The 51,889-nt window shown below is 69.8% G+C and carries 45 protein-coding genes, 2 tRNA genes, 5 pseudogenes and 1 CRISPR repeat array; of the genes and pseudogenes, 18 read left to right on the top strand and 34 right to left on the bottom strand.

Going from position 1 to position 51,889, the window contains the following annotated elements; translation table 11 throughout:
• Positions 1 to 42 precede the first annotated feature (42 nt).
• Positions 43 to 792, bottom strand: a complete 750-nt coding sequence (modA, locus tag KA217_09960; protein ID MBP7712771.1) for a molybdate ABC transporter substrate-binding protein — start codon at positions 790 to 792, stop codon at positions 43 to 45.
• Positions 793 to 878: 86 nt separating this feature from the next.
• Positions 879 to 1,694, bottom strand: coding sequence for a TOBE domain-containing protein (locus KA217_09965; protein ID MBP7712772.1), 816 nt, complete (start codon positions 1,692 to 1,694; stop codon positions 879 to 881).
• Positions 1,695 to 1,912: 218 nt separating this feature from the next.
• Here KA217_09965 and KA217_09970 point away from each other — a divergent pair, with 218 nt between their 5' ends.
• The 7 genes and pseudogenes from KA217_09970 to KA217_10000 all read left to right on the top strand — a co-directional run bounded on the left by KA217_09970 (position 1,913) and on the right by KA217_10000 (position 6,298).
• Positions 1,913 to 2,194, top strand: a complete 282-nt coding sequence (locus KA217_09970; protein ID MBP7712773.1) for a transposase — start codon at positions 1,913 to 1,915, stop codon at positions 2,192 to 2,194.
• Positions 2,195 to 2,356, top strand: coding sequence for a hypothetical protein (locus KA217_09975; GenBank protein ID MBP7712774.1), 162 nt, complete (start codon positions 2,195 to 2,197; stop codon positions 2,354 to 2,356).
• Positions 2,357 to 2,394: 38 nt separating this feature from the next.
• Complete coding sequence (locus KA217_09980) at positions 2,395 to 2,604, top strand: hypothetical protein (protein ID MBP7712775.1); 210 nt, start codon at positions 2,395 to 2,397, stop codon at positions 2,602 to 2,604.
• 198 nt (positions 2,605 to 2,802) lie between these two features.
• A pseudogene (locus KA217_09985) lies at positions 2,803 to 3,228 on the top strand (type IV toxin-antitoxin system AbiEi family antitoxin domain-containing protein).
• Positions 3,229 to 3,266: 38 nt separating this feature from the next.
• Positions 3,267 to 3,973, top strand: a pseudogene (locus KA217_09990) (nucleotidyl transferase AbiEii/AbiGii toxin family protein).
• 601 nt (positions 3,974 to 4,574) lie between these two features.
• A pseudogene (locus tag KA217_09995) lies at positions 4,575 to 5,228 on the top strand (UDP-2,3-diacylglucosamine diphosphatase).
• A complete protein-coding gene (locus KA217_10000) occupies positions 5,225 to 6,298 on the top strand; it encodes a glycosyltransferase family 1 protein (GenBank protein MBP7712776.1) in 1,074 nt (357 codons plus the stop codon). Before KA217_09995 ends, KA217_10000 begins: the two are co-directional and overlap by 4 nt.
• Before the next feature lie 16 nt (positions 6,299 to 6,314).
• Here the strand turns inward: KA217_10000 and KA217_10005 are convergent.
• From KA217_10005 to KA217_10035, 7 genes and pseudogenes are all read right to left on the bottom strand, one after another.
• Positions 6,315 to 6,440 (bottom strand): annotated as a pseudogene (locus tag KA217_10005) (helix-turn-helix domain-containing protein).
• Positions 6,441 to 6,521: 81 nt separating this feature from the next.
• Positions 6,522 to 8,843 carry an RNA-binding transcriptional accessory protein gene (locus KA217_10010; GenBank protein MBP7712777.1) on the bottom strand — a complete coding sequence of 774 codons (2,322 nt, stop codon included), beginning with the start codon at positions 8,841 to 8,843 and terminating at the stop codon, positions 6,522 to 6,524.
• A gap of 1,110 nt (positions 8,844 to 9,953) precedes the next feature.
• Positions 9,954 to 10,127, bottom strand: coding sequence for a carbon storage regulator (locus KA217_10015; GenBank protein MBP7712778.1), 174 nt, complete (start codon positions 10,125 to 10,127; stop codon positions 9,954 to 9,956).
• Positions 10,121 to 10,198 (bottom strand): annotated as a pseudogene (locus KA217_10020) (PEP-CTERM sorting domain-containing protein). The gene KA217_10015 and the pseudogene KA217_10020 overlap by 7 nt, the downstream one beginning before the upstream one ends.
• An 826-nt stretch (positions 10,199 to 11,024) precedes the next feature.
• Positions 11,025 to 11,207 carry a carbon storage regulator CsrA gene (csrA, locus tag KA217_10025; GenBank protein MBP7712779.1) on the bottom strand — a complete coding sequence of 61 codons (183 nt, stop codon included), beginning with the start codon at positions 11,205 to 11,207 and terminating at the stop codon, positions 11,025 to 11,027.
• A gap of 185 nt (positions 11,208 to 11,392) precedes the next feature.
• Complete coding sequence (locus KA217_10030) at positions 11,393 to 12,046, bottom strand: PEP-CTERM sorting domain-containing protein (GenBank protein ID MBP7712780.1); 654 nt, start codon at positions 12,044 to 12,046, stop codon at positions 11,393 to 11,395.
• 757 nt (positions 12,047 to 12,803) lie between these two features.
• Positions 12,804 to 13,610, bottom strand: a complete 807-nt coding sequence (locus KA217_10035) for a fibro-slime domain-containing protein (protein MBP7712781.1) — start codon at positions 13,608 to 13,610, stop codon at positions 12,804 to 12,806.
• A gap of 306 nt (positions 13,611 to 13,916) precedes the next feature.
• On the opposite strand from KA217_10035, the gene KA217_10040 reads away from it, so the two are divergent.
• On the top strand, positions 13,917 to 14,219 hold the full coding sequence (locus tag KA217_10040) for a helix-turn-helix domain-containing protein (protein MBP7712782.1): 303 nt from the start codon (positions 13,917 to 13,919) through the stop codon (positions 14,217 to 14,219).
• Between the two features lie 84 nt (positions 14,220 to 14,303).
• Positions 14,304 to 14,675 carry a transposase gene (locus KA217_10045; protein ID MBP7712783.1) on the top strand — a complete coding sequence of 124 codons (372 nt, stop codon included), beginning with the start codon at positions 14,304 to 14,306 and terminating at the stop codon, positions 14,673 to 14,675.
• Here the strand turns inward: KA217_10045 and KA217_10050 are convergent.
• The 19 genes from KA217_10050 to KA217_10140 all read right to left on the bottom strand — a co-directional run bounded on the left by KA217_10050 (position 14,652) and on the right by KA217_10140 (position 36,091).
• Positions 14,652 to 15,179: a BRCT domain-containing protein gene (locus tag KA217_10050; GenBank protein ID MBP7712784.1), complete on the bottom strand. Its 528-nt coding sequence runs from the start codon at positions 15,177 to 15,179 to the stop codon at positions 14,652 to 14,654. The two genes, KA217_10045 and KA217_10050, sit on opposite strands and share 24 nt — an antisense overlap.
• Positions 15,180 to 15,635: 456 nt before the next feature.
• A complete protein-coding gene (cas3, locus tag KA217_10055) occupies positions 15,636 to 18,221 on the bottom strand; it encodes a CRISPR-associated helicase Cas3' (protein ID MBP7712785.1) in 2,586 nt (861 codons plus the stop codon).
• Between the two features lie 41 nt (positions 18,222 to 18,262).
• Positions 18,263 to 21,456: direct repeats of the CRISPR family, unit length 29 nt; unit sequence CGGTCCATCCCCGCGTGCGCGGGGAACAC.
• Between the two features lie 38 nt (positions 21,457 to 21,494).
• Positions 21,495 to 21,824, bottom strand: a complete 330-nt coding sequence (cas2e, locus tag KA217_10060) for a type I-E CRISPR-associated endoribonuclease Cas2 (protein MBP7712786.1) — start codon at positions 21,822 to 21,824, stop codon at positions 21,495 to 21,497.
• Positions 21,805 to 22,740: a type I-E CRISPR-associated endonuclease Cas1 gene (gene cas1e, locus KA217_10065; GenBank protein MBP7712787.1), complete on the bottom strand. Its 936-nt coding sequence runs from the start codon at positions 22,738 to 22,740 to the stop codon at positions 21,805 to 21,807. The genes cas2e and cas1e overlap by 20 nt, the downstream gene beginning before the upstream one ends.
• Positions 22,741 to 22,775: 35 nt before the next feature.
• Positions 22,776 to 24,170 (bottom strand): type I-E CRISPR-associated protein Cse1/CasA, encoded by a 1,395-nt coding sequence (gene casA, locus KA217_10070; protein ID MBP7712788.1) that lies wholly within the window; start codon positions 24,168 to 24,170, stop codon positions 22,776 to 22,778.
• A complete protein-coding gene (gene cas5e, locus KA217_10075) occupies positions 24,167 to 24,838 on the bottom strand; it encodes a type I-E CRISPR-associated protein Cas5/CasD (protein MBP7712789.1) in 672 nt (223 codons plus the stop codon). Before cas5e ends, casA begins: the two co-directional genes overlap by 4 nt.
• Positions 24,838 to 25,890, bottom strand: coding sequence for a type I-E CRISPR-associated protein Cas7/Cse4/CasC (gene cas7e, locus KA217_10080; GenBank protein ID MBP7712790.1), 1,053 nt, complete (start codon positions 25,888 to 25,890; stop codon positions 24,838 to 24,840). Before cas7e ends, cas5e begins: the two co-directional genes overlap by 1 nt.
• A 51-nt stretch (positions 25,891 to 25,941) precedes the next feature.
• Positions 25,942 to 26,550 (bottom strand): type I-E CRISPR-associated protein Cas6/Cse3/CasE, encoded by a 609-nt coding sequence (gene cas6e, locus KA217_10085; GenBank protein ID MBP7712791.1) that lies wholly within the window; start codon positions 26,548 to 26,550, stop codon positions 25,942 to 25,944.
• Positions 26,547 to 26,981 (bottom strand): type I-E CRISPR-associated protein Cse2/CasB, encoded by a 435-nt coding sequence (gene casB, locus KA217_10090; GenBank protein MBP7712792.1) that lies wholly within the window; start codon positions 26,979 to 26,981, stop codon positions 26,547 to 26,549. Before casB ends, cas6e begins: the two co-directional genes overlap by 4 nt.
• A gap of 299 nt (positions 26,982 to 27,280) precedes the next feature.
• Complete coding sequence (locus tag KA217_10095; protein ID MBP7712793.1) at positions 27,281 to 28,258, bottom strand: hypothetical protein; 978 nt, start codon at positions 28,256 to 28,258, stop codon at positions 27,281 to 27,283.
• A gap of 719 nt (positions 28,259 to 28,977) precedes the next feature.
• Positions 28,978 to 29,054: transfer RNA gene (locus KA217_10100), tRNA-Met, on the bottom strand.
• Between the two features lie 90 nt (positions 29,055 to 29,144).
• Positions 29,145 to 30,236 carry a redox-regulated ATPase YchF gene (ychF, locus tag KA217_10105; protein ID MBP7712794.1) on the bottom strand — a complete coding sequence of 364 codons (1,092 nt, stop codon included), beginning with the start codon at positions 30,234 to 30,236 and terminating at the stop codon, positions 29,145 to 29,147.
• 85 nt (positions 30,237 to 30,321) lie between these two features.
• Complete coding sequence (gene pth, locus KA217_10110; protein ID MBP7712795.1) at positions 30,322 to 30,942, bottom strand: aminoacyl-tRNA hydrolase; 621 nt, start codon at positions 30,940 to 30,942, stop codon at positions 30,322 to 30,324.
• Positions 30,943 to 30,981: 39 nt separating this feature from the next.
• On the bottom strand, positions 30,982 to 31,608 hold the full coding sequence (locus KA217_10115; protein ID MBP7712796.1) for a 50S ribosomal protein L25/general stress protein Ctc: 627 nt from the start codon (positions 31,606 to 31,608) through the stop codon (positions 30,982 to 30,984).
• Positions 31,609 to 31,734: 126 nt separating this feature from the next.
• The gene (locus KA217_10120) at positions 31,735 to 32,676 is read right to left on the bottom strand and encodes a ribose-phosphate diphosphokinase (GenBank protein MBP7712797.1); all 942 of its coding nucleotides are present in this window, start codon (positions 32,674 to 32,676) and stop codon (positions 31,735 to 31,737) included.
• Between the two features lie 51 nt (positions 32,677 to 32,727).
• Positions 32,728 to 32,799 (bottom strand) — tRNA-Gln (locus KA217_10125).
• Positions 32,800 to 33,693 carry a 4-(cytidine 5'-diphospho)-2-C-methyl-D-erythritol kinase gene (gene ispE, locus KA217_10130; GenBank protein MBP7712798.1) on the bottom strand — a complete coding sequence of 298 codons (894 nt, stop codon included), beginning with the start codon at positions 33,691 to 33,693 and terminating at the stop codon, positions 32,800 to 32,802.
• Entirely contained in the window at positions 33,690 to 34,310 is a 621-nt protein-coding gene (gene lolB, locus KA217_10135) for an outer membrane lipoprotein LolB (protein MBP7712799.1), read from the bottom strand. The genes ispE and lolB overlap by 4 nt, the downstream gene beginning before the upstream one ends.
• Positions 34,307 to 36,091: a tetratricopeptide repeat protein gene (locus tag KA217_10140; GenBank protein ID MBP7712800.1), complete on the bottom strand. Its 1,785-nt coding sequence runs from the start codon at positions 36,089 to 36,091 to the stop codon at positions 34,307 to 34,309. Before KA217_10140 ends, lolB begins: the two co-directional genes overlap by 4 nt.
• A 190-nt stretch (positions 36,092 to 36,281) precedes the next feature.
• Between KA217_10140 and KA217_10145 the strand changes: the two genes are divergently transcribed.
• The 4 genes from KA217_10145 to KA217_10160 are packed head-to-tail and all read left to right on the top strand — an operon-like array spanning position 36,282 to position 40,310.
• Positions 36,282 to 37,550 carry a glutamyl-tRNA reductase gene (locus KA217_10145; protein MBP7712801.1) on the top strand — a complete coding sequence of 423 codons (1,269 nt, stop codon included), beginning with the start codon at positions 36,282 to 36,284 and terminating at the stop codon, positions 37,548 to 37,550.
• Positions 37,551 to 37,554: 4 nt separating this feature from the next.
• On the top strand, positions 37,555 to 38,637 hold the full coding sequence (prfA, locus tag KA217_10150) for a peptide chain release factor 1 (protein ID MBP7712802.1): 1,083 nt from the start codon (positions 37,555 to 37,557) through the stop codon (positions 38,635 to 38,637).
• A gap of 4 nt (positions 38,638 to 38,641) precedes the next feature.
• Entirely contained in the window at positions 38,642 to 39,481 is an 840-nt protein-coding gene (prmC, locus tag KA217_10155) for a peptide chain release factor N(5)-glutamine methyltransferase (GenBank protein MBP7712803.1), read from the top strand.
• 13 nt (positions 39,482 to 39,494) lie between these two features.
• Positions 39,495 to 40,310, top strand: coding sequence for a HesA/MoeB/ThiF family protein (locus tag KA217_10160; protein ID MBP7712804.1), 816 nt, complete (start codon positions 39,495 to 39,497; stop codon positions 40,308 to 40,310).
• On the opposite strand, the gene gcvPB is transcribed toward KA217_10160, so the two are convergent.
• From gcvPB to gcvT, 5 genes are all read right to left on the bottom strand, one after another.
• A complete protein-coding gene (gcvPB, locus tag KA217_10165) occupies positions 40,307 to 41,782 on the bottom strand; it encodes an aminomethyl-transferring glycine dehydrogenase subunit GcvPB (GenBank protein MBP7712805.1) in 1,476 nt (491 codons plus the stop codon). The genes KA217_10160 and gcvPB overlap by 4 nt on opposite strands.
• A 73-nt stretch (positions 41,783 to 41,855) precedes the next feature.
• Positions 41,856 to 42,353, bottom strand: coding sequence for a thiol peroxidase (gene tpx, locus KA217_10170; GenBank protein ID MBP7712806.1), 498 nt, complete (start codon positions 42,351 to 42,353; stop codon positions 41,856 to 41,858).
• Positions 42,354 to 42,365: 12 nt separating this feature from the next.
• On the bottom strand, positions 42,366 to 43,775 hold the full coding sequence (gcvPA, locus tag KA217_10175) for an aminomethyl-transferring glycine dehydrogenase subunit GcvPA (GenBank protein MBP7712807.1): 1,410 nt from the start codon (positions 43,773 to 43,775) through the stop codon (positions 42,366 to 42,368).
• 21 nt (positions 43,776 to 43,796) lie between these two features.
• The gene (gene gcvH / locus KA217_10180; GenBank protein ID MBP7712808.1) at positions 43,797 to 44,192 is read right to left on the bottom strand and encodes a glycine cleavage system protein GcvH; all 396 of its coding nucleotides are present in this window, start codon (positions 44,190 to 44,192) and stop codon (positions 43,797 to 43,799) included.
• Between the two features lie 92 nt (positions 44,193 to 44,284).
• A complete protein-coding gene (gene gcvT / locus KA217_10185) occupies positions 44,285 to 45,367 on the bottom strand; it encodes a glycine cleavage system aminomethyltransferase GcvT (protein MBP7712809.1) in 1,083 nt (360 codons plus the stop codon).
• Between the two features lie 201 nt (positions 45,368 to 45,568).
• On the opposite strand from gcvT, the gene KA217_10190 reads away from it, so the two are divergent.
• From KA217_10190 to KA217_10205, 4 genes are all read left to right on the top strand, one after another.
• Entirely contained in the window at positions 45,569 to 46,135 is a 567-nt protein-coding gene (locus KA217_10190; GenBank protein MBP7712810.1) for a LemA family protein, read from the top strand.
• Between the two features lie 23 nt (positions 46,136 to 46,158).
• Positions 46,159 to 47,124 carry a hypothetical protein gene (locus tag KA217_10195; GenBank protein ID MBP7712811.1) on the top strand — a complete coding sequence of 322 codons (966 nt, stop codon included), beginning with the start codon at positions 46,159 to 46,161 and terminating at the stop codon, positions 47,122 to 47,124.
• Positions 47,125 to 47,222: 98 nt separating this feature from the next.
• Complete coding sequence (locus KA217_10200; protein MBP7712812.1) at positions 47,223 to 49,259, top strand: M3 family metallopeptidase; 2,037 nt, start codon at positions 47,223 to 47,225, stop codon at positions 49,257 to 49,259.
• The gene (locus KA217_10205; protein ID MBP7712813.1) at positions 49,256 to 49,627 is read left to right on the top strand and encodes a NifB/NifX family molybdenum-iron cluster-binding protein; all 372 of its coding nucleotides are present in this window, start codon (positions 49,256 to 49,258) and stop codon (positions 49,625 to 49,627) included. The genes KA217_10200 and KA217_10205 overlap by 4 nt, the downstream gene beginning before the upstream one ends.
• Before the next feature lie 143 nt (positions 49,628 to 49,770).
• Here the strand turns inward: KA217_10205 and KA217_10210 are convergent, their stop codons facing one another.
• On the bottom strand, positions 49,771 to 50,166 hold the full coding sequence (locus tag KA217_10210; GenBank protein MBP7712814.1) for a DUF4332 domain-containing protein: 396 nt from the start codon (positions 50,164 to 50,166) through the stop codon (positions 49,771 to 49,773).
• Between KA217_10210 and msrA the strand changes: the two genes are divergently transcribed.
• The gene (gene msrA, locus KA217_10215) at positions 50,126 to 51,484 is read left to right on the top strand and encodes a peptide-methionine (S)-S-oxide reductase MsrA (GenBank protein ID MBP7712815.1); all 1,359 of its coding nucleotides are present in this window, start codon (positions 50,126 to 50,128) and stop codon (positions 51,482 to 51,484) included. The two genes, KA217_10210 and msrA, sit on opposite strands and share 41 nt — an antisense overlap.
• Positions 51,485 to 51,889: the final 405 nt, after the last annotated feature.

Genomic DNA, 51,889 nt, shown 5'->3' on the forward strand with positions numbered 1-51,889 from the left:
GGCCCCGACCCCGACCCGGCCCCGGCCCCGACCCTGCCCCGGCTACAGGTCGTAGCCGAAGGACCGGATCACGGTCCGCGCCGCGTCGCCCTGCAGATACTTCAGCAGCGCCCGGGCAGCGGCACTGTCAGCCCCCGGCGTCAGCAGGACGGCGTCCTGGCGGATCGGCGCGTGCAGGTCGGCGGGAACCACCCACGCGGACCCACCGGTCAGCTTGCCGTTCTTCGAGACCTGGGAGAGCGCGACGAAGCCGAGGTCGGCGTTGCCGCTCGCGGCGAACTGGTAGGTCTGGGCGATGTTCTCGCCCTGCACGAACTTCGGCTCGACGGCGGAGAAGAGGCCCAGCCGCGTGAGCGTCTCGACCGCCGCGGCGCCGTACGGGGCAAGCTTCGGGTTGGCGAGGGCGAGCTTGTTGAAGCGGTCGGTCGCGAGCACCTTGCCGCCCTCCTCGACCAGACCTTCCTTCGTCGACCAGAGCACCAGCCGGCCGACGGCGTAGGTGAAGTGGCTACCCTTGACCGCCAGCCCCTCGGCCTCGAGTTTTGCCGGGGTCTCGTCATCGGCCGCGAGCAGCACCTGGAACGGGGCCCCGTTCTTGATCTGGGCGTAGAACTTGCCCGTGGCGCCGGTCGAGATCAGCGCCTTGTGGCCGGTGTCCTTCTCGAAGCCGGCGGCGATCTGCTGCATCGGCGAGGCGAAGTTGGCCGCCACCGCGACCTGGACCTCCTCGGCCTGCGCAGCCAGCGCCGCGGTGCCGAGGACCAGCAAGAGCCACTTGCGAACCGTCTTCATCGGGTGCCCTCCAGTGGGACGACCGGAGCGGGTGGACGGGCGGCCTTGCCCAGCGTCACCCGCTCGCAGGTAAAACACCGTTGCGATCAGTCTTCGACGGCCAGGATGACGTGCGAGGCCTTGATCAGCGCGCAGGCCTTCACCCCGACGGCGAGCCCGAGGCTGTGCACGCTCTCGTTGGTGATGATGGCGGTGACGGTCTTGCCGCCGGGGAGCTCCAGCACCACCTCGGCGTTCACCGCTCCCTCCACGCAGCGGCTGACCTTCCCGCAGAGCCGATTGCGGGCGCTGGTGCGCAGGCCGCCGTCGGCGCTCGTCAGGATGATCCAGGGGGCCTTGACCAGGGCCAGCGCCTCCTTGCCCGGCGCCAGACCCAGGTTGCGGGTGCTCTCCCGGGTGATCACCGCAGTCAGGGCGTCACCGCCGCCGAGATCCAGGACCACCTCGTCGTTGACCGCCCCCTCTCGGACCGCCTTCACCCGTCCGCGGAATACGTTGCGCACGCTCGTTTTCATCGCCAGCCGCCTCGTCAGTGCCCAGTAGTGCTCGAAGTCCTCGATGCCTGAGCCGAGCTGCTCCAGGAACCGCCTGTACTCGGCCTCCATGGCGCGGAATGCGGCGACGACCCGCCGGCCCTCGTCGGTCAGCCGGGTCCCGCCGCCGTGACGCCCCCCCGTGGTCCGCACCACCAGCGGGGTTGCGCTCAGGTTGTTGACCGCGTCCACCGCGTCCCAGGCGGCCTTGTAGCTCATGCCCATGGCCCGGGCGGCGGCCGAGATCGAGCCGCTCTCGGCGATGCGCTCCAGAAGCTCGATCCGGCCCCGGCCGAGGAACGGCTGCTCCCCGACCTCGAGCCAGACCCGACCAGCCACCCGTAGCTCGTCGCGCTCCGCCTGCCCCATCCCGGTGCCGCCTTCGTTATATAGAGATGTATATAACCAAAAAAACCTCCCGTGTCACCCCGGTTGCTCGGGGGAGCTGCGCGTCCTGGACCCTGGTGGCCTCTCGGCCCGGGGGGAAAACGGAGGACTGTCTTGTCTTCCAGGGATCGGCCATCACCCGTCCAACGAGTGGCCCGGAGAATGGTCTCCCGAGGTGGGTCACTCTTCGGGAGGTCGAGATGGAAGCGGTCGCGGGGAAGGGCAAGCGTCGCAGTGTCGGGCAGCGCCGTGAGTTGCTCGCGCCTCAGCGCCAGAGCGGGTTGAGCGTGGCGGCGTTCTGCCGCGAGCGGTCGCTGAGCAGCGAGAGCTTCTACCGCTGGCGGCGCGAGGCCGAGGGGAGCGGTCCCGCGCCGGCGGAGCGCGCAGGGTTCATCGAGTGGGGGGCGCTCGGCCGGGAGGCCGAGTGGGACCTGGAGCTCGAGCTCGGGGGCGGGGTCGTTCTGCGCCTGAGACGCGCGTGAATGTTCTTCCCCGAGGGACGGGTGCGGGTGTTCGTGTACGGACGCCCGGTGGACATGCGGCTCGGCTTCACCGGTCTCTACGCCTTGACCCGGCACGGGCTGCAGCAGGACCCGCTTGAGAGCGAGCATCCGACGTCGTTCTTCCGAGCGGCTCTACGTTGATGGACCCGCGCGAAATTTCGCATGTGACCGGACTCCCCTTGTACCTCTTCACGCAAAAGCAGATGCGAGAGGCATTGGGCATCCCGCATCGTCGGGTCCATAAGCTCATGCGATTCGACCGCGACGAGGTCATGGCATGGGCCAAACGCTGGGTCCAGGATGCCCAAGACCAGGGCATTGATGTCAAGGCCGATCCTTCAAGCCAGAGCCGATCGTTGCTGCACGCCTTGGCATCGCTGCCCGCCTGACCGTAGCGTCCGCGCCGGCGCATCCAGTCCGGGCCGGATGCCTGGTCGCAGACGCACCATAACCGTGCCGTCCGGCACCGAGAAATGGGTGTAAATGGGCGGGGGAATGGCTCAGGCCGCCGCCGCGCAGTGGGTCGCCCCGTTGCGTTTGATCGGCGAATTCCCACATTAGACGAAGAAACGGAACATGCTCCACCCATGCTCTCCAGTACCCACAATCAACGCGTCCTCCATCTGGCCAGCCAGAAGGGGCTACTGCGCGCCAGCGATCTGGACGCCATCAGTGCGCCTCGGGTCGTTCTGACGCGCCTGGCCGCTGCGGGTCTACTAGAGAAGGTGGGGCGTGGCCTGTACCGTCTGCCGGATGCACAGGTTTCGGAATTCGAGAGCCTTGCCACCATCGCCACCAAGGTGCCCCAAGCGGTGTTCTGCCTGCTTACGGCGCTGCAGTTTCATGAGCTGACCACGCAGCTGCCGCGTCAGATCTGGATCGCCATGCCTCGAGGCAGCCACCCGCCCCGTGTCGACTACCCGCCCGTCAAGATGGTGCAGTTCACGGGTGATGCCTACTCGGCAGGGATTGAGGAAGTCGAACGCGACGGTGTCAGGCTCCTGGTGTACGGCGTGGCCAATGTGATGCGCCCCTATCTGGAGAGTGTCGGATGAGTGCGGCCACCCCAAATGTCGCGGCATCCGTCCGTGCGCGTCTGCTCAATGCCGCCCGGGCGCTCTGTTGGGTTTCGGTGCCAGTGATCTGGAGTCAGTGGCCCAAGTATTCCGGGACATCGCAGCTGTACCGGTCGAAGACGGCATCGTGTTCGACCCAGCCTCCGTTACGGTCGAGGAGATCCGCAAGGAAGCTGGCTACGGCGGCGTTCGCGTGATGATTGCAGGCGATCTGGCCAGAGCACGCTGCAAGACCCAAATCGATGTCGGCTTCAGCGACGCCGTCACCCCTGCGCCTGTTGATTCGGTCTACCCAGTACTGCTGGAGGAAATGCCCGCGCCACGGCTGCGGGCCTACCCAACGTACACCGTCATCGCGGAAAAGCTCCACGCCATCGCATTGCTGGGTATGACCAACAGCCGCCTGAAGGACTACTTCGATCTGTCGGTGCTGTTGGAACGGGAAACTCTGGACACTGATCTGCTGGCCCAAGCGATCAAGGCCACGTTCGAAAGACGGGGCATGGCGGTTCCTGGCGCGCTGCCAGTCGGCCTGACGGACGAGTTTGCGCACGACGCTTCGCGCCAGGCGCTGTGGCTGGAATTTCTCAAGAAGAACGAACTTCCGCCAGAGCCCTTGCCCGCCATCGTTGGCCGCTTGCGCGTGGCATTGGCACCCGCGCTGAACGTCGTCGCTCGTTGAATATCCCTTCATAGGGCAGCCGCTTCGCGCCCTTCGCCACGGTCAGTGGCGGTCTCCATACCGACTTTGCATGGAGACCACGCTGACTACTCGACTCTGCGCGCACTGCGGCCAACCCTTCAAACCCCGCCCACAGGTTCCCGACCAAGCCTTCTGCTCCGCCCCTGAATGTCAGCGGGCTCGCAAGCGCGAATGGCAGAGGGTGAAACTCCAATCCGACCGGGCCTTGGTCCGGTGCAGCGAGTGCGCGCCATAGTCCCGCGGGTCGAGCCCAACCAGTGCCACCCAGCGCTTCACGATCCGGGCGTACTGCCGGCGCCGCGACGCCTGCGACGAGCAACCTCTCGCTCAGCCGCTCCGGCATGCCCCAGGATTCGTTCAAGCAGGAGGGCACCTCAGGGGTCCCCTCATTCGAGTTGATGGGTGTCGAGGGACAGTGACACGTGGAGGACTTCGCGCGCTGTAACCGACCTGACTCCAAGACGTCACGCAGGCGAAGCGCAACATCTGTATTGCATGGGAGCAACACAGGCGAGGAATTGCCGATGCTTCTCGACGAAAGCGACCTGCTGCAGCGTGACCGTTCGGGCAGGGTGCCCAGGTCGACGGGTGGCGGCTGCGCAAGGGCTGGTACTGGCCCGATGCGCACAACGAGGTCGTCCGCCTCATCCTCAAGATGGCGCATCGCGGCATGCGGGTGGTGCTTGTCGCGGGCAACCACGATGAAATGCTGCGCGACTATGCCGGGCTGACCTTCGGCGGCGTCGAGCTGGCGCTGGAGGCGGTGCACACCACCGCCGATGGCCGCCGCCTGTTGGTGACGCATGGCGACAGCTTCGACGGCGTAGTGCTCTACGCCCAGTGGCTCGCCTTCCTGGGCGACAAGGCCTATTCGCTGCTGCTACGCTCCAACATCGCGGTGAACGCGGTGCGGCGGCGCTTGAAGCTGCCCTACTGGTCGCTCTCCGCGCACCTGAAGCGCAAGGTGAAGAACGCCGTCCAGTACGTCTGCAGCTTTGAAGAGGCAGTGGCCCGCGAAGCGACCGAGCGCGGCTTTGACGGCATCGTCTGCGGCCACATCCACTGCGCCGAGATCAGGAATATCGGAGAGGTCGTCTATTATAACGACGGCGACTGGGTCGAAAGCTGCACGGCGCTGACCGAGGCGGCCGACGGCACGATCAGCATTGTCGACTGGGCACGAGAATGCGCCATCGAGGCGTCGCAAGCCATGCAAATGGAGCTGGCCCCGTGAGGATCGCCATTGCTACGGACGCCTGGTACCCGCAGGTCAACGGGGTCGTCCGCACCCTGGCCGCGACCGTCGCGGAGCTGGGCCGCCGGGGCCATGAGGTGGAGCTGATCACGCCCGACCGCTTCCTGACCGTGCCGCTGCCGGGCTATTCCTCGATCCGGCTGGCCATGGCGCCGCGCTTCACCGTGCGCCGCACGCTGGATGCCTTCGCGCCGGATATCGTCCATATCTCCACCGAAGGGCCCATCGGCTGGAGCGCGCGCAGCTGGAGCCTTTCCCGCGAGGTGCCCTTCACCACGGCGTTCCACACGCGCTTCCCCGACTACGCCTCTGTCCGCACCGGGATCAGCGCCGAGCGCCTGTGGCCGATCATTCAGCGCTTCCACGCCCCCAGCCGCGCCGTGCTGGTGGCGACGCGCAGCCTTGAGGATGAGCTGGAAGGCCGTGGCATCGGGCCCACGCGCCCGTGGAGCCGGGGGATCGACCACGGGATGTTCCGTCCGGAGGGAGAGCTTTACCCGGCGCTGAAGGACCTGCAGCGCCCGATTCTCCTCAACGTGGGCCGGGTCGCGCCGGAAAAGAACCTTGAGCAGTTCCTGGACGCACAGGTTCCCGGCACCAAGGTCGTGGTCGGTGAGGGGCCGTCGCTGCAAGACCTGCGCCGCCGCTATCCCGATGCAGTGTTCCTGGGTGCGCTGTTGGGCGAATACCTCGCCTCAGCCTATCGCGCCGCCGACTGCTTCGTTTTCCCGAGCCGGACCGATACCTTCGGGCTGGTGGTCATCGAGGCGCTGGCCTCCGGCGTGCCCGTGGCGGCGCTGCCGGTGGCTGGCCCGCGCGACATCCTGGGATTGCAGGGACGCGGGCCGCGCGGCGATTTTCCCGAGCGTGTGGGCGTTGTGGACGAAGATCTGTCGTGCGCCATCACCGGCGCCCTGCGGCTCGATCGCAAGGCCGCCGCTGCCTTCGGTGCGCTCCACTCCTGGGAGCGCGCCACCGACCAGTTCCTCGATGCGATCCACACCGCGGCCGGTTCCCGGACACGGAGCCGGGCGACGCAACCCGTCTGACCGCTCCCGGTCTCCGGCGCCAGCTCTCCAACGTCGCCACGGCAACGCCGGTCTCCCGAGAGACCGTCGTCACCGAAGAGCTCTCCGGAGGCAACAGCCGGGCTACTGCCCGGTCTTTGAATCCTTGTCCGTATCGGGCCATGTGCTCACCTCTCTGCCCCCGAGGTTACAGAGCTAGAGAGGCGACCCCTATCCTGAGGCAGGGGGCGTTGAAAGTCAGGACTCAAGACTTCCGCGCCTTGGCGAAGGCATCGGCCATAGTCCCGCCTGTCGCCGGGGGCTGATTCACAGGTTTCGTCACCGCTCGATCCCGATCCTTCGCGTTTGCTTTTACCGTCCGCTGGCGCTCGGCGCGTCCGCCCACGCCCGGATGCTCTGCGGCGCTGTCGCTCAGACGCATGGAGAGCGCGATCCGCTGGCGCGGCAGATTGACCTCCATCACCTTGACCTTGACCAGATCACCGGATTTGACGACCTCGTGCGGATCTTTCACGAACCGGTCCGCCAGCACTGAGATGTGCACCAGTCCGTCCTGATGGACGCCGATATCGACGAAGGCACCGAAGTTCGTGACATTGGTCACGGTGCCTTCGAGGATCATGTCCGGCTTGAGGTCGTTGAGTGTTTCCACTCCATCCTTGAACTGCGCGGTCTTGAACTCGGGTCTCGGATCGCGTCCAGGCTTCTCCAGTTCCGCCAGAATGTCTTTCACGGTCGGCAGACCGAAGCGTTCGTCGGTGAATCGCTGCGGGTCGAGCCGGCGCGGGGTGGCGGCATCGCCGATCAGGCTGCGTATGTCCTTTCCAGTGAACTCGGCGATGCGCCGCACCAATGGATAGGCTTCGGGATGGACCGCCGAGGCGTCCAGTGGTTCGTCGCCGTCCGGCACCCGCAGAAAGCCGGCGCTCAACTGGAACGTCTTCTCGCCAAAGCGCGGCACGGACATCAGCTTTTTGCGATTGGCGAAGGCACCACGTGTCTCGCGGAACTGGATGATATTCTCGGCCAGGGTGCGATTCAGCCCCGACACCTGGGTCAGCAGCGGCACTGACGCCGTATTGAGATCCACCCCGACCGCGTTCACGCAGTCCTCAACCACGGCATCCAGGGTCCGCGCCAGCCGGTTCTGGTTGACATCGTGCTGATACTGACCGACGCCGATGGCCTTGGGCTCGATCTTTACCAGCTCGGCCAGCGGATCCTGTAGACGGCGCGCAATCGAAACCGCCCCGCGCAGCGAGACATCCAGCTCCGGCAGTTCCTTCGACGCGAATTCAGAGGCTGAGTAGACCGAGGCGCCGGCCTCGCTCACCACCATCGAGCGCAGACCCAGTTCGGGATGACGGGCGATCAGGTCGCGCGCGAGCCGGTCGGTCTCGCGCGAGGCGGTGCCATTGCCGATGCTGATGAGCTTGACGGCGTGGGTCTTCGCCAGCGTCGCCAGCCGGGCAATGGACGCATCCCACCGGTTTTTCGGGACATGCGGATAAATGGTGTCCGTCGCCGCCACCTTGCCGGTCGCATCCACCACCGCGACCTTGACCCCGGTGCGCAGACCCGGATCCAGCCCCAGGGCCGGCAGCCGACCCGCCGGCGCCGCCAGCAGCAGCGCCTTGAGATTCAGCCCGAAGACGCGGATCGCCTCTTCTTCGGCGGCTTCCAGCAGACGACCCTTGAGTTCCAGATCGAGCCGGGTCTGGAGCTTGATGCGCCAGGTCTTGCGCACCGTCTCGCCCAGCCAGTCGTCGGCGGCGCGGCCCTGATGACGGATACCGAAACGGCTGGCGATCAGCCCGCGACAGGTGGCGTCGGGATCCTCGCCCTCCCCCGCCAACAGGTCGAGCGAGAGCACGCCCTGATTGCGTCCACGAAGGAGCGCCAGCGCACGGTGCGAGGGCACCCTGGCGACGGCCTCGCGATAATCGAAATAATCCGCGAACTTGGCACCTTCCTGCTCCTTGCCGTCGATGACCCTGGAGATCAGGATGCCGTGCTCCCAGAGATGGTCGCGCAGCCGCCCGGTCAGTTCGGGGTCCTCGGCGAAGCGCTCCATCAGGATCTGGCGCGCGCCTTCCAGCGCCTCCGCCGCATCCGCGACGCCTTTCGCCGCCGCGACATGGGCGCCGGCCAGTTCATGCGGGACCTGGCCGGGATCGGCCAGAATCGCATCGGCCAGCGGCTCCAGTCCGGCCTCGCGCGCAATCTGGGCCTTGGTGCGCCGTTTGGGCTTGTAGGGCAGATAAAGGTCTTCCAGCCGCTGCTTGGTCACGGCCCCATTGATCTCGGTCTGGAGTTCGGGCGTCAGTTTGCCCTGTTCATCGATGCTCTTGAGCACGGCTGCCCGCCGCTCGGCCAGCTCGCGCAGATAGCCGAGCCGCTCTTCCAGCAGACGTAATTGAATGTCGTCGAGACCGCCGGTGACTTCCTTGCGATAACGGGCGATGAAGGGCACGGTCGCGCCCTCGTCGAGCAGCCGGATGGCCGCCTCCACCTGCGCCGGACGCGCGGCGAGTTCGTTGCTCAGGGTTTCGGTGATGCTGGTCATACGGGATGGTTCTTCCAAATGGACAGGATTAACAGGATGGTTCTGTGTCGAGTGAACTGAAGGCCGACCGCTCGATCGCAGCCGTCAGGGCAAAAACGGGCTTTTAGGGGTCGGGTTGACTGCGGGCGGCAGCGGGATCCTGACCTCATGCGCAATGCCGGAGCCGGGGCGGGCGGGCGGGCGGGCGGGCGTATAGTCCGAACAAACGCCCTTTTTCACAGGCCCGCCGAGTATCCCCAGCCCGCCGGGCCATCGTCAATCTGCTGTACAGCGACCGGAGTTGCAGCCTGCTGCTGGGCGAGGTGGGCGAGGACCTTCTTGACGCTGCGCCCAGCTCATCGCAGCGCGGCGCTCGGCAGGCGTTTGGGGGTCCGACCCCTCTGTTGATGCCTGCTTGCCGCCCTTACCCCGCCTGGCCGGGGTAACCCGCGCCCGGTAGCCGCTGTTGGGGGCGAATACGCCATGAAACCACGCGTGGGAGCTTTCACCCGGCGAAATCGTACCGACCCCATATCTGTCCAGCGCCTGCTGCGGGCGATGGTCATCGCCGCGGCGACCGGCTACGGGGGACGGCAGGCCGACGTGATAGGGTGCACAGCGGGTCGCATGCCGCCTGGTCGGGGTGCCGAGACCGGGGGGCGAGTACGGCTTCTATCTGAGGAATCTGCCCGGGGCGGTGGGACCCCGACAGACCGCCGATCTCTACCGCGTGCGCTGGTACACGCCTCCCGGGTAAGCTCGATCCTGATCGGTCTGCTCGCGCATCATCATCGCCGACGCGAGGCCCCGCCTCCGCGCGCCGATACCGAGCGCACGCCGGCGCCGATCCATCCCCAGTCGCTGGCCCGTGCTATGGGCAGCGCGGCGCAAAGTCTTGCCGCTGCCCTCGACCTCAAAGGCGCAGAAGCCGAGCGGCGCTGGCGCGAGCTGGCCGGGCTGCTCACGCACTTGGGCAAGGACCCCAACTGGCACAACCGTCCATCGATTCTCGATCAGCTGCGCGGCTGGCGGATCACGCCGGGACGACCGCGCACAGCCCGAACCGCTTCGTTGGTTCGGCTGCAAGCCACCCAAGATGCTTCATAACCCATTGACTCATAAGCTAACTGATCACGCATGGCGACACGCCACCTCCTCCCGGTGCACCGGCACGTCCCGCGGGGCCGTGACGCCGAGGCGCGCCTGGAGGAGCAGCGGGACAAGGCCCGAGGCGGACAGGTTCCGACCGGGGCCTGGGGAGTGGCGCGGCGGGGGTCGGACCCGGTACGCGCCAGGTGTCAGGATTGCCGACGGCGGCTGAAGCCGATTCCGGCGAGGCCGAGGCCGAGGAGCGCCAGCGTGGCAGGTTCCGGGACGGTGGGGGTACCGTTACCGGCCGTCGATATAGCGACGTTGTCGAAACGCTGACCGCGAGCGTCGGTACCGAAGCTACTCGAGAAGTCGTAGAGGCCGAAGTAGCCAGAGCTGAAGGTGCTGTCGACGAGGGTGGATTTGAGCACGCCATCCACGAAGGCCTGGTACGTGTTGCCCTGCACCTCCACCTTGAGCCGGTGGTTGCCGCCGCGTAACCCGAGGTCAGGGGTGTTCTCATACACCTGCCAGCCATTGAGCCCGACGTCATTCTGGACGACATGCCAGTACAGGCCATCGCCACTTCCGACGCCCCCTCCCGTGATGAGCATCACGCCGCTCGCCTGGCCACCGGCGTAGGAGCTGCGCAGGCACACGCCACCGTCATGCCAAACGAGGACATTGACTTCGACCGTGAAGTCCGTCAGCAGCGCAGTGTTGGCCTGAGTGTACGTAGTAGGGTTATTGCTCGGCGATACCGCGTCATACGTGCCGTCGAGGATCCGCCAGCTGCCGCGCTCGTTGTTCCATTTCGACGGGTCCCCACTGAAGTCTTCAGAGAAAATCACGCCGGCGATAGCGCCCCCGCTGAGTCCTGCGCACAACAGTCCGACCACCAGGTGTAGCGTCAGCTTCGTTGCCTTCACGGGTGTTCTCCCTGCAAGTCTGTTTTCGGCCCAACGCGGTCACGGCGTCACCGCACGTACGAACTCTGCTCCGCAAAGGCCGTACCACCGACGACAGATCAATGAGGTGCTGAATCTCTCTGCTGCAAGTGTTAACCGCAGCGACGGGGAGCGCGACACAGCGCACAGTTCAGGAGCTGGGTCTTTACCGTAGGGCACCGGCCCGCTCCGCCCCTATTCTCCGGGCCACCTCCTCCCGGTGAACGGGCACCTCCCGCGGCGCCGTCACGCCGAGCCGGATCTGGTTGCCGCTGACGTCCAGGATGGTCACGCGGATGTTGTCGCGGATGATCAGGGTCTCGCCGATCCGCCGGGTGAGGACGAGCATGGGTTGCAGCCTCCGTGCTGGGATGGGGGATGGAGGGGGGGATGGAAGGGGGGGGTGGACAGTCACCGCGGGGAAGCCCTGCCCCGACGCGGCGCCAGAGCCCGCGGGGGGCGTAAATCTCGCCATTCGCGCAATAACAAACGGCGGCACGAGGCCGCCGTTCTATCTCTGCAGGAAGAGTGGACTCAAGCGTGACGCCGACGGCGCATGGCACCCAAGCTGGCAATGCCGACCCCTAAAAGCGCGAGAGAGGCCGGTTCAGGTACGCTGGCAACGTCGAACGCGCCGACGGTGATGCCGTGCCAATTCTCGTTGAGATCAGTGAAGGTAATGGACGTGTAGGTACCCGGCAACTTGATGATGCCATGCACCTCGCCACTACCGGAGAAGCCGGTACCCCCCGAATTGAGGACGGGCGTACCGCTCCCCCAATACCCGCCGCCGTAACTCAGGAACTCAATCGGAACTCCGAAATCAACGGTATTCCCGTTCCAACTGACGAGCGCGATCAGCGGATCGACCACGGCCTGGGAGAATGTGATGGTCTTCTGGCCGCCTGCATTCAGCGCAATGATATCGGATGTGGGGGGCGCATTATCGACAGCAGCGCCGACATAGGGGCCGGATGGGTTCCAGTAGTTGATGCCACCACTTGTTTGTGCAAACGAGTATGCTCCGGCATAGGCGACGTTTACAGTTTCTGCCCCGAAGGCAAGGGTACCCAGGACACCGGGTGCTGCAGCCGTGACGCTCGTCCAATCCGTCCAGGATACCGGCACGGCGGATGCGGGAGCGCTGAAGGCAGCGCTAAGCATTACCACGACAGCCAGGTTTTTCATGCTCTGAATCCTCATGGACCAAGGAAAACATCTGTTACCACGAAGCGCTCACGGTGGTAGGGCCCGCAGCGCAACCTCTTTGTCTCTGAGTCCCGTTAAGCATCGGCTATGCCAGTAGTGAGAGGACGCAGGTCCGCGGAAAGACTTTTCATTGCCTTGTGGACGGTGAGTGCGGCATGCATCACGATTCGCACGTCGTTGTCTCCCTTGGCTTTCGTAAAAGGATCCGACAGACCGGAGGCAGGCGTATCGGCCTTCATCACTTTTGCGGCGCCGCTCAACTCGGAGAGGGAGTAGACGAGGCAGGCTCGTTGCGCTGCTGGTCGGTCTCCCGACCGGCCATGAGTGCGCACCACGCTCCCCGGAGCATGAGAGGTACCTCCGCGCTGCGGCGCGGTGACCGTCGTGATGGTTCGCTCGTCATCAGCACTGAGGTCCGCTTCGGGACGGAACCACCCGGCAGCCGCCGGGCATTGAAGGTCGGGAGTCAGGCGGGCGGCTGCCGATCAGAGCCAGCGGCCGGGCGCCGACCCGGACCCGGCGCCACCAGGCAGGTGTCAGTCAGGGTTCCCGACAGAGCGCAGTCAGGACCCGGAGGTGAGGGGCGCCGGCTGCTACCGGAATCTGTCGGCCATAACCGGCCCTTCCTGATTCTCCAAAGCTGCCCTTCACGCATAGAGCCCGGACGTGAGAACCCCGCCACTCGGGCGGGGTCTCCGAGGCGCTGGCCGGGGTCGGACCGGCGGCGCGTCAGGTGTCAGCGAGTCCGACGCCGGCTGAAGCCGAGACCAGCAAGGCCGAGCCCCAGGAGGGCGAGCGTAGCGGGCTCCGGCACCGAAGCAGGGGGGACCGGCGCCAACTTCAACGTCGAGGTGATATTGAAATTGGACTCCGACGTGTGCCGCTCTGCGAAAAAGATGTCAAGCGAATACTCCGTGTTCACTGCGAGGCCCTTTGCCAACAGCAACTCCTCCGAAAAGGAACTCGATGCGGCGCTGTGCACCCCGCCGAGGTCCATAACGAGTTTTCCGTCAACGAAGACCCACAGGTCGTCATCACCGGTGAAGGCAAAGGAGTAGTCGTCGGCATCGACCTTTGGATTGTCGAAGGAGATGGTTCCCTCGAGATGCAGCGTAAAATGATAGTTGTGGACCCGGCCCTGGTTGCCGAAAAACTGCCCGTCAATCGGGAAGAACGAGGCACTGCTGTACTGGAACACCTCACTGCCGGGCGCAGTCTCTGGTACATCCAAGGAGAACGCCTGGCTGCCATTGACGCCAGCACTGTCGGTGTACCACTTCGGGAAGTTTGCGGCTGTCGTAGCACCGTAACCGTCAGCCGCGACATAGGTCGGAAGGCCGCTGGCGTTGAGCGTTGTACTGACCATTCCGGGCGTCAGGCCAGAGATCGTCCCCTCAAAGTCGCTCAGCCGCGTGCAGCTTCCCGTGATGTCCGGGGCGCAGAAGTCCCGAATCGTCCCTGTCAGCAAGACAGCGTTTGCCGCCGCGCTCATACCCAGCCCCAGCAGCAGGGCCGTCGCCACACCAAGCTTCTTTGCGTTCATCGTCGTAACCCTTCCCGATGCCACCCGAGCGGCAGCTTTCGCGAGATGCGTAGCAGAGTTCATGCCACGTGACGCAACCTGATGATGCAAAGAGCTTTCCATCTGGCGCCTAACAGGCGTCTGTAAGAGGCCTCAGATATCCTTGTGACGAGCGTCACACAGCGCCACGGAATGGCGCTGTCAGGCGACACGACACACTGACGCCCTGACGACACGAGGAATGGACCCCCTTCGCGGAAGGAGGTCCAAGTGAACGAAGAGGTCGGGCAAGCTCCCCGGTCCGAGTGGAACGAGGGGAGGCAGGCGATGCAGACGCCTGAGGAGGTCCGGGCGATGCTCAAGCTGGCGTCGCTGGGTTGGGGTGCCAAGCGCATCGCCCGGGAGATGGGGTGCAGCCGCAACACCGTCAGGCGCTATCTGCGCCAGGGTGGCTGGCGGCCGTACCCTTCGCCGCAGCGTCCTGGGCCGCTGGCGGCCCTCACCGACTGGCTGGCGGCTACCTTCCGCCAGCATCGTGGCAGCTGCGACGTCGTGCGCCAGGAGTTGCAGCGCGAGCAGGGTGTCGTCGTCAGCCTGCGCACCATCGAGCGCGCCGTGGCGCATCTGTAACCGGTTCGTAGCCGGCGTCCTTCCGCCGACGGCGCCGGCCCGGAGAATGGCCTCCCGAGGTGGGTCACTCTTGGGGAGGTCGAGATGGCGGCGGTCGAGGGGAAAGGCAAGCATCGCAGCATCGTGCAGCGCCGTGAGTTGCTCGCGCGTCAGCGCCAGAGCGGGTTGAGCGTGGCGGCGTTCTGCCGCGAGCGGTCGCTGAGTAGCGAGAGCTTCTACCGCTGGCGGCGGGAGTTGGCGGGTACCGATGCCGCGCCGGCGGGGCTCGCGGAGCGCGCGGGTTTCATCGAGTTGGGGTCGCTTGGCAGTAACCGGTTCGTAGCCGGCGTCGGCGGAAGGACGCCGGCTACGAACCGGTTACGGTCAAGCTACACGACGGCACGGTCCCATCATCCGGCAACCGAGCCCCCGTGGTGCTGGTCTAATAATCGCTCACGGTATGAATCGAACCCATAACTCCTCCGCAGCGATCTGGATGTCATGCCCCTTGGCCTTGTAGCCGAGGGCGGTCTCGATCTTCCTGCCGTGGCTGGTATGGACCCAGTCGCGGCTTGCCAACGTGCCAATGATGAGATAGCTCAGGTCGACGCTCACACGCTCGACCGGGATACCGCCGAGTTGCTCAATCGCGCTCTGGCACCGAGACCGTGGGCCATAGATGAATTTTCCGGTAAGACAGAAAGTGCGGCCCTCGAAGTTGACCGTCTCAAGCGGGTCGACCGGGAGGCGGGTCGCGAGACCTTCTGGCGACCCCGTTTCCTCCAAGGTTCCCCCCAGCATCTGCTTGAGGGTCTCCTGAAGGTCCTGGCGTTCCTCCTCAGTCACGAGTCCGTCAGCGAGCACGGATTCAACCCGTTGGGCAAGAATGTTGGCGGGCCAGTCCTTGGTCAGCTCTTCGTTCTGGCGAAGCCAGGTATGGAGAAACAGGATCTCCTGATCGCTCAGATGGGAGTCAGCCATGAGGCCGCTGCGGATCCCCTAGAGCATGGACAGCGCTTTCCGGAGGTTCTGATGCCAATGCAGACCAATCGCCCGAGGCTGGCCATCCTCGTCCAAAGTCTTCGAGATCATGTCCCTTCCTCCTTACAAGCTTGTCGACTGGCGGGGCGATACAGTATCGCGCCCTCGCGCTCCAGACGGCCAGACTCAGCTTGAACGGCCAAGGGTCCACCTCGGACGCCGCCTTAACGCCTACCGCGGAAGCCGCGCCGAGTCCCGCACCGCCGCTGTGCCCCCGCTTGCTCTTCGAGTTCCGCGTCACTGTATCGCTTTTGACCCTCGCCGCTCCGGGCGTGCTCGGACGGCTGCTGCCGGCGTGTGCCCACCGAGTTCGTGCGGAGTCACCGTGCGGCGGCAAACAGTGTTGATGCTGGCGAGGCCGGTCCAGGGCAGAGTGCGTGGAAGAAGGTCGTCCCTTCACCAGTGAAGTCCGCGCTCTGAATCGTAGGAGATGACCAGTGGTCTTTGGCGTTTTCCTCCTCCCGTCAGGACGGTGCCCTGCCACTGGTCCGCTTGGCGCTGGAGCGGCAGCAGGGTCTGCCAAGCTGGCACCGGAACCCGCGCGGCCGCCGCGCGGAGGAGCAGATCCGCCAGTGGCACTTCGGCCACCACATGCGCGCGCACCGAGACCGCGGAGTTCGCCCATGGGTGTCGCGGATGATCGGTCATGGGGGCGAGTGTCGTGCCATCCCACCTTGCGAGAACCAGCACTCGCGTCGGTTCGCCGAGGCGCGTGGGCGTCATTTCGTCCCGCCAGTAGTCTGTCTCGCCGACTCGGTAACTTCCGGAAAGCGGGAGTGCGTTCAATGCACCGAGAGCCGCAGAAGTCTTCGCCTCGCCCTCGACTCGCCGGGAGACCGCAGCGAGGGCCGGAGGCACTGCCTCGAGCACCTGAGCCCCATAGACGGACTCCATGAGTCGGCGCGCATCGGCCGGCATGCGGAGCTCACCTGAGGACAGCAGGCTCGACGTGAGCCAGAGTCGGCCCCAGTCGGGGTAGACCCGAGAGGTGCCGCTGTTCCCATCGAGCCAATGCGTGTCCGCGTCGCTGCGAGGCAATGGACCGTGGAGAACGAGGGTGGGGACCCCGCGGTCCCCGCGGCGGTGGCGATGGAGACGGCCCGCGCGCTGGACCACCAAGTCGATGGGCGCGAGGTCGGTGGCCATCAGGTCAAAGTCGAGATCAAGGCTCTGCTCGACCACCTGGGTCGCGACGAGGACCTGTCCCCGGCGCAACCCCTGGGTGCTCTCCTTGCCGAAGCGCAAGAGCACATCCTGCTCCACGGCGAGGCGGTCGCCGAGGGTGAAGCGCGCATGGAACAACTGAACCCGCGCACCGAGGACGGGTTTCAGCGCGTCATAGGCTTCGAGAGCATCCCGGACGGTGTTTCGGACCCAGCAGGCGCATCCACCTTCCCGTGCGGTCGCCAGGAGGTGGCCCATGACCGCGTCCCGCTCCGGCTCGCAGACCACCTTTACCGTGCGAACCAACTCCGGGCGGGTCGCCAGTGGCATCTCCTCGACACCCGAGGTGCCCACCCGGGTGGCCAAGGGGTAGCTGTTGGCGGTGAGCGATAGAGGGGCGGCCCCACGACCCCGCCGCCAGGCACCGACAAGCTCCTTCCGCTGCGCGGTCGGCATCGTGGCGGACATCAACACGACGGAGCCACCGGCGCGGGCATGCAGTTCCAGGAGGGTCGCGAGCACTCGGGTCATGTAGGCGTCGTAGGCGTGGACTTCGTCCACCACCAGCACCTTGCCCAGCAACCCCAGCAGCCGCAGCGCCCCGTGTCGAGCATGCAGGGCCGCAAGCAGCGCCTGGTCCACGGTTCCCACCCCAACCGGCGAAAGCAGGGCTCGACGGTTGGAGTCAGCCAGCCAGGCGCTCGCCCGCGCCGTCGCTGATTCGGGCTCCCCGCTGGCATCCTGCAACTCCACCAGCGCCCGGTTGCCGTGGGTCAGGATCAGCGAGGGGGTCTCCGCGAAGAGTTGCGTGTAGCAATGCCGGATGCGACCGTAGAGGGCGTTGGCGGTTGCCATGGTCGGGAGTGCCCAAAAGAGCCCGTGGGCAATGCCAGCGGCCATCCAGCGGTGTGCTGCGAGGAGCGCCGCCTCGGTCTTGCCAGCGCCCGTCAAGTCCTCGATGACGAGCAGTTGAGGCTCCAGCGCAACCCGAGTCCGCTCGACATAGGCCTGCAGGGGCGTCGGGGCCCAGCCCGGAAACAATCCGCTGAACGGGGTTTCCTGGGCGGGGGGTACCGGCAAGCCTCCGAATCGTGCAACCGCGGTCTCGGCTGCCGCCTGCGCCCGTGCCCAGTAAGCATGCAAGGGCATCGACTCCGTGCAGTACGGGAACCACTCACTGTTGGAACCCAGCCAGTCGGCCAGGACGGCGAGGCCCGCGAGCCACCACGAGGCCCGCTCCGCGGCCGTGATAGCCTCCAATGGGTCCCCCGACGGAAACGCGCGGGGGGACACGAAGAGGCCGTCTATGGCCCGGATGAATGCCTGGCTGGCCTGCAGGTCCTCAGCGGTGTAGTGCTGGTCCACCCTCACCCGGCGCATGCCCTGTCCCTGGCTGGGGGGCTGGCCGTGATGCCCCGTGACGCAACGGGCCCATACGTCGAGCCACTCGGCCCTTTCCGGTTTGGCCGTTATCCGGGCACGAAGCTCATTCTGCCAGAGGACCCAGCCGAGGCTGTCGTGGCGAACACTGTAAGCGTGAGGCGTGCGCTCGCGTCCTAGGTGCCGGGAGAGTGCCGGAAGTTGATTCTGAAAAGCGGCACTGAACTTTCCGATGTCATGAAGCGCGAGAAACCACCGTGCCCATGACTGAAGGCTCTCCCCGGACAGGCCAAGAAGTGTGGCTAGCGTTTGGCCCAGGGGCTGGTGGCGCCGCAACAGTTCCTGCCCACACGCGGCGACGTCGAGGGCATGGTAAACGAGGAGGTGCGCGGGCGAACCCGCCTCACCCCCTCGAGCTTTCCCCCAGTAGCGGAACATCTTGGCCTTCGGTTGCGGTGACTGCTGTCTATCAGGGAATGACTTCTATCCCCGCCTGCGCGGGGAACACTACAACGATTCTGGTGCGGAAGCACAGAGTCCCGGTCGATCCCTGCGTGCTGGTTCATCCTCCGGTCCATCCCCGCGTGCGCGGGGAACACCCGGGCGGATTTGATAGTGCCCCTCGCGGCCCTCGGTCCATCCCCGCGTGCGCGGGGAACACGCAATGCAAGGCGCCGCACCCGCGGCGGGCGTTACGGTCCATCCCCGCGTGCGCGGGGAACACTCGAGGGCCGGGCCCGCGCAATCGCGGCGCTGCCGGTCCATCCCCGCGTGCGCGGGGAACACCGGCTGCGCCCCCGAGGGCTCGGTTTCGTTCTACGGTCCATCCCCGCGTGCGCGGGGAACACGATGCCGTAGCGGTCGCGCAGCTCGTCCGCCAGCGGTCCATCCCCGCGTGCGCGGGGAACACGAATTGGTATGGATCGACAGACAACGCAACCGCGGTCCATCCCCGCGTGCGCGGGGAACACCCTGGCGAGCGCTTCAACAGCAGACGCGCCGCCCGGTCCATCCCCGCGTGCGCGGGGAACACCCTAACATCTGCGAGCGCTATGCAAAAATTTTCGGTCCATCCCCGCGTGCGCGGGGAACACTTGTCTTACTTTGCAACACGGGGCGGAACTACACGGTCCATCCCCGCGTGCGCGGGGAACACGACCTCAGCCTGACGCCGGACGAGAGCGCCTTCGGTCCATCCCCGCGTGCGCGGGGAACACGGCCCCGACGGCGGGTTCGCCGTGCCTCCGGACGGTCCATCCCCGCGTGCGCGGGGAACACGACGTCGAGCGCCTTGATCGTGTCCGGCAGGCCGGTCCATCCCCGCGTGCGCGGGGAACACGTGAGGCAGTACCTCGCCAAGAGGGGTGCGAGCGGTCCATCCCCGCGTGCGCGGGGAACACGTATCCGCCGCGCCTCTCGCTCTCCGACGGAGCCCGGTCCATCCCCGCGTGCGCGGGGAACACCCCACGTCAACAGCCCATAGAAAAAGGCCCCCATGGTCCATCCCCGCGTGCGCGGGGAACACCTCGGCAACCTCACCTCGGTTCAAACCCGCGACGGTCCATCCCCGCGTGCGCGGGGAACACCCCCCCTGGAAGCGTCTTGACTGGGCTTGTCTCGGTCCATCCCCGCGTGCGCGGGGAACACTTTTGCGCCTTTGCCTCCTTCGTTAGCCTCGACCGGTCCATCCCCGCGTGCGCGGGGAACACTTCTGCGGCGGAGTCTGGTTGGAGTCGGACTGCGGTCCATCCCCGCGTGCGCGGGGAACACGATTCGACGGTTTGGCGCTATCCGGCTGAGCTGGGTCCATCCCCGCGTGCGCGGGGAACACCGAACGCCCCCCTGTAAACCGTCTTTAGTGGGCGGTCCATCCCCGCGTGCGCGGGGAACACCCTGAAGACCACCAAGGACGCCGGAATGGACGCGGTCCATCCCCGCGTGCGCGGGGAACACGAGCTGCCGAGCCTCGAGGACTGGCGGAGTTATGGTCCATCCCCGCGTGCGCGGGGAACACCTGGGCGAGCTTCTCGACGCCGGCGGCGCCGTCCGGTCCATCCCCGCGTGCGCGGGGAACACTGCACTTGCTTGGGCACCGACTCCTCGGCTGCCGGTCCATCCCCGCGTGCGCGGGGAACACGCTGCCACCTAGCCATAGTTGCCCTCCGCGACCGGTCCATCCCCGCGTGCGCGGGGAACACCCGAGCCGATGCGCTTGGCGACATCCAGGAAGGCGGTCCATCCCCGCGTGCGCGGGGAACACCAGCAAGGGTAAGTACCTCACGCTGGATCCGACCGGTCCATCCCCGCGTGCGCGGGGAACACGTCGCAACTCGCCTTCCTCATGGCGCACCCGATCGGTCCATCCCCGCGTGCGCGGGGAACACTGCAACGTGCCTTCCGACATCAGCTGGGAGGACGGTCCATCCCCGCGTGCGCGGGGAACACGTTGCGGACCATCCCCACCTTGGCCATGCGGAAGGTCCATCCCCGCGTGCGCGGGGAACACGCGCGTCCATGTCGCGAGGCGGATGCCGGAGTTCGGTCCATCCCCGCGTGCGCGGGGAACACGTCATGTCGCGCACTGAGATGCTGAGCATGTTCGGTCCATCCCCGCGTGCGCGGGGAACACGTTGCTGCGGGCGGCGCAGGCGACCGAAAAGGGCGGTCCATCCCCGCGTGCGCGGGGAACACGTAGGACTGGAAGGAGTATCCGGCCGGCAGCACGGTCCATCCCCGCGTGCGCGGGGAACACCATGCCGGACCTGCAAGCGCGGCTGACCTCGGCCGGTCCATCCCCGCGTGCGCGGGGAACACAAGACTGGTACGCGCAGAGGTACGTCTGATGGCGGTCCATCCCCGCGTGCGCGGGGAACACGTGTCCAGATAGTCCAGGTCTGCGGCCGAGAGCGGTCCATCCCCGCGTGCGCGGGGAACACGCATCCGCCGCGCCACGCTGACCGGCACGGTGAGCGGTCCATCCCCGCGTGCGCGGGGAACACCCCGACATCTGCGATAGGTACGCGAAGTTGTTCGGTCCATCCCCGCGTGCGCGGGGAACACGCGCCGCTGTTGCCGGTCGCGTTGGCGCCGGACGGTCCATCCCCGCGTGCGCGGGGAACACTGACCCACTAACCGTCTTTCCGTCCGGTATAGCCGGTCCATCCCCGCGTGCGCGGGGAACACTAACTGAGGGCTAGTGCGATGGCAAAGCAGTCGCGGTCCATCCCCGCGTGCGCGGGGAACACAGCGCGCCCTTCCGAGGCACAGCAGGATTTCACGGTCCATCCCCGCGTGCGCGGGGAACACGCGCACCTTGTAGGTCCGCCCGTCGCTGTCGAAGGTCCATCCCCGCGTGCGCGGGGAACACTTTGTTCTGTGGGGCGGGAGGGCTCACGCACAGCGGTCCATCCCCGCGTGCGCGGGGAACACACGCAATCGAGCGCCTCGTTGCGCGGTCGCTGCGGTCCATCCCCGCGTGCGCGGGGAACACGCGCGGAAGGGCGGCAGGAAGGACGCCCGCGACGGTCCATCCCCGCGTGCGCGGGGAACACGGCTATCTGGACCTCCTCGGCAAGCTGGTAACCGGTCCATCCCCGCGTGCGCGGGGAACACGCCGACCGGGCGAAGGCGGTCGAGCCGGCGTCCGGTCCATCCCCGCGTGCGCGGGGAACACACTTCGTGCACACAATAGGTTACGCTGCTTCAGGGGTGTCAGGTATCGGCTGGAGGCTCCCCCGCGAACTGGCTCGCATGGCGGGTCCACTCCGCCGTCCGGACCGCTACCAGTGCCAGCCCATCCATATCGATGACCTGCCGGCGCTCATCACCGTGGATCCTCAGGGTGAACCCCTGCTCGTTCGCCGCCGGCCAGACCTGAGCAACACGGCCGCCTTCGCCCCGCCCCAGGGTCCGCTCCCAGAGCTGGTCGCGCACCATGGCGCTCACCCGCCCCACGAACACGCCCACCTGAACCTCCACCAGCCAACGGGTCAGTTCTCCCCGCAGGCCGGGCGATACCCGCTCAAGCGTCATCACAAGCATAGTTTTTGCCGGCCTCCACGCTGCCAGCCGGGTCCCAGAGCCGCAGGAATTCCTCCGGCAACTCGTCGGCATCGACCTGGGGGCCCAGCCCCAAGCCGTCGAACAGACGCGCCAAGTCTTCAACCGCCCGGGGCAACAACTTCACCTCACGAAGTCGCTCCCGCAGGCGCGCCCGAACGGCGGATTCCACCTTTGCCGGGCGCTCCGCGGCAGTCTGGAACGCTGCCGGGACCAGGACCTCCACCTTGTAGACATCGGCAAGGTCGTAGACGAAGGAAAGTTGCTTGCCCTCGTGGATGAAGCCGATGGCCGGGCTGTATCCCGCCGCCACAATGGCGCTGTGGCACACCCCGTACAGACAGGCAGCCCCGGCACTGATGGCGCGGTTGACGGGGTCGGCAGCGTGCCATTGGCCACGCTGGTAGCTTCGCCCGGACCAGGGGACCCCATAGGTTCGACTCGCAGCCGCGTAGGCGTCCCGCACTCGCGCCCCCTCGCGCCCGCGGATCTGCTGCAAGGTGAGTCCGGCGGGGAGCTCCTCGACAAAGCGAAATCGATACAGCCGCTGGACGACTTCCAAGCGGCGTCGGGGGTCGGCCCAGGCCGCCGCCTGCCGCAGGACGTTTGCGCTTGATCGGGTCTTGCCGGTTCCCCAGGCATAGAACCTTTGATGCTCTTCGCCAGCCCAAACGACGCTCGTACCGCACTGGGCGAGCGCGACCATCGCGGCATGAGTGATGCGGGTCCCGGGGCCGAGGACGAGAACGGCCAGCCCCGCTGCAGGCACACTGACCGCGCCATCCTCGCGATAGAGCGCGATGGCATTCGCCTCGCGCTCGATCACGGCGTGCTCAACGTAGAGGTAGCTCAGCCCGTCCCGAAAGCGGGGTAAGGCATGCAGGTCGATGGTAGCCATACCCCGTGGGGCGGCCAGAGAGCGGATGGCTTGAATCAGGGGGAGAGGAGGACCGCCCTACCCTGCGCCGCGCGGAGGGGATCGACACGGGCCCGTTCGACGGCCCGGTCGTACACGCGCCGGGCGGCACCCCACAGTTGGCCCTCCCAGCCCTCCGCCTCACGTTCCCGGAGCCTTCGGTAGAACTCCCCCTCGGTCTCCGCATACAGCCCATTGGCTTCCGCGCTGAGGCGCGCCGTCTTGAAGGCCTTGTGCAGACGCTTGCTGGCCTTGTCCGCGGCCTCCAGGAGATCCACGACCAAGTCCGCCAGGGCTTGGCGGTCGCCGCTCACCACGAACGGCACCGCCTGCTCGACCCAGGCCTGGGTACCCTCGCCGCCGCACATCCAGCCCGAGCAGTGCACCCGCAGCATCGCGTCTCCCACAGACCAGCGGCTCTCGCGGTACTCCTGCACGACCAGCGCGGGCGTCAGGTTCCGGTGCTCCATCAGGGCCAGCCCTACCCATGCGTCATAGCCCACATGGGGCCGGCCAATGGAAAGAGGCACACGGGTTCCATCGTTCTTCTGAACATAGGGCGACAGCGGGTGCACCCAGGCCTCGTAGTTGGCACCGTTCGGTGCGCGGGTGAACGACCGCACGACCGGCCCCCGCACACCGGTGACCCCGCACAACCCCATCTCGGGCTCCCCGAGCCGAATACGCCTCGGCATCGTCCAGTAGATCTGGCAGGGATGGGCGTCCTTCGGTGTGACACCCTGACCGTTCTCACTCGTCATCGTCGGTGCGAGCCAGGGGAATACGCGAGCATCCAGCCACGGCTCCTCGCCCCTCAGCGCCTCCCAGCGTCGGTGGGAGAGCACGTTCAGCCAGACCCGTTCCCAAACCGCGGCCTCACGGTCGGGCATCACGAGCGTCGTCCAACGGTTCTCTCCCCGCGCTCCCTGGCGGTGCCCGCGCCCCCACCGCACGCCGAAAATGGCATCCGCGTAGAGCGCCATGGCAGCCACCGGAAGGGAGACGCTGGGGGGCACCGCACGCACCCAGCGGGTCAGGTCCGCGGACTTCTTCTGGGCGTTCTCACCCGGGTTCTCGGGCAGGAGCAGCGAGAGGGCGACAGGGTCCCCCGCGAGCCCCTCGTACTCCTGCAAGAAGGCCGTCTTTCCGAACAGCTCGAACGCATGGTTGAAGGGAGCGAACCAGTCGGACAGGTCGGCTGGCGGCCCGGCACGCAGACGAGCCCAGGTGGATTCATCCGGGCAGCGTGCAGGGTCGCGCACGATGGCCGTCTGCAGGAGACCGATGAGGAGCTGGTAGCAGGCTGAGTCGAAGTCTGGCCGGGGCCAAGCCAGGCTCCGGGCCGTCAACGCCTGCGCGGGCGTCGCGGGGCCCCGGTCGGTCGGGATCCACGGTTCGCAGAGGAGATTCACAGGAAGGCTTCCTGGCGCACGCCAAACGTGCGGCGGGAGGGGCTGAGGAGCAGGTCCCGGCGCTCGCGCACCTGGGCTGCGGCCACCGGCCCCCCCGGGATACGGACGTCCCAACAGAGCCTGCCGGTGGGTTCGAGCACCTCCGCCAGGTGCTGTGCGTCCTTCACCTGCGGACGCAAGGGAGCGGCGAGCAGGCAGCCACGGCGTCCAGCGTAGAGGGGGTACACGGGCTCTTCCAGGGCCCGAGCGAGGTCCTCCGGGGAGGGGTCGGGATGGTCCGTCAGCGGCCACACGGCCACCGACCACGACCCATCGGCGATGTACTCGCGCCGGGTGATGTTGGTCCAGGGGACCCCATCGGGGTTCACGGCCTGCAGTTCCTCGGCGCGGGTGCCTGCGGCACGGCCCTTTAACGCCGGCTCATGCGGTGTTTGCACCGTGTGGTAATCCCACAAGCGCTCGCCCTCGCGCTCGACCCGCACGGCCAGGGTGTAGGTGGCCGCCAACCGCGAGAGGCGCTCATCCGTGCGCGCATACCCGAGGGCAGCGCCGAGGAGACCCACCACCGCCGACCAGGTCGGCACGTCCTCGCTCGGACGTCGTGCCGCCCCCCCGACTCCCCAGGAGGCGAGTGGGGCAGCCAGGGTAAACACCAGGACCTGCGGCATCAGGCGCCCCGGCCCGCCACCACGGCGGCGCGCGCGGCCTCGCAGACGGCATTCAAAGAACCCTGGTGGGCCGGCCCGTTGAAAATGACTGTCTCGCGAGGCTGCACCCGGCGAGCGAGGCGGACTTCCTCGGCGTAGGCTTCCAGCCGCTCGATGGATTCCTGCGTCAGTCCCATCTCGCGCCCACTGACGGGCACCTCGAAGGCGGCCATCAAGGAACAGGGGGCCTGCTCACCCACGTCGAGGCGCAGATACCGGGCCAGGCTGTGATGTGCAAACGTGCTCCGGTGCCCGCCCGGAGTGACCGTGGCGATGGCCTCGACGAGCCCCTCGACGCCGCGCGCAGCCGCCTCCCGATGGCCGCCCAGGTTCTTAACGAGGGCGTCGACATCGACCACCGCATATACGTAGTAGACACCGGCCCCGAACTCGACCTCGCCCATGCCAGCGGCCCCGGTGTCGGCGACGTTCAGATCGTCCACCGCAGTCCAGAAGTCATCCTCGATGCGAACCGCATTGGTGGTAAGCGCGTGCGCAACGGAGGCCGTCGCCTCCACGCCGACCGCCTTGTTGTCGGCCCGCATCCGCCCGAAGAGCGCCACGTCCAGCGCCTGCGTCGGCCTTTCGAGAGCCTCCAACTCCCCCTCTGTCGGAGCACGGTTCTTCGCTGCCAGTTGCGCGAGCAGTGCCTCCACGGCGGCCAACTCTTCCGGCCCGAGCACCACGACCTCGCTGGTGAGGAGCTTGTCCTTCTTGTCGGGGGACCCGAAGCCGGCGACGATTTTGGCGCTCGTCTCGGCCGCGAGCTTCTCCGCCATGCCGGCCGCCAGGAGCCTCTCCTGGACGATGTACCCCAGGCGTCGCGTACGGGTGGAGAACGAAGCGTCCACGGCCTGCATTGGCGCCGAGAGTCGCCAAGCCCGCTTCAAGGACTGCGAGGAAATCCGCTGGCGTTGGTGGCCGCCGAATACCGCGGTCTTCGGGCGGTTGGTCTCGTCGCGGTTGGGACAGGACGGCGGATAGGAAACCAACCCAGAGATCTCGATGCGCATCGACGCCTCCTTGGGGCGACCGTGTGGCGATTGTTGGGGGATAGCCGTGCCTCAGGCGCGACGCACGAGCAAGAGCCCACAGCCGAAGCGGCGGGCACGACCCACCCCCTGCACAAGGGCAAGGGCGAAGGACTCCTGATCCGTCACTCTGAGTTTGCCTTCGAAATCCATGACGCCCACGCTGATGCCGCGGGCGCGCAGTTGACCGTAATAGGAGACATGGCCATCCTCCAGTGCGAAACCGTGCCGCTCGCCCTGGCGCGAGAGCCACGCGAGCCCAAGCTCGTTGGCAACCTCCAGACGAGCGCGCGCGTCACCATGGGCTCGGGCATCCATGACAACGTCGTGGCGATGCCCCTCACGATAGACCGTGGCGTTCGCCCGCAGAACAAAGGCGAGCCGATCACCTTCGCGCAACTGCGGCGCAAAGGGCTTGCTCTCCACTCTCCACGCCGGATGATCAGGGAGCGGAGCCACCCCAGAGATGAGGAACGCGGGGCTCTGCGGTTCGAACCAACGGTACAGGAACGGTGCTCGTCCCCCTTGCGGGAAGAGCTGCCAGAGGAGCTGGTGCTCTCCGTAGGCTCCGCTTGCGAGCCAATGGCGGTATCGCGCTGCCCCTTCGGGGCGAAGCGCAACCCGCGAGATGAAAGCGCTCACCCCCTGCCCCCGGTGTAGTAGTCCATCGCCCACTGGCGACGGACATGGTCGCCCCAGTAGTAAACACCGGCTGCCAAGTCGGCGACGTTCGCCGACCCGCCGAGCAGTCGAAGAATCGAGCCAAGCTGCGCGGGCAGCTCATCGCGCACGGTCGTCTCCACGAGCCGGCGCATTCGGCCTTCCCGAACCACGCCACCACAGGCCGCAGCGACCGAGCGCCGGCCGTCATGGTCGCTCACTCGGGCAAGGAGGCTCGCGACCACGGCGAGGCGCCGCCAGTCCACGCCCGGCAGCGCGTTCAGCAACCGGGCGAACGCGGGCGAGAAAGCGACGTCCTCAGCCGGCGCCGCCCGCCGCAGCTCGGCCCGCTCGCCACGGCTCAGGTCTCGGTGCCAAGAAACGACTTTCGTCCAGTCAATCTCTTCTGCCACGTGTTTACCCCCACGGTCCACGTCCCCGGCAGCGTCCCCGGCGGTCTGCGCTACAAGGCGCCCGCCCTTCGGGCGCCACGCGAAGAAGCGCGTGCTCTACCGCCCATGGCGCACCGCCCCCCCCTTCCAAAGTCCCCAGTGGAACCGAGTCCGCGCAAGCGATTGTTGACCGGGATCAACTACCGCCTCCGCTGCTTCCCTAATGACGGCAACCTCGTGGGGACATCGTCTGAGAAGCCGCCACCGTCTTCCCTCGACCTAGCAGGCTGTTGAATTCCGGCGGTCCTGAAGGAAAATTTTCAAGACGCCCCCCCCGCCCTCTCCACCGCCGCCTTCGCGAGCGCGTTCCGCCGCCCGATCAGCTCGTCCAGCCGCGCCCGCTTCTCCGCAGGACTCAGCTCCGCCGCCCGCTGCACCCGGTCCATCTGGGCCCGGGTCTGGCTCATCCCCTCCGTCGCCCGCTTGAGCCCCGGCCGCGCCGCGAGCTTCTCGGAGTTCTCCTCCGCCAGCGCCCGCGCCTCCTCCCCCCGGCCCTCCTCCTGGAGCGTCCGCACCGTCCGGTAGAGCTCCTCGGCCTCGCGCGCCATCTCGTAGAGCTCGGTCCTATACCTCGTCGAGAAGGCCGGGGACTCGCGCACGAACGCCTTCACCACCGGCACCTCGTCCCAGCGGCGCTCCGCCCGGGGCGGTGCGCCCTCCGCCCAACGCACGGCGATGTCGGCCGCCTCCAGCGCGTAGGCCCCGAGCGCCCCGAGGTAGCCCCGCCACAGGTGCTCCAGCTGCTTCGGCGAGACCCCGGTCGCCTCCGAGGTGAAGGACCCGAGCGCGCGCATGCTGGCGCTGGTCGACTCGTCGTAGCGGGCGAAGGGCCGCTTGCCGGCATCCGCCAGCCCCTCGATGGGCCGGCCGGTGAAGGCATCCCGGTTGGCGTAGAGCTCGGCGAGCGGCTTCACGGCCTGGGGCACCGGGTCGAAGGCGAGCGTGTCGCGGATAGCCCAGAGGAGGCGCTCGAAGGAGGTCTTCGTGTCGTCGCGCCCGAGGAGGTTGCGGGCCACGCGCTCGGGCACGGTGCCGTAGAGGAGCCCGATCTCGAACGGCTTGGGCAGCCGCAGGTGCTGGGTCCCGCCCTGCCCGTCCGGGAGCCAGAAGTGCCAGTTCGCGTCCCGGTCCCACTCCTCGAGCGCCTCGTAGTCCTCCCGGTCGTGGTTCAACGCGAGGAGCGCGAGCGAGAAGAGCGCGATCAACGCCCCGCGGGCGAGGATCTGGGGCCGACTCAACGCCCCCCGCGCGCCCGAGCTTGTAGAGGCCCTGGAGCCGCGCGTTGAAGAACGGCAGCACGTCGCCCAAGAGGCGAAAGAGCGTCCAGTTGCCGCGCATCGAGTAGTCCATCAGGTCTTTGGCCTGGTAGGCAGCCTCGGTCGTGGAGCCGGTCGCGCGCAGGGTCGCCTCGAAGGTCGCCTCGCGGTTGGCGTTCTCGAGGGCATCCCCGAGGCTCCGGTACTTCTCCCAGAGCCGGGCGGGGGTGTCGAGGACGGTCGCGAGGTAGCGATCTGCGGCCGCCGCGTCGTAGCCCCGGGCCCGCAGCGCCCGGCGGATGGCGCGGGCGACCTCCCCCGGGTCCCCGGCGTTGACGTACCCGCCCATGAACGAGGCCCCGGCGAACATCATGTCCCTCAGCCCCCCGCTCTCGCGGAGCGTCTTCAGCGCCCCCCGCACGCTGTCCACCCCGGGGCGGAAGGCGTGCTCGGAGATGGTCCAGGCATGCAGCGCATCGCGCACGAAGTTCCGGAGCATGAAGGCCGGATCGGCGGTGACCGCCGCGGTCAGGAGCCGCTGGAAGGCCCGCAGCGGCTTCACCAGCCCCCCGAGGGCCTCCTGGCTCACCGCCGTGAGGCCGCGCAGGAGCGGCTCTTCACTTGCGTGCGCGGCACGAGTGCGCGGGCGAGCTCGGCGGCCGGGAGGGCCGCGTAAGCTGTTGAAGAGATTGCTGTTCTGGTGGTGGCTACGGGTGGGATCGAACCACCGACCTCAGCATTATGAGTGCCGCGCTCTAACCGGCTGAGCTACGTAGCCGCAGTGAAGGCTGCGAACGATATCGGAAAAGGCCTTCCGCGGGCAAGCGCCCGGCCAGGTCGAGGTCGGCGAAATCGAGTTCGACCCCATTTAGACGTTGAACCGGAAGTGGACCACGTCGCCGTCGGCGACGACGTACTCCTTGCCTTCCAGCCGCAGGCGGCCGGCCTCCTTGGCGCCTTGCTCGCCGCCGTAGCGGATGTAGTCGTCGTAGGCGATGACCTCGGCGCGGATGAAGCCGCGCTCGAAGTCGGTGTGGATCTTCCCGGCGGCCTGGGGCGCGGTGGCGCCGACGGGGATGGTCCAGGCGCGGACCTCCTTCGGGCCGGCGGTGAAGAAGGTCTGCAGGTGCAGCAGGCGGTAGCCGGCGCGGATGACCCGGTTCAGGCCCGGCTCCTCGAGCCCGAGGTCCGCCAGGAACTCCTTCTGCTCCGCGGGGGCGAGCTGGGCCAGCTCGGCCTCGATCTTGGCGCAGACCGCGACCACTTCGGAGCCCTCCTCCGCGGCGCGACGGGTGACGGCGTCGAGGAAGGGGTTGTCGTGGAAGCCGTCCTCGGCCACGTTGGCGAGGTAGAGGACCGGCTTCTGGGTGAGGAGGAAGAGCGGGCGCAGGAGCTCGGCCTCCTCGCGCGCGAGGTCCATGGAGCGCACGGGCCTGCCGGCGCCCAGGTGCTCCAGCACCCGCTCGAGGAGGGCCTTCTGGGCAAGCGCCTCCTTGTCGCCGGCCTTGGACGCCTTCGCCGCCTTCTGCAGGGCGCGCTCCACGGCCTCCAGGTCCGCGAGCTCGAGCTCGGTGTCGATCACCTCGATGTCCCCGAGCGGGTCGATCTTGCCGGAGACGTGGACCACGTCCGGGTCCACGAAGCAGCGCACCACGTGGGCGATGGCCTGGGTCTCGCGGATGTTGCCGAGGAACTTGTTGCCGAGGCCCTCGCCCCGGGAGGCCCCCGCCACCAAACCTGCGATGTCCACGAACTCCATCGTCGTGGCGATGACCTTTGCCGGCTTGACGATGGCCGCCAGCGCGTCCAGCCGCGCGTCGGGCATGGGCACCACACCCACGTTCGGGTCGATGGTGCAGAAGGGGTAGTTCTCGGCCGGGATCTGGTTGGCCGTGAGCGCGTTGAAGAGCGTCGATTTGCCGACGTTGGGAAGACCGACGATGCCGCAGCGAAAGCCCATGGTGACGACGCGTCCCCTTTCCTAGTCCAAGCCTGGTCCAAGCCTGGTCCAAGCCTGGTCCGAGCCTCTGGCCTCCGGCGAAGGCTTACCCCTCCCCGGTACCCTTGCCCTCCCCGGTACCCTTGCCCTCCCCCTCCGCGGCCGGCGGGCGGGGCCTGGCGTTCAACAGATTCATCACCCGTGCCGCGTCACCGGACGCGATGCGCGGAAGAAGCTCGAGCGCGCGGCCGATCGACTCGTGGATCAGGCGCGCCTCCTCGGCCAGGGGGCGGTTCAGCACGTAGCTCACCACGTCACCCCCGGGCCCCGGGTGGCCGACCCCCACCCGCAGGCGCAGGAAGTCGTCGCTGCCCAGGCAGGCCAGGATGTCGCGCAGCCCGTTGTGGCCGCCGTGGCCGCCGCCCCGCTTGAGGCGCACGGTGCCCGGCGGCAGGTCCAGGTCGTCGTGGACCACCAGGACCTGCTGGGGGTCCAGGCGGTAGAAGCCGGCGAGGGCCGCCACCGACTGGCCGCTGTGGTTCATGAAGGTCTCGGGCTTGAGCAGCCAGACCCGGCCGCCGATGTCCGCCTCGGCGACCTCGCCCAGGAACTTCGCCGCGCGGCGAAAGACGAGCCTCCGGTCCGCCGCCAGGCGGTCCAGGAACCAGAACCCCGCGTTGTGGCGCGTGTCCGCGTAGCGGGGCCCGGGATTCCCGAGCCCCGCCACGAGCGCGAGGGCCGCAGCCACGCCGGCCCGGCAGCCCCGTTACGGCGCAGGGGTGGGAGTGGCCGCCGCTTCCGCGGCAGGCGCTTCCTCGCCGCCGTGGGGACGGGCCACCATCACCACCGGCCGGTCGGTCTCCTCGCTGACGGGGTGGGAGAGCTCGACCCCGGCCGGTAGCACCAGCTCGGAGAGGCGCACGCCCTGGCCCAGCTCGACGCCCGCCAGGTCGACGGCGATGAACTCCGGCAGGTCCTTCGGCAGACAGCCCACCTCCACCTCGGTGGCCAGGCGGTGGACGACGCCGCCGGCCTTGAGCCCCACGCAGGCCTCTTCGTTGATGAAGTGCAGCGGCACGCGCATGTGCAGACGGCGGCTGGCGCTGACCCGCTGCAGGTCCACGTGCAGGAGCTGGCGCTTGTAGGGGTGGCGGTGAATGTCCTTCAGCACCACGCTCTGGGTCTCCGACCCGAGGTTCAGGGTCAGCACGTGCGAATAGAAGGCCTGGTTCTCCAGCCGGCGGTTCAGCTCGTTCTGGATGAGCGTGACCGGCATCGGCTCATCGTCTCCGCCGTAGACAATCGCCGGGACCTTGCCGTCACGGCGCAGGCGGCGGCTCGCACCTTTCCCCACGTCGGCCCGGCGCTCGGCGCTCAGCTCGAACTCGTTCATGCCCCTTCTCCCGTAGTACTCCACACGCCGTCTCGCGACGGCCAAACCGCCTCCCCGCGACCAGGGAGACGCCAATCGAAACCTGATCGGACCCTGGTCCGACCCTGGTCGACGCCCGATCCAAACCTAATCGACGAACAGCGAGCTCACCGACTCTTCGGTGCTGATCCGGCGCATGCTCTCGGCGAGCATCTCGGCGATGCTGAGCTGGCGCACGCGCTCGCAGCGCTCGGCCTCGGGCGCGAGGGGGATGGTGTCCGTCACCACCAGCTCGTCCAGCACCGAGGCCTCGAGGTTCTTCACCGCGGGGCCCGAGAGCACCGGGTGCGTGCAGTACGCGACCACCTTGCGGGCGCCCGCCTGCTTCAGCGCCCGGGCGCCCTCCGTGAGCGTGCCGGCGGTGTCCACCAGGTCGTCGACGATGATGCAGTCCCGGTCCTCCACGTCGCCGATCACGTGCATCACCCGGGCCTCGTTCGGGCGGGGGCGGCGCTTGTCGATGATGGCGAGCTCCGCGTCGTCCAGGCGCTTGGCGAGCGCCCGGGCCCGCACCACGCCGCCCACGTCCGGGGAGACGACCCGGATCCGGCTCGACATGTGCCGGCGCCAGATGTCGCCGAGGAGCACGGGCGAGGCGTACACGTTGTCCACCGGCACGTCGAAGAAGCCCTGGACCTGGTCGGCGTGGAGGTCGATGGTGAGGACGCGGTCCGCACCCACCACCCCGACCATCCGGGCCACGACCTTGGCCGTGATCGGCACCCGCGCCGAGCGCGGGCGGCGGTCCTGGCGCGCATAGCCGAAATAGGGGAAGACCGCCGTGATCCGCCGGGCCGAGGCCCGCCGGAGGGCGTCCACCATGACCAGCGCCTCCATCAGGTTGTGGGCGGTGGGGGCGCAGGTGGACTGGACCACGAAGACGTCCTTGCCCCGGACGTTCTCCATGATCTCCACCATCACCTCGCCGTCGCTGAAGGTGCCCACGACGGCCTTGCCGAGCGCCATGTTCAGGTGCCGAGCGAGCGCTTCCGCCAGGGGATGGTTGGAGTTCCCCGCGAAGACCATCATGGAGCTGCCGTCAGACACTGTCCCCCCCCGAGAAGGCACGGTTGCGTAGAGCTGGGGCGCCAGGATTCGAACCTGGGAATGCCGGAACCAAAATCCGGTGCCTTACCACTTGGCCACGCCCCATCAGTGGGCCGGCGCGGCGCCGGCCGTGAGCAGCAGGGACACGTTGCGCCCCCTCGCCACGAAGCCGCGCCAGGGTGGCGGCAGGTCCGCCGCGAGCGCCCGGGCCTGGGCCTCGCTCCCCAGCACGGCGAACACGCAGGCGCCGGTCCCCGTCATGCGGGCCGTCGCCCGGGCCTCCAGCCAGCGCAGCGCCTGGTCGACGGGCGGATGGCACCGGCGCACCAGGGGCTCGCAGTCGTTGCCCGCCGCCGCGAGCAGCCCGGCGACGGTCGCAGCGGGCAGCCCGCCCTCGGCTGCGTGGAAAAGACCGCGTATTTTCAGGAGGGGGCTATCGCGTGTCAATTGCGGATCGGCGAAGACGGCCGCCGTGGACACCGCGCAGCCGGGGTCGACGACGAGGTACCAGGGCTCGTCGAGGGCGACCGGCTCGAGCACCTCGCCCACCCCTTCGGCCCAGGCGGCGTGCCCGCGCACGAACACCGGCACGTCCGCCCCCAGGCGCAGGCCGACGGCCGCGAGCCGCTCCACGCCGAGGCCGAGCCCCCAGAGCCGGTCGAGGGCCACCAGCGTGGTCGCCGCGTCCGAGCTGCCGCCCCCGAGCCCGCCGCCCGCGGGGATGCGCTTGCCGACGGCGAGGTCCACGCCGAGCCCTGTGCCGGTCTCGGCCTGGAGGAGGCGGGCCGCACGGACCACCAGGTCCTGCTCGGGCGGCACCTCCGCGAGGCCGGAGACCCGGTGCACGGCCCCGTCCCCGCGCACGCGGAGCTCCACCTCGTCCGCGAGGTCCAGGAACTGGAACACCGTCTGCAGGGAGTGGTAGCCGTCGGGCCGCCGGCCGGTGACGCGCAGGAAGAGGTTGAGCTTGGCCGGCGCCGGCCAACGGGAGGCCGTCACGAGCCGCCGAGGTCCCAGCGGTTCACGACGATCTTCGCCCGCACGTCCTCGCGCTCGAACTCCACCCGCGCCGGCAGGGGCACCGGCTGCTGGGGGAGCCAGGCGAGGTAGCGCACCTCCCACCCGTCCTGGGAGAGGCCGGCGGGCCGCCCCTCGCCGTCGACCAGGCCCCGGGCCCAACCGACATCGGGGTCCGCGAGGCCGAGCAGCCAGTAGCGCAGGCCGCGCACCGGCACCCACCAGCCGAGGCGCTCCTGCATCAGGGTCTCGGGGCTCACCGCCGAGTAGGACGCGCCCGTCCCGGTGCGCAGGGTGACCTCGGAGGGACCGCCGGCGATCTCCACGCCCCCCTGGCCGAGGGGGCCGAGGAGGCGGATCCGGTAGTCTTCGCCCTCCTGGCGCCAGACGAGGCTCGCGTGCCAGGCCTGCTCGCCGGACTGCACCGAGAGCCGGCCGACCGCCTGCCACTCGGAGAGCGGCTCGAGGGCGGTGCGCCGGGAGTCGAGGACCGCCCGGGCGGCCAGCTGGTCGGGCGTCAGCAGGAACGGCGCGCAGGCCTCGACTGCCAGCGCGGCGAGCCCCAGGGCCAGCAGGCGGAAGCCACGGAGGGGGCTCACGGCGCGAGACGGCGCATCAGCTCGGTGATGCGCTTGTTGCCCGGCTCGCGCTTCAACACCGCGTCCCACACCTGCCGCGCGCCGGCCTCGTCACCGCTCGCCCACAGGACCTCGCCCAGGTGGGCCGCGACCTCCACGTCGTCGCTCTGGGCCGCGGCCCGGCGCAGGTACTCGAGCGCCTCGGGGAGGCGCCCCAGCCGGAAGAGCACCCAGCCCATGCTGTCCTGGATGTAGTAGTCGTCGGGGCGCTGGGCGAGTGCCCGGACGATGAGGTCGTGGGCCTCCTGGTAGCGGTCGGTGCGGTCGGCGAGGGTGAAGCCGAGGGCGTTCAGCGCCTGCACGTGGTTGGGGTCCCGGGACAGGATGGCGCGCAGGTCCGCCTCGAGGAGGTCCAGGCGGTCGAGCTTCTCGCCCACCATCGCGCGGGCGTAGAGCAGGTCGGCGTCGTCCGGGAACTCCTGGAGCGCTAGGTCGTGCACTGTGAGCGCGTCCTGCAGGCGCCCCGCGTCCACCAGCAACTCGGCCTCCACGAGGACGAGGCGCACGCGGTCCTTGCCGTTCGAGGTCTCCACGCTCTGCAGCCGCTGGCGGGCCTCGTCGAGGCGGCCCTGGCGCGCGAGCAGCACGCCGAGGCGCACCTGGGCGTCCACGAGGTTGTCGCCCTGCTCCACCTGGCCGTACCAGCTGATCGCCTCGTCCACCCGGCCCCGGGCCTCGGCGACGTGGCCGAGGTAGAACCGGGCGGTGTTCTGGCGGGCGCCGCGCACCGACAGGGACCGCAGGTGGCGCTCGGCCTCGTCGAGCTTCTCGGTCTGCAGGTACAACAGCGCGAGGGCGTGGCGGGCATCGCCGTTGTCGGGGTGGGCGTCGACCACGCGCTGGAACTCCGCGATCGCGTCCTCGTAGCGCTTGTCCGCGACCAGCAGGCGGCCGTGGGCGACCCGCAGGGCGGTCTCGCCCGGGCGCCGGGCGAGCGCCCCGGCGAGGAGGTCGATGCCCTCCCGGGCCTTGCCCTGGGTCTGCAGGACCTGGGCGTAGAGCAGGACGGTGCCCGGGTCGTCGGGGCGGCTCTGCAGGACCTGCTGCAGGATGGAGGCCGCGCGCTCGAGCTTGCCCCCGCGGGCGGCGAGGCTCGCGAGGGCGGACTGGGCGAGCGGGTCGGACTCCTGCCCCGCGACGAAGCGCTCCATCGCAGCGAGGGCCAGTTCCTGGTCGCGCTCGCGGGAGAGCATCTCCACCAGCAGCGAGTAGGTCTGGGCGGGCGTCGTCTTGAGGAGCCCGAAGAGCACCCGCATCTCGGTGACGGCGTCCTCCACCCGCCGGGCCCGCAGATAGATCCCGGCGAGCACGCGGCGGGCCTCGTGGCTCTCGGGGGCCACCTCGACCCAGAGCCGGGCGGCCTCGAGCGTCGCCGCGTCGTCCTCGGCCGCCGCAGCGATGCGCACCGCGCGTTCCACCACCTCGGGGTCTCGCGTCTCGCGGGCCACCGCCAGGTAGTGGGTGGCGGACACGTCGAGCTGCCCCCGCCGACCGGCCATCTCGGCGACGAGCAGGCGGTAGACGAGGCTCTTCTCGACCGGGGTACGGCTGCGCGGGGCCGGCGCGGGCGCCAGCGCGCTGTCCGGCGGGGTCACGGCTTGCGCGGGGGCGGCCTCCGGCGCGGGCACGGCCTCCGACCCGGGGGCCTGGGGCGAGCCGAGCGCGGCGCAGCCCGCGACCACGAAGAGCGCGAGGAGGGGTGGGGAGAAACGCGCGAGGGCTTGGTCCAGGGCTAGGGGCATCGGGACGCGTCCGGCTGAGGCTCGGCGTGGGAGACGGCGCGGCGGGCCTGGTGGAGGTGAGTCCGGCGAGACACTAGCGCAGCGGGACGGGCCGGTGCAAGGCAAGGGGCGCCCCGTCTGGCGCACGCGCCCGGCTTGTGTTGCTCGGCTGCATCTCTCACAATGCGGTGCTCCACAGCCGGCCTCCAGTATGTTGCTGTTTACACTCGGCATAAACCACAAGACGGCGCCGGTCGCGATCCGCGAGCGGGTGAGCTTCGCCCCCGATCGGGTGGGCGAGGCCCTGCGCGACCTCGTGAACAGCGCCGGCGTGGAGGAGGCGTTGATCCTCTCCACCTGCAATCGGACCGAGGTGTACTGTGAGGCCCCGAAGGCCGACGTGAACGACGCGGTGGACTGGTTCGGGCGCTATCACCGCCTGGGCCGCGACGAGGTGGGGCCCTACCTCTACACCCACAACGGGCGCTCCACCGTGCAGCACCTGCTGCGGGTGGCGAGCGGCCTCGACTCCATGGTGCTCGGCGAGCCCCAGATCCTCGGGCAGGTCAAGGACGCCTACCGCCGGGCGACGCAGGCGGGCACCATCGGGCGGGTGCTCGGGCGGCTCTTCCAGCACACCTTCGCGGTGGCCAAGCAGGTGCGCACGGACACCGCCATCGGCGCGAGCCCCGTGTCGGTCGCCTTCGCCGCGGTGCGCCTGGCGCAGCAGATCTTCACCGACCTCGGCGCCCAGTCCGCGCTGCTTATCGGCGCAGGCGAGACCATCGAGCTCGCCGGGCGCCACCTGCGCCAGCAGGGGATCGGGCGGGTCATCGTCGCCAATCGCACGGTGGAGAACGCCCTGCGCCTCGCGGGCGAGCTCGGCGGCTACGCCATCGGACTGCCGGACCTCGGCCGGCACCTGCCCGAGGCCGACATCGTGGTCGCCTCCACCGCGAGCCCGACCGCGGTCCTGGACCGGGCGACCGTGGAACAGGCGGTGCGGGCACGGCGCCGGCGCCCGATGCTGATGATCGACCTCGCGGTGCCGCGGGACATCGAGCCCGAGGTCGCGGAGCTGGAGGACGTCTACCTCTACACGGTGGACGACCTGGAGGCGGTGATCGAGGAGAACCGCCGCTCCCGCCAGGAGGCCGCCGCCGAGGCCGAGGACATCATCGACACGGAGGTCTCGCACTTCATGGGCTGGCTGCACGCCCAGTCGGCGGTGCCCTCCATCTGCGAGTACCGCACGGTGGCCGAGGGCATGCGCGACGAGGTCCTCGCCAAGGCCCAGCGGATGCTGGCCCGCGGGGCCGACCCCGCGCAGACGGTGCTCTTCCTCGCCCGCACCCTCACCAACAAGCTCGCCCACGGGCCCTGCGTTCAGCTGCGGCGAGCGGGCTTCGAGGGGCGGCAGGACCTGCTGGACGCCGGCCGGGAGATCCTCGGACTGGCGCCGACCGAGCCCCGGGACTGAGGCGGTGAAGAGCTCCCTGCGCGAGCGGCTCGAGACCCTCGACGAGCGCCTCGAGGAGGTGAGCGCGCTGCTCGCCGACCCCGAGGTGATCGGGGCCCAGGAGCGCTTCCGGGCGCTGTCCCGCGAGTACGCCGAGCTCGAGCCGCTGGTGGCCACCTACCGCCGCTACCGCGGCGTCGGGGCCGAGCTCCTGGCCGCGCGGGAGATGCAGGCCGACGCCGACCCGGAGCTGCGGGAGCTCGCCGCGGAGGAGGTCGAGCAGGCGACCCGCCGGCACGAGGAGCTCGACCAGGAGCTGCAGCGCCTGCTGCTGCCCCGGGACCCCGCCGACGAGCGCAACCTCTTCGTCGAGATCCGCGCCGGGACGGGTGGCGACGAGGCGGCGCTGTTCGCGGGCGACCTCTTCCGGATGTACTCGCGCTACGCCGAGGCCCGGGGCTGGGAGGTGGAGGTGCTCAGTGCGAGCCCCGGGGAGCACGGGGGCTACAAGGAGCTCATCGCGCGGCTCATCGGCCGCGGGGCCTATTCCAGGATGAAGTTCGAGTCGGGCGGCCACCGGGTGCAGCGGGTGCCCGAGACCGAGGCCCAGGGCCGCATCCACACCTCCGCCTGCACGGTCGCGGTGCTGCCCGAGGCCGACGAGATGGAGGCGGTGAGCATCAACCCGGCCGACCTGCGGGTGGACACCTACCGGGCCTCCGGGGCCGGCGGCCAGCACGTCAACAAGACCGACTCGGCGATCCGGCTGACGCACCTGCCCAGCGGGATCGTCGTCGAGTGCCAGGACGAGCGCTCCCAGCACAAGAACCGGGCGCGGGCCATGGCGCTCCTGCAGGCCAGGCTCTACGCCGCGGAGCGCGACCGGCGCGCGGCCGAGGAAGCGGCCACCCGCAAGAGCCTCATCGGCAGCGGGGACCGCTCCGAGCGCATCCGCACCTACAACTTCCCCCAGGGCCGGGTGACCGACCACCGGATCAACCTGACCCTGTACCGCCTGCAGGACGTGCTCGACGGGGGTCTCGACGCCCTGGTCGACCCCCTCGTCGCCGAGCACCAGGCCGAGCAGCTCGCCGCCATCGGCGGCTGAGGCCGTGGAGACCCTCGGCGCCGCCCTCGCCCGCGCGGCCCGCCTCCTGGCCGGCCGGCACGAGAGCGCCCGCCTCGACGCCGAGGTGCTGCTGGCCCACGCGCTGGGGCGCGACCGCGCCTATCTCTACGGGCACTCGGACGAGCCCCTCGACGCGGAGACCCGGGCCCGCTTCGCCGCACTCGCGGCCCGGCGGGCGGGGGGGGAGCCGGTCGCCTACCTGGTGGGCCGGCGGGAGTTCTGGTCCCTCGACCTCGAGGTCGCGCCCGGCACCCTGATCCCGCGCCCGGAGACCGAGACCCTGGTGGCGGGCGCGCTGGAGCGCATCCCCGCCGACGCCCCGCTCCGGGTCGCCGACCTCGGCACCGGCAGCGGGGCGGTCGCCCTCGCCCTCGCGCGGGAACGCCCGCAGGCCTTCGTGGTCGGGGTCGAGCGGTCCGCGCGCGCCCTCGCGGTCGCCGCGGCCAACGTCCGCCGCCTCGCCCCCCGGGGGGTCCGCCTGGTGCGGGGGGACTGGTGCGAGCCCTTCGCGGAGCACTCGCTCGACGTCGTCGTCACGAACCCCCCCTACGTGGCGGAGGACGACCCGCACCTCGGCCGGGGCGACGCGGCTTTCGAGCCCCGGGAGGCGCTCGTCGGGGGTCCGGACGGGCTCCAGGCGGTCCGGCGCATCGCCCGCTCCGCCCCGGCGCACCTGCGCCCGGGGGGCTGGCTGCTCCTGGAGCACGGGGAGGACCAGGGCCCGCGGGTGCGCGAGACCCTCTGCCGCTTCGGCTACCGGGACGTGCGCACGCTCGCGGACCTCGCCGGCCGGGACCGCGTGACCGAGGGCCACCGCCCGTGAACCGGGAGAGCCGGTGAACCGGGAAGAGCTCCAGCGCTACCGCCGGCACCTCCTGCTCCCCAGCATCGGTGAGCGGGGACAGGAGCGGCTGCTGGCCTCGCGGGTGCTGCAGGTGGGCGTGGGCGGCCTGGGCTCGCCCCTCGCGCTCTACCTGGCCGCGGCGGGGGTGGGCCAGCTGACGCTGGTGGACCCCGACCGGGTCGACCTCTCCAACCTGCAGCGCCAGGTCATCCATCGGACCCCCGACATCGGGCGCCCGAAGGTCGAGTCGGCGCGCGACCGGCTGGCCGCCCTGAACCCCGGGGTGCGGGTCGTGCCCGTCCCGCGGGCCCTGGAGGGGGAAGAGCTCCTCGCGGCCGCCCGGGCGGCGGACGTGGTGGTCGACGCGACCGACAACTTCGCCGCCCGCTTCGCCGTGAACGCCGCCTGCGTCGAGGCCCGCCGCCCCCTCGTCTCCGGCGCCGTGACGCGCTGGGAGGGCCAGGTGACGGTGTTCCGCGCGGACCAGGGCGGCGGCCCCTGCTACCGGTGCCTGTACCCCGAGGGCGGCGAGGGCAGCGAGGGCGCCGAGGGCGCCGAGGGCGGCGCGGGCGGCGCGGGCGGCGCGGGCGGCGAGGGCGGCGCGCCCGACGGCGCGCCCGGTGTCGTCGGCCCGGTCGTGGGGATCGTGGGCTCGGTGCAGGCGACGGAGGTCCTCAAGGTCCTGCTCGGGGCCGGGGAGACCCTCGCCGGCCGGCTCCTGGTCCTCGACGCCCTCTCCATGGAGTGGCGCACCCTGCGCCTGCGCCGCGACCCGGCCTGCCCGGTCTGCGGCCCCCGCGCGCCCTAGGACGGCGGGCGCCAGGCGAGGTCGAGGTCGCGGGCGGCGCGGACGTCGTCGAGGCGGCGCACCGGGGTCGTGTAGGGGGCGCCCTTCAGGAAGTCGGGACGGGTGCGCGCGGCCTCCAGGATCTCGACCATGGCCGCGACGAAGGCGTCGAGGGTCTCCCGGGCCTCGGTCTCGGTCGGCTCGATCAGCAGGCACTCCGGGACCAGCAACGGGAAGTAGGTGGTCGGGGCGTGCTGGCCGCAGTCGAGGAGCCGCTTGGCCACGTCCATGGTGTTCACGCCCGTCTCCCGCACCAGGCGCTTCAGCGTCACCGCGAACTCGTGGGTCGCCCGGCGCTCGGGGAAGGCCAGCTCGAAGCCGGCGTCGGCCAACCGGCGGGCCAGGTAGTTGGCGTTGAGGGTGGCGTACTCGGCGACCCGGGGCATGCCCTCGCGCCCGAGCAGGCGCGCGTACACGTAGGCCCGGAGCAGGATCCCCACGTTGCCGGCGAAGGCCGAGAAGCGGCCGATGCTCCGGGGGCAGTCCTTCTCGGCGAGCCAGCGGTAGCGCCCACCCTCGCCCTCGCCCTCGCCATCACCCTCGCGCGCGACCCGCGGCACCGGCAGGAACGGGGCGAGCCGCTCGCTCACCCCGACCGGGCCCGCGCCCGGCCCGCCGCCACCGTGGGGCGTCGAGAAGGTCTTGTGCAGGTTCAGGTGCACCACGTCGAAGCCCATGTCGCCCGGGCGCACCTTCCCGAGGATGGCGTTGAAGTTGGCCCCGTCGTAGTAGAGCAGCCCGCCGGCCTCGTGGACCGTGCGGCCGATCGCCTCGATGCCCCGCTCGAAGACGCCGAGGGTCGAGGGGTTGGTGAGCATGATCCCCGCCGTCTGGGGACCCACCGCCTCGCGCAGGGCCGCCGCGTCCACGTCGCCGTGGCGGTCCGTCGGCACCTCCCGGACCCGGTACCCGCACATGGCGGCGCTCGCCGGGTTGGTCCCGTGGGCGGCGTCCGGCACCAGGATCTCCACCCGCTCCCGGTCTCCGCGGGCCTCGTGGTAGGCGCGGATCATGGCGACTCCCACCAGCTCGCCCTGGGCGCCCGCCATCGGCGCGAGCGACACCTCGGCCATGCCGGTGACCGCCTTCAGGATCTCCTGCAGGTCGTACAGGCACGCGAGCACGCCCTGGCTGTGGGAGGGCGGCGCCGCGGGGTGGCGGTCGAGGAACCCCGCCAGGCTGGCGAGCCGGTGACAGGCCCGCGGGTTGTACTTCATCGTGCACGACCCGAGCGGGTAGAAGTGGGTGTCGATGGAGAAGTTCTTCTGGGACAGGCGCGTGTAGTGGCGCACCGCCTGAAGCTCCGAGACCTCGGGCAGCGCGGGCGGCGTCTCGCGCAGGAAGCGCTCCGGGATGTCGGGCGTGTCACCGGCGCCCGGGGCGATCTGCGTCCCCGTGTGCCGGCCGGGGCGCGACTGTTCGAAGATCAACACCGTGGCGCACCTCGACGGCGGACGGGCCGGCAGCTGCGGACTCGGGCTCGGGCGAGGCCTGGCGTGAGGGGGCTCACAGCGCAGCGATGGCCTTCTCGTAGTCCGGCTCCTGGAGGATCTCCGGCACGAGCTCGGTGTAGACGACGCGGTCGTGGGCGTCGAGGACCACCACGGAGCGCGCGGCGATGCCGGCGAGCGGGCCGTCGGTGATCAGCACGCCGTAGTCCTTGGCGAAGCTGCGCGAGCGCATCATCGACAGCGTTACCACGTTGTCGATGCCCTCGGTCGAGCAGAAGCGCCCGGCGGCGAACGGCAGGTCGGCGGAGACGATGAGCACCGCGACGTCGCCGCGGCCTCGGGCGTGCTCGCTGAACTTCCGGGTCGAGATCGCGCACACCGGCGTGTCGAGACTCGGCACGATGTTCAGCAGCTTGCGCTTGCCGGCGAAGTCCGCGAGGCCCGTGTCCCGCAGGTCCTTGTCGACCAGCCGGAAATCCGGGGCCTGGCTGCCCACCGCGGGCAGGTCGCCGTTCGTGTGGATGGGGTTCCCTTTCAGGGTGACGGTCGCCATGGGGGATGCTCCTCAGGTTGGGGTTGTCGCAGGCTCTCCGGTCCGGGGGGCGCCTCCGGCAGACCGCGCCAGGACCTCTTGCAGGAGGTGCAGGTAGGCCGCGCGGTCCTCGGCCGTGCGCTTCTCGGTGGCGCAGACCAGGATGCAGTCCTTCAGCTCCGGGTACTCGTCCTCCAGGGGATAGCCGGCCAGCACGTTCTCGGCCGCCATCGCCGCCAGCACCGCGTGGGCCGGGGCGGGCAGCCGCAGTACCGCCTCGTGGAAGAAGGGTCCCTGGAACACCCACTGCACGCCGGGGATGCCCGCGGCCCGGCGCGCCAGGTCGGCGGTGTTGCGGTGGCTCGCGCTCGCCGCGGCGCACAGCCCCTGGGGCCCGGCGACGGCCATGTGGATCGCGGCCGCGGTCGCCATCAGCCCCTGGTTGGTGCAGATGTTGGAGGTCGCCTTGGAGCGCCGGATGTGCTGCTCCCGGGCCTGCAGGGTGAGCGTGTAGCCCGGGCGCTCGTCGAGGTCCACGGTGCGCCCGACGATGCGCCCCGGCATCTGGCGCACGAGGGCACGCTTGCAGGAGAGGAAGCCGAAGTAGGGCCCGCCCGAGGAGAGCGGCGCCCCGAGAGGCTGCCCCTCGCCGCAGGCGATGTCCGCCCCGCCGCCGCCCCACTCGCCCGGGGGGCGCAGCAGGGCGAGCGCGAGCGGGTTCACCAGCCCCACCACCAGCAGGCCGTGGCGGTGCGCCCACTCGGTGAGCGCGTCCACCTCCTCCAGGACCCCGAAGAAATTGGGCTGGGGGACCACCAGCGCGAAGGCCCCTTCAGGGTCGAGGGCCTCGAGCGCGGCGGGGTCGACCCGCCCGTCGGCGGCCCCGTAGGGCAGCTCGGACACCTCGATGCCCTGGTGCCGGACGATGGTGTGAGCCACGCGCCGGTAGGCGGGGTGCACGGTGCTCGGCACCAGCACCCGCCGGGCCCCGCCCTTGCGCGAGACCCGTGCGGCCATCAGCACCGCCTCGGCGAGCGCGGTGGCCCCGTCGTAGAGCGAGGCGTTGGCGGTGTCGAGCCCCGTCAGCGCCGTCACCATCGACTGGAACTCGTAGAGGAGCTGCAGCGTCCCCTGGCTCGCCTCGGCCTGGTAGGGCGTGTAGGCGGAGTAGAACTCGCCGCGCGCCGCGATCTCCCAGACCGCGGCCGGCACGTAGTGGTCGTAGGCCCCGGCGCCGATGAAGCAGAGCGCGCCCGCGTCGTCGGCGGCCCGCGCCTGCATCAGCCGCGTCACCTCGAGCTCCGAGAGCGCGCCCGGCACACGCTCCAGCCCGGCGGACCGCAGCCCGGGCGGGATCTCGGCGAACAACTCGTCGACGCTCTCGACCCCGACCGCGCGGAGCATCTCGCGCAGGTCTTCGGGGGTGTGCGGGATGTAGCTCACCCGGTCACGCCCTCGAGCCGCCTATTCGTTCTCGGAGTCCAGCACGGCCTGGTAGCCCTCGCTGTCGAGCAGCGCCCCGATCTCGCCCGGGTCCTCCGGGGCGAGCCGCACCAGCCAGCCGTCGCCGTAGGGGTCGGCGTTCACCTGCTCGGGCGCGTCGGCCAGCGCCGTGTTGACGGCGACCACCCGGCCGCCGATCGGGCTGAAGATGTCGGAAGCCGCCTTCACCGATTCCACCACCCCGAGCGATTCGTTCGCCTGCAGGGACGCCCCGGGCTCGGGGAGCTCCACGTACACGAGGTCGCCCAACTGGGCCTGGGCGTGGTCGGTGATCCCCACCGTCACCGTGCCGTCCTCCTCCTGGCGCACCCACTCGTGGGAGTCGTTGTAGCGCAGCTCTTCCGGTATGTGGCTCATTCGCGGTCACCCCCAATGAAAGATGTCGAATTCGAGGCGCCCGCCGGGCGGCGCGTCCGCCCGGGGCGCCGGAGCCGGCGCATGCCCGCCTGCTACACCAGGGGCTTGCCGAAGCGCACGAAGGGCGGGACCACCCGCCTCGCCGGCACTCGCCGCCCCCGGATCTCCACCTCGACCGGCCCGCTCGCGGCCGAGCTCACCCGCGCGAGACCGATGGAGCGTCCGAGCGTGGGCCCGAACCCCCCGCTCGTGACGACGCCCTCCGGGGCCCCGCCGACGAGGACCACCTGGCCGGCGCGCATCACCCCGGGCCCCTCGAGCAGCAGGCCCGTCAGGCTCCGGGCAGGCCCCGCGGCACGCTGGGCCTCGAGGGCCTCGCGCCCCACGAACTGACGCTCGGCGGGCATCCAGGCGACGGTCCAGGCGAGTCCGCTCTCGAGGGGCGAGGTCTCCTCGTCCATGTCCGCGCCGTACAGGTTGAGGCCCGCCTCCAGGCGCAGGGTGTCCCGGGCGCCAAGGCCCGCGGGCCGCGCCCCGGCCCCGAGGAGACGGTCCCAGAGCCCCGGGGCCTCCCCCGCGGGCAGCATGACCTCGTAGCCGTCCTCACCCGTGTAACCGGTGCGGGCCACGAACCAGGTGCCGAGGGACCCGGCCTGGAAGCGGCCGAGGGACGCGGCCTCCCCGGCGAGCGGCGCGTCCAGCAGGCCGTGCACCGTGTCCCGGGCGAGCGGGCCCTGGACGGCAATCATCGCCAGGTCGCGGCGCTCGTCGAGCTGTACGGAGAAGCCCGCGCCCAGCCTCTCGAGCCAGGCGAGGTCGTGCGCCCGCGTGGCGGCGTTCACGACCAGGCGGTAGCCGGCCTCGAGTCGGTACACGATCAGGTCGTCCAGCACCCCCCCGGCGGGGTTCAGCATGCAGGTGTAGAGGGCCTGGCCCGCGCGCGCGAGGCGCCCCACGTCGTTGGCGAAAACGTGGCGCAGGAAGTCGACGGCGCCCCAGCCGGTCACGTCGACGACCCCCATGTGGGAGACGTCGAAGACGCCGCAGCCCGTGCGCACCGCCCGGTGCTCCTCGAGCTGCGAGCCGTAGTGCAGGGGCAGGTCCCAACCGGCGAAATCCACCAGGCGGGCACCGGCAGCGACGTGCGCGGCGTAAAGAGGTGTGCGTTGACCCACGGTCGGGCAGGGCTCCGGCGAGTTGGGAGAGACGCTCCGGCGAGTGGGGAAAGACTATACGCGGCGCGCCGGGGGGTGCAAACCCCGCCCCGGGGGGCGCGCTTCAGCCGGGCGCTCCCAGGTCGCTATGGCGTTTCGGGCGCCCTGGTGGCGCGGCGGGTACACTCGGCGGAGGAATTCCACGTGAGCTTCGACACCCACATGACGACCTACATCGTGATCGCCACCGTGGTGATCCTGGCCGCCTACGGCGTGCTCATCTACAACCAGCTGGTCGCGCTGAAGCACGGCGTCGCGCGCTCCTGGGCGAACATCGACGTGCTGCTCAAGCAGCGCCACGACGAGCTGCCGAAGCTGGTCGAGGCCTGCCGGCAGTACATGCGCTACGAGCAGGAGACCCTGGAGCGGGTGATGAAGGCCCGCTCCGCCGTCTCGGCCGCACAGTCCAAGGGCGACATCCCCGCCCTCGGTCAGGCCGAGGGCCAGCTGCGCTCGGGGCTGATGCAGCTCTTCGCCGTGGTCGAGGCCTACCCGGAGCTCAAGGCCAACGAGACCTTCCAGCACCTCCAGGCGCGGGTGACCGGGCTCGAGAACGACATCGCCGACCGGCGCGAGCTCTACAACGAGAGCGTCAACCTGAACAACGTGCGCATCGAGCAGTTCCCCGACCTGGTCGTGGCGCGCACGTTCGGCTTCGGCAGCATGCCGCTGCTCGAGTTCGCGACCGAAGAGAAGGCCGACCCGAGCCTGCGCACGCTCTTCGGCTGAGCGCGGCCGGGCACGGCGCACCCGTGAGCGGGGCGGGGCTGGGCACAGCCGTAGGCGGGGCGGGTCCGCTCGGGGCGTCGACGGCGGACTCCCCGCTCGCCCCGCTGCTCTTCGCGCTCCTCGTCGCGGGGATCTCCCTGTGGGCGCTCTTCGCCGCGTTCCGCGCGCTGAAGCGCGCCCGGGTCGTCGAGGACGTCCCCACCTCCCGCCTGCGCTCCGCGGCCCAGGGCTACGTGGAGCTCTCCGGCACGGCCGAGCTCCTGCCGGGGACGCCCGTGCTCTCGCCCCTGTCGGGGCGCGCCTGCGCCTGGTACCGCTACCGGGTGGACGTGCGCGAGCGCGACAGCCGCAGCGGGAGCAGGGAGTGGCGCATGGTGGAGAACGGGGTGAGCGACGCCCTCTTCCGCCTGGTGGACGAGACGGGCGAGTGCGTCGTCGACCCGGACGGTGCGGACGTCACTCCCGCACTCAACCAGACCTGGTACGGCATCGAGCGCGTGCCCGGCGGCCCGCCCCCGCGCGAGTCCGCGCTGTCGCTCTTCAGCGGCCGTTACCGCTACCGCGAGGAGCTGATCCGCCCCGGTGACCCGCTCCACGCCGTCGGCAACCTGCGCACCGTCGGCGGGCCGGCCGACCAGACCCCGGTGCACGAGGACGTGCGCGCCCTGCTGGCGGAGTGGAAGCGCGACCGGGCCCGCATGCGCACCTTCGACGCCGACGGTGACGGGGCGGTCGGCCCCGCGGAGTGGGAGACCGTGCGCAAGGCGGCGGTGACCGAGGTGCTGCGCCGCAGAGCCGACCGGTCCGCCCACCTGGGGACCCACGTGCTCTCCGCGCCACCGACCCCGGGCCGCCCGTTCCTGCTCTCCGCCGTGCACCAGGACACGCTCGCCCGGCGCTACCGCTGGCGCGCCGCGGCCTTGCTCGTCCTGTCCCTCGGCGCCGCCGCGCTGGCCGTCTGGGTGAGCCAGCAGACCTGGGTGGGCTGAGCCGGCCAGGCTGACGCGGGCGGACTGACCCCCTATCCTCTCGGCTCACCCCGAGGCCGAGGGAGCTGCCGGTGACCGACGAAAACCCCCTGCTGACGATGGAGGGCCTGCCGCCCTTCTCCCGCATCCGGCCCGAGCATGTGGTGCCGGCCGTGGACACCCTGCTCGCGGAGGCCCGCGCCACCATCGCCGGGCTGACCGGCCCGGGCGCGGAGCCGACCTGGGACGCCCTGGTGGCGCCGCTCGAGGCCCTGCAGCACCGCGTCTCGCGGCTCTGGGCGCCGGTGGAGCACCTGAACGCGGTGGCCGACGAGAAGGCGCTGCGCCAGGCGCACGACGCGTGCCTGCCGAAACTCTCGGACTTCTGGACCGAGGTGGGCCAGAACACCGACCTCGAGCGGGGCTTCCGCGCCGTGCGGGAGGGCGCGGAGTACGGCCGGCTCGACGCCACCCGCCGGCGCGTCGTCGACGAGGCCCTGAAGGACTTCCACCTGGCCGGGGTGGACCTCCCCCCGGCGCCGCGCGAGCGTTTCCGCGCCCTCTCCGCCGAGCTCGCCACCCTGACCAACCGCTTCGCCCAGAACGTGCTGGACGCCACCCACGGGTGGGATCTGCACGTGACCGACGAGACCCGCCTCGAGGGCCTGCCCGAGACGGCCCTCACCCTCGCCCGCTCGGTCGCCGAGGGCCGTGGTCTCGAGGGCTGGGTGCTCACGCTCGACATGCCCTCCTACCTCCCGGTGCTCAGCCACGCCCGGGACCGCTCCCTGCGCGAGGAGATGTACGCCGCCTACACGACCCGCGCCTCCGAGACGGGGCCGCGCGCCGGGCGCTGGGACAACGGCCCGCTGATGGAGGACATCCTGCGCCTGCGCCACGAGCTGGCGGGCCTCGTGGGATACCCGAGCTACGCCCACTACGCGCTCGCGAAGCGCATGGCACGCTCCCCGGAAGAGGTGCTCCGGTTCCTGCGGGAGCTCGCGGCCCACGCCCGCCCCGTGGCCTTGCGGGAGCTCGAGGAGCTCACCGCCTACGCCCGCCGGCGCGACGCCCTTGCGCGGCTCGAGGCCTGGGACGTCCCCTTCTACGCCGAGCGCCTGCGCGAGGAGCGCTACGCCTTCTCCCAGGAGGAGCTGCGCCCGTACTTCGCGCTCCCCGACGTGCTGCAGGGGCTCTTCGGGGTGGCCGAGCGCCTCTTCGGCGTCACCATCCGCCGCCGCGACGGGGTGGACACCTGGCACCCCGAGGTCACCTTCTACGAGATCCGCGACGCCGGCGGCGAGCTGCGCGGGGAGTTCTACCTCGACCCCTGCGCGCGCCCCCACAAGCGCGGCGGCGCCTGGATGGGGTCCTGCATCGGCCGCTCCCGCGTGGGGGGGCGCTTCCATCACCCGGTCGCCTGGCTCGTCTGCAACTTCTCGCCGCCCGTCGGGGAGCGTCCTTCGCTGCTGACGCATCAGGAGGTGACGACCCTCTTCCACGAGTTCGGGCACGGGCTGCACCACCTGCTCACGCGGGTCGACGAGCCGAGCGCGGCGGGGATCAACGGGGTGGCGTGGGACGCGGTGGAGCTGCCCAGTCAGCTGATGGAGAACTGGTGCTGGGAGCCCGAGGCCATCGCGCTCTTCGCCCGCCACCACGCGACCGGCGACCCGCTGCCCGCCGAGTTGCTCGGGAAGATGCGCGCGGCGAAGAACTTCCACGCCGGCCTGCAGATGCTGCGCCAGATCGAGATGGGCCTCTTCGACTTCCGCCTGCACGCGGAGTACGACCCCGCGCAGGGCGCCCGGGTGCTGGAGCGGCTGGCGGAGGTGCGTGCGGAGGTGGCGGTCCTGCGCCCCCCCGAGTGGAACCGCTTCCCCCACGGGTTTACCCACGTTTTCGCGGGCGGGTACGCCGCCGGGTACTATAGCTACAAGTGGGCGGAGGTCCTTTCGAGCGACGCGTTCTCCCGTTTCGAGGAAGAAGGCGTGCTCAACGCCGCCACCGGTCGTGATCTCCTCGCCGAGGTGCTGGAGCGGGGCGGCGGCCGCGAGCCGATGGAGTCGTTCATCGCCTTCCGCGGGCGCGAGCCGCGCATCGAAGCGCTGCTGCGCCACCACGGCATCCCCATCCATCAGGAGAATGCCCAGTGAAGATCGCAGTCACCGCAGAGAGCAACGACGGCCTGGACAGCCCCGTGTGCCAGCATTTCGGGCACGCCCCGTTCTTCATCCTGGTCGAGGTAACCGAGGGCAGCGTGGGCGACGTGCAGGGCATGCCGAACCCGTTCGCCGAGGCGCACCAGCCCGGACAGATCCCCGCATTCATCAAGCGGCAGCAGGCCGACGTGATGTTGAGCGGCGGGATGGGCGGGCGGGCGATCCAGTTCTTCGAAGAGCTCGGAATCGAGACGGCGACCGGCGCCAGCGGAACCGTACGCGAGGCGCTGGAGCACTTCCTCGGCGGCAAGCTGAAGAGCGCCGCACCGTGCGCGGAGAGTGTGGCCCACGGCCACGGGTGAAACCCCGGCTCTCCGGGCAACGCCGGGCAGTTCGCCGGTGATGCCCGGAGGGCGCGTCCCCTCTCGAGGCCACGCCCCCCGGACAGCGGGTCAGGGGGGCTTCGGCGCCCCCCTCGTACCGGGTCAGCGCCTCAATCAGCGCCTCAGTACTTGACGGCCCGCGGCAACTCCTTCGCGGCGGCCACCCACTTGGTCACCTCGCTCGCGGCAGGCACGCGGCGCACCACGTTCTTCTTCTCCTCGGCCACCTCGACGAGCTTCTTGTGCAGGTTGACGGCGTTGCGCCGGGCGAGCTCGGGAACGGTGTCGACGCCGGCGAGCTCCAGCAGGTCCGCATACTCCTCGCCGATGCCCTTGACGCGGGCGAGGTCGGCGCGTAGGCTGCAGGCGTTGACCCCACAAATTCCCGATGGCTGGAAGCACCGCGTGACCCGGATCCTGCTCCTGTGCCTCGCCCTGGGCGCGTCCCTCACCGGCTGTAGCGAGGAAGCACCTGCCATGTCCGCAAACGATGAGCTCCGCGTGACCGACACACCCATCGAGACCATCGTCCTCGGCATGGGCTGTTTCTGGGGCGCCGAGAGGCGCATGGGCGAGCTTGCGGGCGTCCTCGACGTGGAGAGCGGTTACGCGAACGGCGAGGTTCCGGGCACCTACGAGGCGATCCTCGCCCACGAGCGCGCCCTGCGCTCCGGGGTGGCGGCCCGGCGCGACCCCGGGACGCCCCCCAAGCGCAACCACGCCGAGGTGGTGAAGGTGACGTTCGAGCCCGCCAGGGTGACGCTCGAGGCGGTGCTCGCGAAGTTCTGGGAGAGCCACGACCCGACCCAGGGCGACCGCCAGGGCAACGACGTCGGCAGCAACTACCGCAGCGCCGTCTACACCCGCGGCGCGGCGCAGGAGGAGGTCGCCCAGAAGACGCGCGAGGCCTACCAGCGGGCGCTCACCGCGGCCGGCCGTGGCAGCATCACCACCGAGATCGCCCCGCTCCAGGCGTACTTCCGCGCCGAGGACTACCACCAGGATTACCTGAAGAAGAACCCGAGGGGCTACTGCGGCCTCGGTGGCACCGGCGTGCGCTACCCGGCGGCGGAGCGGCCCGCCGCGGACGCTGGCGCGGCCGCCGCACCGAGCGCGACCGGACCCGCGGGAGCGGGCCAGGCGGGGCCCGCCATGGCTGCCGCGCCGGCCGGAGCAGCCGAGCCCGCGGCACGCCTGGACGGTCAGGCCCTCGCCCGGGACCGCCAGCTGGTGGTCTTCGAGGCCGCGGACTGCGGGTTCTGCAGACAGTTCGAGGCCGACGTCCTCGCCCGCTGGCAGGCCGAGGTGCCGGTCGCGCGGACCCTGCGTGCCGAGGTCCCCGTCGGTTGGACGCTGGAGAAGGCGCTCTTCGCGACACCCACGATCGTGCTCTTCGAGCAGGGGCGGGAAGTCTCGCGCTACACCGGCTACGACGGCGACGCCGGGCGGTTCTGGAATTGGCTCGGCCAGCGGCTCCTCACCCCCGAGCAGCGCCGGATCGCCTTCGAGCAGGGCACGGAGCGCCCCTTCACGGGATCGCACCTGGACGAGAAGCGCCCCGGCACCTTCGTCGACCCGGTGAGCGGCGCGCCGCTCTTCCGCAGCGACGCGAAGTTCGAGAGCGGCACCGGCTGGCCGAGCTTCTTCAACCCGGTGCCCGGCGCCCTCACCCTGCACGAGGACACGAGCCACGGCATGCGCCGCGTGGAGGTGCGCAGCGCCAGCTCCGGCATCCACCTGGGCCACGTCTTCGACGACGGCCCCCCGCCCACCCACGAGCGCTACTGCATCAACGGCAACGTGCTGAAGTTCGTGCCGGACGCCGGGGAGAGGTAGCCGTTCCGGACCGAGGCACGCCTGCGGACGGGGCAATGCCTGCGGGCAGGACCTCGAGTGCGGTCCCAGCGTCCGGGCACCCCACGCTCCCTGAAAACTGGCCGAGATGAGGCTGGTCTCTGGTCAGGAGGCGACCCACCATATTAGGGGCGGCCATCAACGCAGCAGAGGACAAGTTGGTGTTGTATGCCCGGTCCCGGTCCCGGTACCTGGGATGGGACTATCAGACCTTCGGGATCTGGATGACGGACGATGGCATGGGGAGTGGGATCGCGGGGCTCAGCCATCCCCTCATTTAGGCGAGTCCAAACACCGCTGTGAACGTCCGTTGCCCGAGCAACATCTCGCCGAAGCGCTGTACCAGCGGACGCAGACGCTGCGCGGGCATCATCGGGATCAGCTCGT

This window comes from Gammaproteobacteria bacterium (assembly GCA_017999615.1).
GTDB lineage: Bacteria > Pseudomonadota > Gammaproteobacteria > JAABTG01 > JAABTG01 > JAGNLM01.

Excerpts from the sequence above, each read along its gene's own strand:
- modA (MBP7712771.1), bottom strand. The coding sequence starts at position 792 with ATGAAGACGGTTCGCAAGTGGCTCTTGCTGGTCCTCGGCACCGCGGCG.
- KA217_09965 (MBP7712772.1), bottom strand. The coding sequence starts at position 1,694 with ATGGGGCAGGCGGAGCGCGACGAGCTACGGGTGGCTGGTCGGGTCTGG.
- KA217_09970 (MBP7712773.1), top strand. The coding sequence starts at position 1,913 with ATGGAAGCGGTCGCGGGGAAGGGCAAGCGTCGCAGTGTCGGGCAGCGC.
- KA217_09975 (MBP7712774.1), top strand. The coding sequence starts at position 2,195 with ATGTTCTTCCCCGAGGGACGGGTGCGGGTGTTCGTGTACGGACGCCCG.
- KA217_10010 (MBP7712777.1), bottom strand. The coding sequence starts at position 8,843 with ATGACCAGCATCACCGAAACCCTGAGCAACGAACTCGCCGCGCGTCCG.
- csrA (MBP7712779.1), bottom strand. The coding sequence starts at position 11,207 with ATGCTCGTCCTCACCCGGCGGATCGGCGAGACCCTGATCATCCGCGAC.
- KA217_10030 (MBP7712780.1), bottom strand. The coding sequence starts at position 12,046 with ATGAAAAACCTGGCTGTCGTGGTAATGCTTAGCGCTGCCTTCAGCGCT.
- KA217_10035 (MBP7712781.1), bottom strand. The coding sequence starts at position 13,610 with ATGAACGCAAAGAAGCTTGGTGTGGCGACGGCCCTGCTGCTGGGGCTG.
- KA217_10040 (MBP7712782.1), top strand. The coding sequence starts at position 13,917 with ATGCAGACGCCTGAGGAGGTCCGGGCGATGCTCAAGCTGGCGTCGCTG.
- KA217_10045 (MBP7712783.1), top strand. The coding sequence starts at position 14,304 with ATGGCGGCGGTCGAGGGGAAAGGCAAGCATCGCAGCATCGTGCAGCGC.
- KA217_10050 (MBP7712784.1), bottom strand. The coding sequence starts at position 15,179 with ATGGCTGACTCCCATCTGAGCGATCAGGAGATCCTGTTTCTCCATACC.
- cas3 (MBP7712785.1), bottom strand. The coding sequence starts at position 18,221 with ATGTTCCGCTACTGGGGGAAAGCTCGAGGGGGTGAGGCGGGTTCGCCC.
- cas2e (MBP7712786.1), bottom strand. The coding sequence starts at position 21,824 with ATGCTTGTGATGACGCTTGAGCGGGTATCGCCCGGCCTGCGGGGAGAA.
- cas1e (MBP7712787.1), bottom strand. The coding sequence starts at position 22,740 with ATGGCTACCATCGACCTGCATGCCTTACCCCGCTTTCGGGACGGGCTG.
- cas5e (MBP7712789.1), bottom strand. The coding sequence starts at position 24,838 with ATGCCGCAGGTCCTGGTGTTTACCCTGGCTGCCCCACTCGCCTCCTGG.
- cas7e (MBP7712790.1), bottom strand. The coding sequence starts at position 25,890 with ATGCGCATCGAGATCTCTGGGTTGGTTTCCTATCCGCCGTCCTGTCCC.
- ychF (MBP7712794.1), bottom strand. The coding sequence starts at position 30,236 with ATGGGCTTTCGCTGCGGCATCGTCGGTCTTCCCAACGTCGGCAAATCG.
- KA217_10115 (MBP7712796.1), bottom strand. The coding sequence starts at position 31,608 with ATGAACGAGTTCGAGCTGAGCGCCGAGCGCCGGGCCGACGTGGGGAAA.
- KA217_10120 (MBP7712797.1), bottom strand. The coding sequence starts at position 32,676 with ATGATGGTCTTCGCGGGGAACTCCAACCATCCCCTGGCGGAAGCGCTC.
- KA217_10140 (MBP7712800.1), bottom strand. The coding sequence starts at position 36,091 with ATGCCCCTAGCCCTGGACCAAGCCCTCGCGCGTTTCTCCCCACCCCTC.
- KA217_10145 (MBP7712801.1), top strand. The coding sequence starts at position 36,282 with ATGTTGCTGTTTACACTCGGCATAAACCACAAGACGGCGCCGGTCGCG.
- tpx (MBP7712806.1), bottom strand. The coding sequence starts at position 42,353 with ATGGCGACCGTCACCCTGAAAGGGAACCCCATCCACACGAACGGCGAC.
- gcvH (MBP7712808.1), bottom strand. The coding sequence starts at position 44,192 with ATGAGCCACATACCGGAAGAGCTGCGCTACAACGACTCCCACGAGTGG.
- KA217_10190 (MBP7712810.1), top strand. The coding sequence starts at position 45,569 with ATGACGACCTACATCGTGATCGCCACCGTGGTGATCCTGGCCGCCTAC.
- KA217_10200 (MBP7712812.1), top strand. The coding sequence starts at position 47,223 with ATGGAGGGCCTGCCGCCCTTCTCCCGCATCCGGCCCGAGCATGTGGTG.
- msrA (MBP7712815.1), top strand. The coding sequence starts at position 50,126 with ATGTCCGCAAACGATGAGCTCCGCGTGACCGACACACCCATCGAGACC.
- KA217_10210 (MBP7712814.1), bottom strand. The coding sequence starts at position 50,166 with ATGGGTGTGTCGGTCACGCGGAGCTCATCGTTTGCGGACATGGCAGGT.